Annotated in this window: 57 protein-coding genes and 1 pseudogene (2 of these 58 cut by a window edge); 19 read left to right on the forward strand and 39 right to left on the reverse strand. The window is 59.5% G+C overall.

Translation table 11 applies throughout. From position 1 onward, the window contains the following. A protein-coding gene (locus PH552_RS15745; protein WP_285166106.1) for a cytochrome c1 crosses the window boundary here: on the forward strand, positions 1-551 show its 3' portion. Its footprint begins 316 nt before the window's first position; only the last 551 of its 867 coding nucleotides appear in the window; its start codon lies beyond the left edge, outside the window; it ends in the stop codon at positions 549-551. Between the two features lie 116 nt (positions 552-667). Beyond that, a complete protein-coding gene (locus PH552_RS15750) occupies positions 668-1,210 on the forward strand; it encodes an adenine phosphoribosyltransferase (protein WP_113251094.1) in 543 nt (180 codons plus the stop codon). Positions 1,211-1,257: 47 nt separating this feature from the next. On the opposite strand, the gene PH552_RS15755 is transcribed toward PH552_RS15750, so the two are convergent. From PH552_RS15755 to ychF, 3 genes are all read right to left on the reverse strand, one after another. Continuing rightward, a complete protein-coding gene (locus PH552_RS15755; RefSeq protein ID WP_285166107.1) occupies positions 1,258-1,725 on the reverse strand; it encodes a MaoC family dehydratase in 468 nt (155 codons plus the stop codon). Continuing rightward, positions 1,722-2,186, reverse strand: coding sequence for a MaoC family dehydratase (locus PH552_RS15760; protein ID WP_285166108.1), 465 nt, complete (start codon positions 2,184-2,186; stop codon positions 1,722-1,724). Before PH552_RS15760 ends, PH552_RS15755 begins: the two co-directional genes overlap by 4 nt. Before the next feature lie 138 nt (positions 2,187-2,324). Continuing rightward, complete coding sequence (ychF, locus tag PH552_RS15765; RefSeq protein WP_285166109.1) at positions 2,325-3,428, reverse strand: redox-regulated ATPase YchF; 1,104 nt, start codon at positions 3,426-3,428, stop codon at positions 2,325-2,327. Positions 3,429-3,664: 236 nt separating this feature from the next. On the opposite strand from ychF, the gene clpS reads away from it, so the two are divergent. Then, complete coding sequence (gene clpS, locus PH552_RS15770) at positions 3,665-3,976, forward strand: ATP-dependent Clp protease adapter ClpS (protein WP_285166175.1); 312 nt, start codon at positions 3,665-3,667, stop codon at positions 3,974-3,976. A 30-nt stretch (positions 3,977-4,006) separates the two neighbouring features. On the opposite strand, the pseudogene PH552_RS15775 reads toward clpS, so the two are convergent. The 5 genes and pseudogenes from PH552_RS15775 to PH552_RS15795 form a co-directional block, all read right to left on the reverse strand. Further along, positions 4,007-4,471 (reverse strand): annotated as a pseudogene (locus PH552_RS15775) (GNAT family N-acetyltransferase); the annotation flags it as partial. 1 nt (position 4,472) lies between these two features. Further along, positions 4,473-5,189, reverse strand: a complete 717-nt coding sequence (gene pth / locus PH552_RS15780; RefSeq protein WP_285166110.1) for an aminoacyl-tRNA hydrolase — start codon at positions 5,187-5,189, stop codon at positions 4,473-4,475. 73 nt (positions 5,190-5,262) lie between these two features. Further along, positions 5,263-5,994 (reverse strand): substrate-binding periplasmic protein, encoded by a 732-nt coding sequence (locus tag PH552_RS15785; RefSeq protein ID WP_285166112.1) that lies wholly within the window; start codon positions 5,992-5,994, stop codon positions 5,263-5,265. A 14-nt stretch (positions 5,995-6,008) separates the two neighbouring features. Further along, positions 6,009-8,375, reverse strand: a complete 2,367-nt coding sequence (locus tag PH552_RS15790) for an EAL domain-containing protein (RefSeq protein ID WP_285166113.1) — start codon at positions 8,373-8,375, stop codon at positions 6,009-6,011. A gap of 246 nt (positions 8,376-8,621) precedes the next feature. Further along, entirely contained in the window at positions 8,622-9,239 is a 618-nt protein-coding gene (locus PH552_RS15795) for a 50S ribosomal protein L25/general stress protein Ctc (protein WP_285166114.1), read from the reverse strand. Positions 9,240-9,537: 298 nt separating this feature from the next. Between PH552_RS15795 and PH552_RS15800 the strand changes: the two genes are divergently transcribed. The 3 genes from PH552_RS15800 to PH552_RS15810 all read left to right on the forward strand — a co-directional run bounded on the left by PH552_RS15800 (position 9,538) and on the right by PH552_RS15810 (position 13,813). Next, positions 9,538-10,980, forward strand: a complete 1,443-nt coding sequence (locus tag PH552_RS15800) for a hypothetical protein (RefSeq protein ID WP_285166115.1) — start codon at positions 9,538-9,540, stop codon at positions 10,978-10,980. Between the two features lie 111 nt (positions 10,981-11,091). Further along, the gene (locus tag PH552_RS15805; RefSeq protein WP_285166117.1) at positions 11,092-12,552 is read left to right on the forward strand and encodes a hypothetical protein; all 1,461 of its coding nucleotides are present in this window, start codon (positions 11,092-11,094) and stop codon (positions 12,550-12,552) included. A 25-nt stretch (positions 12,553-12,577) separates the two neighbouring features. Then, positions 12,578-13,813, forward strand: a complete 1,236-nt coding sequence (locus PH552_RS15810; RefSeq protein ID WP_285166118.1) for an MFS transporter — start codon at positions 12,578-12,580, stop codon at positions 13,811-13,813. Positions 13,814-13,828: 15 nt separating this feature from the next. On the opposite strand, the gene PH552_RS15815 is transcribed toward PH552_RS15810, so the two are convergent. The 6 genes from PH552_RS15815 to lgt all read right to left on the reverse strand — a co-directional run bounded on the left by PH552_RS15815 (position 13,829) and on the right by lgt (position 19,921). Further along, positions 13,829-14,761 (reverse strand): ribose-phosphate pyrophosphokinase, encoded by a 933-nt coding sequence (locus PH552_RS15815; protein WP_112340706.1) that lies wholly within the window; start codon positions 14,759-14,761, stop codon positions 13,829-13,831. A gap of 105 nt (positions 14,762-14,866) precedes the next feature. Next, positions 14,867-15,733, reverse strand: a complete 867-nt coding sequence (locus tag PH552_RS15820; protein WP_285166119.1) for a hypothetical protein — start codon at positions 15,731-15,733, stop codon at positions 14,867-14,869. A 55-nt stretch (positions 15,734-15,788) separates the two neighbouring features. Then, the gene (locus PH552_RS15825; protein ID WP_285166120.1) at positions 15,789-16,940 is read right to left on the reverse strand and encodes a M24 family metallopeptidase; all 1,152 of its coding nucleotides are present in this window, start codon (positions 16,938-16,940) and stop codon (positions 15,789-15,791) included. Between the two features lies 1 nt (position 16,941). Then, positions 16,942-17,769, reverse strand: coding sequence for a peptidoglycan editing factor PgeF (gene pgeF, locus PH552_RS15830; protein ID WP_483315494.1), 828 nt, complete (start codon positions 17,767-17,769; stop codon positions 16,942-16,944). A gap of 90 nt (positions 17,770-17,859) precedes the next feature. Next, complete coding sequence (locus PH552_RS15835) at positions 17,860-18,957, reverse strand: class I SAM-dependent methyltransferase (protein WP_285166122.1); 1,098 nt, start codon at positions 18,955-18,957, stop codon at positions 17,860-17,862. 76 nt (positions 18,958-19,033) lie between these two features. After that, entirely contained in the window at positions 19,034-19,921 is an 888-nt protein-coding gene (gene lgt / locus PH552_RS15840) for a prolipoprotein diacylglyceryl transferase (protein WP_285166176.1), read from the reverse strand. A 263-nt stretch (positions 19,922-20,184) separates the two neighbouring features. On the opposite strand from lgt, the gene PH552_RS15845 reads away from it, so the two are divergent. The 4 genes from PH552_RS15845 (at position 20,185) to PH552_RS15860 (ending at position 22,535) form a co-directional block, all read left to right on the forward strand. Further along, positions 20,185-20,445 carry an accessory factor UbiK family protein gene (locus PH552_RS15845; protein ID WP_112340711.1) on the forward strand — a complete coding sequence of 87 codons (261 nt, stop codon included), beginning with the start codon at positions 20,185-20,187 and terminating at the stop codon, positions 20,443-20,445. Positions 20,446-20,835: 390 nt separating this feature from the next. Continuing rightward, positions 20,836-21,336, forward strand: coding sequence for a type III secretion system chaperone family protein (locus PH552_RS15850; RefSeq protein ID WP_112340712.1), 501 nt, complete (start codon positions 20,836-20,838; stop codon positions 21,334-21,336). 1 nt (position 21,337) lies between these two features. Then, positions 21,338-22,177 (forward strand): pyrroline-5-carboxylate reductase, encoded by an 840-nt coding sequence (gene proC / locus PH552_RS15855; RefSeq protein WP_285166123.1) that lies wholly within the window; start codon positions 21,338-21,340, stop codon positions 22,175-22,177. Between the two features lie 16 nt (positions 22,178-22,193). Further along, positions 22,194-22,535 (forward strand): tRNA-binding protein, encoded by a 342-nt coding sequence (locus PH552_RS15860; protein ID WP_285166124.1) that lies wholly within the window; start codon positions 22,194-22,196, stop codon positions 22,533-22,535. A 191-nt stretch (positions 22,536-22,726) separates the two neighbouring features. On the opposite strand, the gene PH552_RS15865 is transcribed toward PH552_RS15860, so the two are convergent. The 6 genes from PH552_RS15865 to PH552_RS15890 all read right to left on the reverse strand — a co-directional run bounded on the left by PH552_RS15865 (position 22,727) and on the right by PH552_RS15890 (position 27,573). Continuing rightward, the gene (locus PH552_RS15865) at positions 22,727-23,308 is read right to left on the reverse strand and encodes a DUF1349 domain-containing protein (RefSeq protein ID WP_285166125.1); all 582 of its coding nucleotides are present in this window, start codon (positions 23,306-23,308) and stop codon (positions 22,727-22,729) included. Between the two features lie 11 nt (positions 23,309-23,319). After that, positions 23,320-24,702, reverse strand: a complete 1,383-nt coding sequence (locus tag PH552_RS15870; protein WP_112340716.1) for an ATP-binding protein — start codon at positions 24,700-24,702, stop codon at positions 23,320-23,322. A 22-nt stretch (positions 24,703-24,724) separates the two neighbouring features. Continuing rightward, positions 24,725-25,426, reverse strand: a complete 702-nt coding sequence (locus tag PH552_RS15875) for a response regulator (protein ID WP_112340717.1) — start codon at positions 25,424-25,426, stop codon at positions 24,725-24,727. A 76-nt stretch (positions 25,427-25,502) separates the two neighbouring features. After that, the gene (locus PH552_RS15880; RefSeq protein WP_210260745.1) at positions 25,503-25,973 is read right to left on the reverse strand and encodes a MarR family winged helix-turn-helix transcriptional regulator; all 471 of its coding nucleotides are present in this window, start codon (positions 25,971-25,973) and stop codon (positions 25,503-25,505) included. Positions 25,974-26,427: 454 nt separating this feature from the next. Next, a complete protein-coding gene (locus tag PH552_RS15885) occupies positions 26,428-26,691 on the reverse strand; it encodes a hypothetical protein (protein WP_112340719.1) in 264 nt (87 codons plus the stop codon). 249 nt (positions 26,692-26,940) lie between these two features. Continuing rightward, positions 26,941-27,573 carry a DUF1236 domain-containing protein gene (locus PH552_RS15890; protein ID WP_285166126.1) on the reverse strand — a complete coding sequence of 211 codons (633 nt, stop codon included), beginning with the start codon at positions 27,571-27,573 and terminating at the stop codon, positions 26,941-26,943. 248 nt (positions 27,574-27,821) lie between these two features. Between PH552_RS15890 and PH552_RS15895 the strand changes: the two genes are divergently transcribed. Then, the gene (locus PH552_RS15895; protein WP_285166127.1) at positions 27,822-28,466 is read left to right on the forward strand and encodes an MBL fold metallo-hydrolase; all 645 of its coding nucleotides are present in this window, start codon (positions 27,822-27,824) and stop codon (positions 28,464-28,466) included. A gap of 63 nt (positions 28,467-28,529) precedes the next feature. On the opposite strand, the gene PH552_RS15900 is transcribed toward PH552_RS15895, so the two are convergent. The 4 genes from PH552_RS15900 to PH552_RS15915 form a co-directional block, all read right to left on the reverse strand. Continuing rightward, positions 28,530-28,964: a BA14K family protein gene (locus tag PH552_RS15900; protein WP_112344107.1), complete on the reverse strand. Its 435-nt coding sequence runs from the start codon at positions 28,962-28,964 to the stop codon at positions 28,530-28,532. A 147-nt stretch (positions 28,965-29,111) separates the two neighbouring features. Then, a complete protein-coding gene (locus PH552_RS15905) occupies positions 29,112-29,327 on the reverse strand; it encodes a cold-shock protein (RefSeq protein ID WP_004116423.1) in 216 nt (71 codons plus the stop codon). Between the two features lie 497 nt (positions 29,328-29,824). Beyond that, a complete protein-coding gene (locus PH552_RS15910) occupies positions 29,825-30,715 on the reverse strand; it encodes a DMT family transporter (protein WP_112344105.1) in 891 nt (296 codons plus the stop codon). A 107-nt stretch (positions 30,716-30,822) separates the two neighbouring features. Further along, positions 30,823-31,968: a PQQ-dependent sugar dehydrogenase gene (locus tag PH552_RS15915; RefSeq protein WP_285166128.1), complete on the reverse strand. Its 1,146-nt coding sequence runs from the start codon at positions 31,966-31,968 to the stop codon at positions 30,823-30,825. 517 nt (positions 31,969-32,485) lie between these two features. On the opposite strand from PH552_RS15915, the gene PH552_RS15920 reads away from it, so the two are divergent. Beyond that, on the forward strand, positions 32,486-33,688 hold the full coding sequence (locus tag PH552_RS15920; protein WP_113251104.1) for a pyridoxal phosphate-dependent aminotransferase: 1,203 nt from the start codon (positions 32,486-32,488) through the stop codon (positions 33,686-33,688). Between the two features lie 141 nt (positions 33,689-33,829). On the opposite strand, the gene PH552_RS15925 is transcribed toward PH552_RS15920, so the two are convergent. Further along, positions 33,830-34,831 carry a calcium:cation antiporter gene (locus tag PH552_RS15925; RefSeq protein ID WP_483315497.1) on the reverse strand — a complete coding sequence of 334 codons (1,002 nt, stop codon included), beginning with the start codon at positions 34,829-34,831 and terminating at the stop codon, positions 33,830-33,832. Between the two features lie 337 nt (positions 34,832-35,168). Between PH552_RS15925 and PH552_RS15930 the strand changes: the two genes are divergently transcribed. Continuing rightward, positions 35,169-35,450 (forward strand): DUF2188 domain-containing protein, encoded by a 282-nt coding sequence (locus PH552_RS15930; protein ID WP_112344101.1) that lies wholly within the window; start codon positions 35,169-35,171, stop codon positions 35,448-35,450. A gap of 87 nt (positions 35,451-35,537) precedes the next feature. Here the strand turns inward: PH552_RS15930 and PH552_RS15935 are convergent, their stop codons facing one another. Next, a complete protein-coding gene (locus tag PH552_RS15935) occupies positions 35,538-36,059 on the reverse strand; it encodes a GrpB family protein (RefSeq protein WP_285166129.1) in 522 nt (173 codons plus the stop codon). Then, complete coding sequence (locus tag PH552_RS15940) at positions 36,056-36,970, reverse strand: LysR family transcriptional regulator (RefSeq protein WP_285166130.1); 915 nt, start codon at positions 36,968-36,970, stop codon at positions 36,056-36,058. Before PH552_RS15940 ends, PH552_RS15935 begins: the two co-directional genes overlap by 4 nt. Before the next feature lie 92 nt (positions 36,971-37,062). On the opposite strand from PH552_RS15940, the gene PH552_RS15945 reads away from it, so the two are divergent. Beyond that, on the forward strand, positions 37,063-38,040 hold the full coding sequence (locus PH552_RS15945) for an SDR family oxidoreductase (RefSeq protein ID WP_285166131.1): 978 nt from the start codon (positions 37,063-37,065) through the stop codon (positions 38,038-38,040). Positions 38,041-38,048: 8 nt separating this feature from the next. Here the strand turns inward: PH552_RS15945 and PH552_RS15950 are convergent, their stop codons facing one another. The 6 genes from PH552_RS15950 to trxB all read right to left on the reverse strand — a co-directional run bounded on the left by PH552_RS15950 (position 38,049) and on the right by trxB (position 44,130). After that, a complete protein-coding gene (locus tag PH552_RS15950) occupies positions 38,049-38,852 on the reverse strand; it encodes an aminoglycoside phosphotransferase family protein (RefSeq protein ID WP_285166132.1) in 804 nt (267 codons plus the stop codon). A gap of 196 nt (positions 38,853-39,048) precedes the next feature. Further along, positions 39,049-40,161: an alkene reductase gene (locus PH552_RS15955; RefSeq protein WP_285166134.1), complete on the reverse strand. Its 1,113-nt coding sequence runs from the start codon at positions 40,159-40,161 to the stop codon at positions 39,049-39,051. Between the two features lie 47 nt (positions 40,162-40,208). Continuing rightward, a complete protein-coding gene (locus PH552_RS15960; RefSeq protein WP_113251112.1) occupies positions 40,209-41,375 on the reverse strand; it encodes an MFS transporter in 1,167 nt (388 codons plus the stop codon). Positions 41,376-41,377: 2 nt separating this feature from the next. Next, on the reverse strand, positions 41,378-41,671 hold the full coding sequence (locus PH552_RS15965; RefSeq protein WP_112344094.1) for an ArsR/SmtB family transcription factor: 294 nt from the start codon (positions 41,669-41,671) through the stop codon (positions 41,378-41,380). Positions 41,672-42,235: 564 nt separating this feature from the next. Beyond that, complete coding sequence (locus PH552_RS15970) at positions 42,236-43,132, reverse strand: LysR family transcriptional regulator VtlR (RefSeq protein WP_112344093.1); 897 nt, start codon at positions 43,130-43,132, stop codon at positions 42,236-42,238. Positions 43,133-43,155: 23 nt separating this feature from the next. Further along, complete coding sequence (gene trxB, locus PH552_RS15975; protein WP_112344092.1) at positions 43,156-44,130, reverse strand: thioredoxin-disulfide reductase; 975 nt, start codon at positions 44,128-44,130, stop codon at positions 43,156-43,158. 239 nt (positions 44,131-44,369) lie between these two features. Here trxB and PH552_RS15980 point away from each other — a divergent pair, with 239 nt between their 5' ends. The 3 genes from PH552_RS15980 to PH552_RS15990 all read left to right on the forward strand — a co-directional run bounded on the left by PH552_RS15980 (position 44,370) and on the right by PH552_RS15990 (position 46,727). Beyond that, entirely contained in the window at positions 44,370-44,837 is a 468-nt protein-coding gene (locus PH552_RS15980) for an Lrp/AsnC family transcriptional regulator (protein WP_112344091.1), read from the forward strand. Positions 44,838-44,841: 4 nt separating this feature from the next. Then, the gene (locus tag PH552_RS15985) at positions 44,842-45,750 is read left to right on the forward strand and encodes a glycosyl transferase (RefSeq protein ID WP_285166135.1); all 909 of its coding nucleotides are present in this window, start codon (positions 44,842-44,844) and stop codon (positions 45,748-45,750) included. A gap of 62 nt (positions 45,751-45,812) precedes the next feature. Then, positions 45,813-46,727, forward strand: a complete 915-nt coding sequence (locus PH552_RS15990) for a glycosyltransferase family 92 protein (RefSeq protein ID WP_285166177.1) — start codon at positions 45,813-45,815, stop codon at positions 46,725-46,727. Positions 46,728-46,735: 8 nt separating this feature from the next. Here the strand turns inward: PH552_RS15990 and PH552_RS15995 are convergent, their stop codons facing one another. From PH552_RS15995 to PH552_RS16020, 6 genes are all read right to left on the reverse strand, one after another. Further along, the gene (locus PH552_RS15995) at positions 46,736-47,815 is read right to left on the reverse strand and encodes a glycosyltransferase family 4 protein (protein WP_285166136.1); all 1,080 of its coding nucleotides are present in this window, start codon (positions 47,813-47,815) and stop codon (positions 46,736-46,738) included. Between the two features lie 6 nt (positions 47,816-47,821). After that, positions 47,822-48,298 (reverse strand): transcription elongation factor GreA, encoded by a 477-nt coding sequence (gene greA, locus PH552_RS16000; protein WP_112344089.1) that lies wholly within the window; start codon positions 48,296-48,298, stop codon positions 47,822-47,824. 254 nt (positions 48,299-48,552) lie between these two features. Further along, positions 48,553-52,038 carry a carbamoyl-phosphate synthase large subunit gene (gene carB / locus PH552_RS16005; RefSeq protein WP_285166137.1) on the reverse strand — a complete coding sequence of 1,162 codons (3,486 nt, stop codon included), beginning with the start codon at positions 52,036-52,038 and terminating at the stop codon, positions 48,553-48,555. A gap of 217 nt (positions 52,039-52,255) precedes the next feature. Beyond that, positions 52,256-53,425, reverse strand: a complete 1,170-nt coding sequence (locus tag PH552_RS16010) for a glutathionylspermidine synthase family protein (RefSeq protein ID WP_285166138.1) — start codon at positions 53,423-53,425, stop codon at positions 52,256-52,258. An 11-nt stretch (positions 53,426-53,436) separates the two neighbouring features. After that, a complete protein-coding gene (locus tag PH552_RS16015; protein ID WP_285166139.1) occupies positions 53,437-54,021 on the reverse strand; it encodes a DUF1190 domain-containing protein in 585 nt (194 codons plus the stop codon). A 330-nt stretch (positions 54,022-54,351) separates the two neighbouring features. Beyond that, positions 54,352-55,164: a LytTR family DNA-binding domain-containing protein gene (locus PH552_RS16020; protein ID WP_285166140.1), complete on the reverse strand. Its 813-nt coding sequence runs from the start codon at positions 55,162-55,164 to the stop codon at positions 54,352-54,354. An 85-nt stretch (positions 55,165-55,249) separates the two neighbouring features. Between PH552_RS16020 and PH552_RS16025 the strand changes: the two genes are divergently transcribed. Beyond that, positions 55,250-55,741 carry a DUF2306 domain-containing protein gene (locus tag PH552_RS16025; protein WP_285166141.1) on the forward strand — a complete coding sequence of 164 codons (492 nt, stop codon included), beginning with the start codon at positions 55,250-55,252 and terminating at the stop codon, positions 55,739-55,741. A 93-nt stretch (positions 55,742-55,834) separates the two neighbouring features. Continuing rightward, on the forward strand, positions 55,835-55,969 hold the beginning of the coding sequence (gene ypfJ / locus PH552_RS16030) for a KPN_02809 family neutral zinc metallopeptidase (RefSeq protein WP_285166142.1). Its footprint extends 786 nt past the window's final position; only the first 135 of its 921 coding nucleotides appear in the window; it begins with the start codon at positions 55,835-55,837; its stop codon lies off the right edge, out of view.

A 55,969-nucleotide genomic window follows, 5' to 3' on the forward strand; every position in this document is an offset into this window, starting at 1 on the left:
TGCAGGACGGGCCAAACCCCCAGGGCGAGATGTTCACCCGCAAGGCACTTCCGTCGGACCATTTCAACTCGCCGTTCCCGAACGACGAGGCTGCCGCGGCCTCCAACAACGGAGCGGTGCCGCCTGACATGTCGCTGCTTGCCAAGGCGCGTGAAGTCGAACGCGGCTTCCCGCAGTTCATCTTCGATATCTTCACTCAGTATCAGGAAGGCGGCCCGGACTATATCTACTCGCTGCTGACTGGCTATGAAGAGCCGCCGGCTGGCTTCAAGGTGCCGCAGAACTCGCACTACAATCCGTATTTCGATGCGGCCGCGACCTTTGCGATGCCGAAGCCGCTTTCGGATGGACAGGTGACCTACGATGATGGCGCGCCGCAGACCGTCGATCAGTATGCGCGCGATGTGTCCGCATTCCTGATGTGGACATCCGAACCGCATCTGGAAGACCGTAAGCATCTCGGCTTCATGGTCATGGTGTTCCTGTTGATCTTCTCGATATTGATCTATCTGACCAAGCGCTCCGTCTATGCCAAAGCCGGCGCTCACTGAGTATTGTGATGCTTCAACGAAAAGGCGGCCCGTCGAGGCCGCCTTTTTTGTTGGTATGGAGCGCTGGTCTTGATAGGGTGCGGCCGGCCCTATCATAGCCTGAGAGTACGTATTTCATGAACACCATTGCTTCGGAGCTCGCTGCCAGCATCCGCTCCATTCCGGATTATCCCAAACCCGGTATCATCTTCCGCGACATCACCACGATGCTTGGTGACGCCAGGGCATTCCGCCGTGCTGTCGATGCGCTGGTGCAGCCTTACGCCGGCACGAAGATCGACAAGGTCGCTGGAATGGAGGCGCGCGGCTTCATTCTGGGCGGCGCGGTGGCGCATCAGCTGTCATCCGGCTTCGTGCCGATCCGCAAGAAGGGCAAGCTGCCGCACGATATCGTCCGCATCGCCTACAGCTTGGAATATGGGGTGGACGAGATGGAGATGCATCGCGATGCCGTCAATCCGGGCGAGAGGGTCATTCTCGTGGACGATCTCATCGCAACGGGCGGCACCGCCGTCGGCGCGACGAAGCTTCTGCGGCAGATTGGAGCCGAAGTGGTTGCCGCCTGCTTCGTGATCGATTTGCCTGATCTCGGCGGCCGCAAGAAGCTCGAAGAGCTCGATGTGCCGGTTCATACGCTGGTGGAATTCGCCGGACACTGAGTATGCTCGTTAGACTGGCGGGGCCGCGTCGACGGCACCGCCGGCCGCTATTCGAAGGCCAGCACGGTGCTTTCGAAGCGCAGGGCCGGGAGGCCATGCTGATTTATGCCATCGCAGCTGAGTGTGTAGAGCGCCCAGCCGGGGCGCGAGGCGAGTGGCCGGCTGCCGAGGATCGCAACGCCATAGCTGATCGTGTCGCCGGCAAAGACCGGCCTTAGCCATTGCAGGTTCTTGAACCCCGGAGAGGGACCAAGATTGGGCGGCGTCTTGCCCTCGGCGATCAGCCGTGCGGTCTCAGACTTCCAGTAATCGACGAAAGTGCGCATCCACATGGAGCAACTATGCCAACCGGAGGCGCAGAGCCCGCCGAATAGGGATTGCTTCGCCGCTTCAGCATCCATGTGGAAGATCTGCGGATCGAAGCGCGAGGCAAAATGGATGATGCTCTCCGGCGTAAAGGCATGGCTGCCGATGTCGATGCGTTCGCCGACAGCGTAGACGTCGCTCAACTTCATGCCGAAACCTCCGCGACGCTGCGCATGCGGATCATGACCGCGTTCTCTCCGAGGCAGACGAGTTCGCCGCGCTGGTTCTCGACCTCATGGCGAAACTTGACGATGCCGATGCCTGGACGAGAGCGCATAGGGCGTATCTCGACGACGATGGACCGGCCTGAGAGAGTATCTCCGGCCAGAACCGGCTTCTTCCATTCCATGAAATCGATGCCAGGCGCGCCCTGCGCGTCGGTAGCGAGGAGGTAGGAATCGCACATCATGCGCATGAACATGGATGAAGTATGCCAGCCTGAGGCTGCGAGGCCGCCGAGAATACTGGCGCGGCCTGCCTCCTCATCCAGATGCATTGGTTGAGGATCGAATTCCCTAGCGAATTCTATGATCTCCGCCGCCGTCACATGTCTAGGGCCGAGCGGAAATTCCCGTCCCGGCTGAAAGTCTTCGTAGACGAGTTTCGTCATCTTTCCTTCCATCCTCCCATTCTGCCTATGGGCCATCGCATCTGGGTGGCGATGGCGCAAGCATTTTCGTGGTCGCAGGGAGGGCAAAGATCTGCAGCCGAGCCGGCGCTCCGGTGGGCGCCGGCAGCCGAAAAGCAATCAGGTATTGAAGCGGAAGTGGATGACGTCGCCGTCCTGGACGACGTATTCCTTGCCTTCGTCGCGCGCCTTGCCAGCTTCCTTGGCGCCGGTCTCGCCATTGTAGGCGATGTAATCGTCATAGGCGATCGTGTTGGCGCGGATGAAGCCGCGTTCGAAATCCGAATGGATGACGCCGGCGGCCTGCGGCGCCTTCGTGCCCTGTTCGATGGTCCAGGCGCGCGTTTCCTTCGGTCCCACCGTGAAATAGGTGATGAGGTGCAGGAGCTTGTAGCCGGCGCGGATCAGGCGGTCGAGGCCGGCTTCGTCGAGGCCGAGCGCGGAAAGGAATTCCTTCGCCTCTTCGTCGGGCAGCTGCGCCACTTCCGCCTCGATGGCGGCGGAAATGATGACGGCTTCCGAATTCTGCTCCTTGGCCATGGCGGCGACGGCCGCCGTATGCTCGTTGCCGGTCGCGGCATCGCCCTCGGCGACGTTGCAGACGTAGAGCACCGGGTGCGAGGTCAGAAGGTTCAGGCTCTTGAGAATGCGGATCTCTTCGGCGTCGAGTTTCGACAGCAGCGTGCGCACCGGCTTGCCTTCCTGAAGCAGCTTCAACGAGGCTTCCATGATCGGCAGCATCGCCATGGATTCCTTGTCCTTGCCGGTGGCGCGCTTGCGCGTCTGCTCGGTACGGCGCTCAAGGCTCTCGAGATCGGCGAGCATCAGCTCGGTCTCGATCGTTTCGGCATCGGCGACGGGATTGATGCGGCCCTCGACATGGGTGATGTCGCTGTCTTCGAAGCAGCGCAGCACATGCACGATGGCGTCGACCTCGCGGATATTGGCGAGGAACTGGTTGCCGAGGCCTTCACCCTTTGACGCGCCGCGCACGAGGCCGGCAATATCGACGAAGGAGATGCGCGTCGGGATCAGTTCCTTCGACTTGGCGATGTCGGCGAGCTTGCGCATGCGCGGGTCGGGAACGGCGACTTCGCCCGTGTTCGGCTCGATCGTACAGAACGGATAGTTCGCCGCCTGTGCCGCCGCCGTCTTGGTCAGCGCGTTGAACAGAGTGGACTTGCCGACATTCGGCAGCCCGACGATACCGCATTTGAAACCCATGGCACCTTGTCCATATCTTGAAAATCTTTGCAGTGCCTATGGGGGAAGGGCCGTTGCGGGTCAAGTCTTGTGCGGGCAAGGAGGCTTTTTTCTGCCGAAAGGGAGGCGGGAGTCGCTCGAATGCCCTTTTGCCTTCCCTAAGAGATGCCGTCGTCCTTGAACCGCGTGGTGCGCTGCACTATAATTTCTCCCTATTAGCCCAAAGCCTCTTTCCCCTGTCGTCAACGGTGATGCCGATGAGTGACAATGATGTTGTCCTGAAACCGAAGACTAAAACCAAGTCCAAGGTCGAAAGGCCGAAGCTCTATAAGATCATTCTCGTGAACGACGATTATACGCCGCGGGAATTCGTGATCATGGTGCTGAAGGCCGTCTTCCGCATGAGCGAGGAGACCGGCTATCGCGTTATGATGACGGCGCATAAGCTCGGCACTTGCGTGGTCATGGTCTGCGCGCGGGATATTGCCGAGACGAAGGCGCAGGAGGCGGTCGATCTTGCCAAGAGCGCCGGTTTCCCGCTGATGTTCACGACAGAGCCCGAAGAATAGGAATGACTGCGACCCGTAGGTCGCCGAGGTACGGCGGACCTGGAAGCCGGTCTTATCCTGCTTGAAGCCGCAATTGGCATAGAAGCGTAGCGTTGCTGGATTTTTCGAGCCGGTCAGCAGCATGACCTTGTAGCAGTTCCTCTCCCAGGCGATTGCGAATGCCTTGCGGATGACCGTGCCGGCGAGACCGCGTCGCCGATAATCGGCGTGGGTCACCACATTCTCGATCAAGGCATAGGGCGCGCCGCCGCGCGTGAGATTTGGGATGACGGTCAGCGTCACGGAAGAGACGGCCTTGTCGCCATCAAAGGCGGCGAGGATCGTCATGCCGGGATGGGCAAGGATTTCCGCAAGGCGGCTCTCCGCCAGCCCTAGCTCCAGCACCGGATCTTCCGCGTTCAGGTGCTGGTAAAGTGCAAGCAGCGTCGGCAGGTCCGCCATCGCAACCGGCCTAATGGGGAGATTAGCGACGTCTTCGAAGGCTGTCTGCGACATCTCAATTGTCCTTCTTGCCGAACATCCTCTTCAGCATTTCCGCCATGGGACCGGTTTCCGGAATCTTCGGCTGGCTGTGATTGCGTGCCTGGTGGATATGGGACTTGGCCGGTGCCTTCTTCTCCGGCCTTGGCCTGTCCTCTTCCGCCTTGCCGCCCAGGGCAAGCGCGATCTTGTTCATCAGCTGCGAATCCTCGCCGCGCACCAGCATGTCGGCGTTGTCGGCAAGTGCGTCGAACAGCGGTTCCAGCCAGCTTTGGTCCGCTTTGGCGAAATCGCCGAGAACGTGGTTGTGCACCAGCTCCTTGACACCGGGATGACCGATGCCGAGGCGCAGGCGTCGATAGTCCTTGCCGCAATGGGCGTCGATCGATTTGATGCCGTTGTGTCCGCCATGACCGCCGCCGGTCTTCAGCCGCGCCTTGCCCGCCGGCAGATCCAGTTCGTCGTAGATCACCACGAGGTCGGAGGGTTGGAGCTTGTAGAAGCGCATGGCTTCGCCAACGGCTTCGCCCGAGAGATTCATGAAAGTCTGCGGCTTGATGAGCAGCACCTTCTGGCCGGCGAGCTCGCCTTCGGCAATCTCCGCCTTGAACTTCTTCGACCAGGGCGAAAAGTTATGGCGGCGATAGATCGCATCCACGGCCATGAAGCCGATATTGTGGCGGTTGCCCTGATATTTGGCGCCCGGATTGCCGAGGCCAGCGATGAGAAGCATGCGCTTCACCCCTTGGAAAATATCGATGCCCTTCACCACAGGGATTTGGCGGCAAAGTCAAGGCGGGATGCGGTCAGTCGCCGAGGTTGAGGCCGTACTTCAGGTAAATCTGCTTTTGCGTTCCGTCGGCGATCTGCGCATTCAGCGCCGCCTGCATCCTGTTCAGAAGGTCGGTCGGGAAATCCTTCTGACAGGCGATCCCCATGGGCTGCTGGGAAAGGATGGTCACCTTCTCCACGGCATTCCCCTGGGCTTTCAGCTTGTCGAAATAGAATTCCGAAATCGGCATCAGGTCGATGCGATCGCTCATCAGTTTCTTGAGCGTGGCCTTGAAATCGCTGCCCACGTCGATGCGCGGGAAATTGTTCCGGCGCAGTATCGTCTCCGTATAGTCCTCCCGCCAGGTGCCGACGAGATATTTCCTGGCTTCGTCGATGGTGGCGGCGGCAATCTTCGAGCCGCTATGCTTGATCAGGATACTGCGATCGATCAGCAACGGTTGCACCCATTTAAAGAGCGGATCGCGTTCTTCATTGTGGGCGGTCGCAAAGACACAGGTCATGGGTTCCGCCAGCGCCTCATTATAGGCCCGCGCCCAGGGCATGATGGCGATGGTATAGTCGACGCCGATATCGGCCATCACCTTCTGCACCTGTTCGGTGATCGCTCCGACAGCCGTCTTGCCTTCGCGATAATTGAAAGGCGGATATTCCTCGGTGGTGAAATGAACTGTTTCGGCGCGGGCCGGAGAGAAAAGGAATAGCGAAAACAGGCTGATTGCAATCGTGAGCAGCGGCTTTCGCATGCGGTTCCTCATCGCTATGACGCTTGCGCTATGGGTGAAGGATAATCCTGCTGCTGGCTGACGAGCGTCTTTGCCAGTATATCCGGATGCAGCGGCCGATAGAACAGGTAGCCTTGGCCGTAATCAATGCCCATGGTGCGCAGCGTCGCGCACTCCTCTTCGGTTTCCACGCCTTCGGCGATGACCGTGCAGTTCATCTTGTGCGACAGCGTGGTGATGCTTTCGACGAGCATGCGGCTCTTGGAGCTGACATCGGATGCGGTATCGTTGATCGCGCGGATGAAGGACTGATCGATCTTGATGATATCGACCGGGAAGCGATTGATATAGCTGAGCGATGAATAGCCAGTGCCGAAATCGTCGAGTGCGATGCGGCAGCCGTAGCGGCAGATCTCGTTGATGACCATGCGTGTCTCCGGATTGTCGTCCATGAGCACGGCTTCGGTAATTTCGACGACGATGCGCCGGGCAGGAACGTCATAGCTCGAAAGCAGGGCGGCAATGCGCAGCGGCAATTCGGGCTCGAATTGCAGGGGCGAGAAGTTGATGGCGAGATAAGTGTCCTGCATGCCATCGAGACGCGACAGGCGCGCGAAATTGGCGATCGCCTTTTCCATGATGCGGTTGCCGATGCGAATGATCGAGCCTGTCTCTTCGGCGACCTCGATGATGCGGGCAGGGGGCAGGATACCCTTCTGCGGATGGTGCAGGCGCATCAGCGCCTCGAAGCCGGCGATCGAACGGTCGTCGATATTCACCACCGGCTGCAGATAGGCCTCGAACCAGTCCTCCGCGAGGCCGGCTTCGATGTGGCTTTCCAGTTCGGCGCGGCGGCGCGAGTCGTCGAGCATGCCGTTGTCGAAGATCTGTGCGCCGTTCTTGCCGTCGCGCTTCTTGGCATACATTGCGATATCGGACTTCAGCAGCAGTTCGGCCGCATTGGCCGCATGGCGCGGATAGATGGCGATGCCGATGCTGGCGCTGAGGCGCGCATCGCCATGGAACGGCGCTTCGAAGATTTCGGCGATGCGGGAGGCCATCTCCATAGCTCTCGCTTCGGCGTTTTCCGCCAGCAGCAAGATCGCGAATTCATCGCCCCCCAGGCGGGCGGCGATGTCACCCGATTTCAGGCATGTCTGCAGGCGGGAGACGAGCTCGCGCAGGGCCGCGTCGCCGGCAGCATGGCCCATATTGTCGTTGATCCATTTGAACCGGTCGAGATCGATGAAGAGACAGGCAAGTTCGCGCTGGCGCAGATCGGCCTCGTTGATCTTGGCGTCCAGTGCGGTCTCGAAGCCCTGACGGTTGAGGAGGCCGGTCAGGTGATCGGTGATGGCCTGCCGGAGGTTCTTGTCCTCGGACTGCTTGAGCTCGGTGACGTCGGTCATGACGGAAAGCGAAAGGCCGTCCTGGATCGCGGTGGTCTCCAGAATCAGGACGTCCATCACCCGTCCGTTCCGGCACAGGAACTTGACGGTGACCGCTAGACGGGCGGCGGTATCGGGATTGCTGTTCTTGCGCTCGACATACTGAGCCCGCGATTCCGGCAGGACCAGGCTTGCAAACTCGCGGCCGATCACCTCGGTGCGGCCATAGCCGGTTGTGGCGAGCCAGTAGTCGCTGACGGCGGCGATGCAATCGTCCTTGTCGAGGGAAAAAAGCATGGCGGGCGTCAGGTTATAGGTATCGGTGGCGCGGCGATGGGCAAGCTTCAGTTCGGTTTCCTCGCGTTGCAGCTTGCTCTGCATATCGTTGAAACTGCTGGCGAGCCGCCCCATTTCGTCGTTCGACTGCCAGTCGACATGATGACGAGAGCCGAGCCGCCGTGTTGCCTCGATGGCATGCGTCAGGCGCATCAACGGCTGGATGACGAAAATACGGTTGCCGATCAGCGCCGCGCCGAAGACCGTCAGCACGGCGAAGATGAAGATGGATATGAAGACGATTTCCTCGTTCTTCAAACCATCGAAGAGGCCGAGCTGGGGATAGAAGACCGTGATGGTGCCGAGCCTCTTGGTGCCGTCCACGCCGTTGTAGACGATCGGCCGCGCAATGGACTCCAGATTGCCCTTGTAGGATTTCGGAATAGTGGATTGGGTGACGTCGAGCTGGCCGGAGAGATCGCGCACATTGACCCGAACGATCGCGCCTTCGGCGACCGTCGTGGCGCTGATCTGGGTGACGCTATCCTCATCCAGATCCCACAGCGGTTTCGCAAGCGCCTGGGCATTGGCGACGAGCAGGACGGTTATATGATCCTTGATTTCCTTCTCGGCGCGTTCGGACGACAGGAAAAGAAAAAGGATGAAGAGCGGCGCTACGAAAACCAGCAGCGCACCGCAGACGATCGCGAAAAACCTGTTTTCGACCGAATGGCTCATTGTTCCGTTTGCTCCGCAAGCCACAGACCAGCGGATCTTGGGGGCCGCTTTCTACAACTCTTTCGCGTAGATTTTCATGAATCTGTTAAATGTTGCTGAAATTCTGGGGTTAATGGAAATCAACGATAGTATAGATTTCAAGACGTTTATATTTTTAATTTCTCTAATATTTGTTTTCGAGCATAAAAAACCCGCCTTCCCCAAAAAGGGGAGGCGGGTTTCGATGCCTTAGGTTGAAGATGCCAATCAGGCGCTGGCTTCTTCACCGCCTTCTGCTTCTTCTTCAGCAAGACCGGCTGCCGGGGCAACGATCGTTGCGATCGTGAAGTCACGGTCGGCGATGACCGGGGTCACGTTCTTCGGCAGCTTGACGGCCGAGATGTGGACGCTGTCGCCGCTCTTCAGGCCGGTCAGGTCGACGGTGAAGAATTCCGGGATCGCATCGGCCGGGCAATGGACTTCGACTTCGTGGCGAACGATGTTCAGCACGCCGCCAGCCTTGAGGCCCGGGGACTTCTCGTGGTTTTCGAAGTGAACCGGGATTTCGACGGTGACCGCGGTGTTGCCGGAAACGCGCAGGAAATCGACGTGAAGCGTGAAGTCACGGACCGGATCGAGCTGGTAGTCCTTCGGCAGAACCTTGATCTTCTTGCCGTCGACGTCGATCGTTGCGATCGTCGTGAGGAAGCCGCCGGCGTGGATGCGCTTCGTCACCTCATTGGTGTTGAGAGCGATGGAAATGGGGGCCTGCTTGTCACCATAGATGACAGCGGGAATCAAACCGTTGCGGCGAAGTTCACGGGCGGACCCCTTACCAACCCGTTCGCGCGCCTCGGCCTTGAGCTCGTAGCTTTCGTGGCTCATGGCTATTCCTTTCGAGGTTATTTGGAGAGTTCATCCGATCGGCCAGTGCCCTGTCGGCTGAACTGGAGGAGGGCATGCCCTGCCTCATCCGCGTTGCCTCCAAGGGTGTCTACGCGGACGCGTGGCGTATAATACAAAGCGGCCAAAGGTGCAAGCACCTCGGAATGCGAAGCTTTGTGGTGGCCTTGCAACGGCTGAGACAAGCCTGCGATACCGTGTCTATCAACGCCTTGACATATACCGTCGGCCCCATCAACAGTCGAATTCAATCGATCAGGGTCAGAAAGTGAGGTCGGGCATGCGCTCTAGGGTTATTGCCGCCGCCGTTTTTTCCATAGGTCTTGCCGGCGCGCCGCAGGCTGCCGAGATTAATGAGCAGGGCGCCAGGGAACTTCGCAATATCCTCACCCAACCGCTCTCGCAGGATCTTGCCCGCAGCGATTTCGTAACCGTCAAGCCGGTGGGCGACCAATACGAGATTGTCTACGATCTCGCGAAGTTCTTCGACAAGATCAATTCCCGCGCCTTTTCGGTTACGGGCTTTAAACCGCTCTCCCTCTTCGCGCGGCCTCTCGAACAAGGGAGATGGCACCTGACGGGCGACAACAGTCTCGATGTCGCCCTGCATTCGCCGACTTCCGACCTTGCCTATTCCATTGCTTCCAACTCCTTCGACGGGATTTTCGATCCGAGGATCGAGATGATGCGGTCAATGGGCATCAAGAGCAGTGGTGTGAAATTCTCCAGCGTCGGTAGCGGCCCAAAGAGCGGGCGCAAGCTCGATGCCACCATCGACAGCCTCTCTTTCGCTCACACCGTCACCGACAGCAGCGAAGCCGGCAAGGTCGACCTGCAATTGCAGGGGACGCTGCAGCGTCTGAGCGAGCAATTCACCGTGCGGCCGGATGGCTCGCCCGTCACCTTCAGCGCCGACAGCGTCGATACGAACCTCACCGCCACCAGCCTGCCGGCGAAAGACCTGCGCGCGCTCATTCGCTTCTTCGTTCAGCACGTCAAGGCCAAGCAACTTTCCGAAAGCGGCAGCGAGAAGTTCGAGCAGCTGGTGCATCGCGCCTTGCCGGTTTTCGGATCGCTCAACAAGACCGTCACCCTCAACGATGTCCTGGTGGTGACCGACAAGGGCAAGGTCGGCGTGAAGCGCATCGACTACAGCTTCAAGATGGATGGCCTGACCAAGGCCTCCAACGTCAATCTGGAGTTGCGGGCCGAGCAGGTCACGCCGGATTCGGGTTTCGTTCCGGCGGCTTATTCGGCATTCCTTCCGTCAACGCTCGACGTGCAGCTCGGTGTCCCCAACATCAACTTCGAGGGTCTTATCGATACCGGGCTCGATGCGATCGCCCCGCATGCCGCGCCGGTTTCCGGCGAGGCGTTGAAGCGGACGATGTTCCCGAGCGGCTATGGAACGCTGGAGTTTCCGAAGATCAGCGCCACTTCAGGCGTCTATGATGTCGAGATTTCCGGCGCGCTGAAAGGTTCGACCAAGCCGCATACCGGCTATTCGCTACAGGCGACGATCCTGGCGCGCGATTTCGACAAGACGGTTGCCGCCATCCGGGATGCCGCCAAGGCGGAACCGCGCCTGAATAAAGTTTCTTTTGGCTTGCTTGCCGCCAAGGGTTTTGCCAAGACCGATCCCGACGGTCGTCTACGCTGGGACATCGCGATGGATGAAGACCGCACAATGACGGTCAATGGTCAGGTGATGAAGAAGCCTTGATGTCTGGGGAGCAGGCCGATGGATCGGGGCGGCAATAGGGTTTCATTCGAAAGACCGCCCGGTCCTTTTCGAATTTTCACATTTCTTTTCCATCATATTTGGGGGTGAATTATGCGTTTCAAAGCGATTGCTGCAGCGACTGTCGTCGCTGCCGGCGTTATTGGCGGTGTGCAGGCGGCTGAGGTCAGCGAGCAGGGTGCGAAGGATCTCTATGGCAACCTGACCTATTTCCTGCCTGACGATATCGCCAAGAGCGGTGCAATCTCCGTCAAGCCGGTCGGTGCGAATTATGAGGTGACTTATGATCTGCAGAAGCTGCTCGACAAGTTGAATGTGAGCGGTTTCAACATCAGCGGACTCAAGCCTTTGATGATGCTGGCGACGCCGCTCGACAGCGGCCTTTGGAATATCGAAGGCAACAATGCCATGGACGTGACGGCGCGCTCCGAGCCTGGCAAGGGGTCTGACAGCGAGTTTCGCTATGCATTGGCCTCATCCACGGTCAAGGGCGTTTTCGATCCCGCGCTCCACTATCTGCGTTCGATGGAAATGAAGGGGCAGGGCCTTACCTTCGCCGCCAAGACGACCGACGAAAACAAGAGCGTTCAGAAGAACGACGCCACCGCCGAGAGCATCTCTTATGCGCTATCGTCGGCCGATAGCGGTGAGCCGGGCAGGCTCGATATCAAAATGGACGGCAGCCTGCAGTCGCTCTACAACAAGATCTCGTCGGATGACGAGACGCTGGGTGAAATCAAGATCGCGGCAATCGATTTCAACATGGGTGCGACGAAACTGCCCTTGAAGGCGGTGAACTCGTTGCTGCAGTTCGTCTCCGAGCACAAGGAAGAGAAGACGCTTTCGGATAAGGACAGCGAAGCACTCAAGGCCTTGGTTATGAATGCCATGCCGATCGTCGGCTCCTTCGATGAATCTGTTGCCATAAAGGACATCGCGCTTGCGACGCCGCTCGGTAATGGCGGGCTGCAGAAGATGGGCTACTCCTTCAAGATCGCCGGGCCTGCCGATGCCATGAACGCCGATTTCGGATTAAGTGCAGAAAAGCTTACTTTGGAAACGGGCATGGTACCCGAGGACTACGTCGCCTTCATTCCCGATACGGCCGATATTCAGGTGCAGGTACCGAGCCTGAACTTTACCGCCCTGATGAATGTCCTGAAGGACACCAATTTCAAGGAGCCGGACGGCAATAAGGCCATCGACGAGAAGCTGCAGAAGGCCATGTTCCCCGATGGGACGGTGACCATCAACTTCCCGAAAATCAGCGCCGTTTCCGGCCTTTATGATGTCGAGGCTTCCGGCAGCATGCGCAGCTGGCTGACCGAGAAGGATCGCGTCGCCATGAAGATGACGGTTTTTGCCCGCGATCTCGACAAGACGATCGCCGCCATCCAGGAGGCGGCAAAGACCAAGGCCGATCTTTCCCAGGTCTCTTTCGGCCTGATGATGGCCAAGGGTTTTGCCAAAACGGACGCGGATGGGCGCTCGCGCTGGGATATCGATCTTTCCGATGACGGTCACGTGTCGGTCAACGGTCAGGTCGTGAAGTAAGTCATCCTCAAATCAGAATGCGATCATGTTTGTCCTGAAGCCACTCAGCCAGCGCTCGATTTCGCTTCTATGGGCCGGTCAGGTGCTGGCGGCGACAGGCTCCGAATTCTACATGGTCGCGGTCGTCTGGATCGCGGCCGATTTCATCGGCAGCGATGCGGGATATGTGTCCGCGCTGCAATCCGGCGCGCTGCTGATCGGCAGTCTTTTCGGCGGCATCGTCACGGATCGTTGGCGCCACAGCACCACGATGATCGCGAGCGATCTCATGCGGGCGGCTCTGCTGCTGATGCTGTCGCTCGCCGGGCTTCTGCATATGATGAGCCTGCCGCTACTGATGGTGCTTGCCGGGTGCATCGCCTTGCTCACATCAGCATTCGATCCGTCGCTGCAGGCAACGCTGCCGAGGATTGCGGTCGATCCGGACGTCCGCCATGCGACAAACGGCCTGTTCGACGCCACCCGCCGCATGGCGCGCATTCTCGGCCCGAGCCTGATCGCACTGGTGAACGGGTTTCTACCGAAATCGCAATTCTTCACCGTGACTGCAGCGACTTTCGGGCTTTCGGCGCTTGCGGTCTGGCTGGCGGTGGCAAGGCTGCCGGCGGCCCCGCGACGGCGCGAATTTTCCGGAATGGCCGCTGTCGTGGATGGTGTTCTCGGTGGATGGCGCGCAGCGCGAGGCCATGCGGCGATCCTCTATGGCCTGTTCACCAACCTGATGGGAAATATCGCCTGGGCCATGGGAATCCTGCTCGGCATGATCCTGCATCTGCGCGAAACCAGCGCCGATCCGCTGACCGATTATAGCCTGATGATGACCGCTTATGGCGTCGGCAACCTGACGACAAATCTGATCCTAAGCAGCGTCAGGCCACGCCGGCCGGTGGTCTGGATCGTCGCGGCAAAGCTCATTTTCGGAGCAGGAGTCTTCCTGTTGCCGCTGATGCATGACCGCATATGGCTGATGATCGTCGCCTGCTTTGCGGCGATCAACGGTCCGTTCGAGAACCTTGCCATGCTGCATCTGATGCAGACGCGCAGTGAGCCGCATAGGCTGGCGCAGGTCTATCGTCTGCTGATGTGCGCGATCTTTACGGGCCTGCTTTTGGCCTATCTGATGTCGCCGAGCCTGTTTGCCTGGTTCGGCATCGGACCTTCGATCATGGGATCGGGGGCGGCCGTCTTCGTTTCCGGCCTGATCGGAATTGGTCTGCTGGCATGGAAGCAGGCACATCCGGCGAGCGCTAAGGCCGTCTGAAATGTCGTTCTAGCCTTAATCGAACAGGCTTGAAACCGATTCTTCCTGGCTGGTGCGGTTGATGGCTTCGCCGATGAGGGTTGCCGTCGTGATGACGCGGATGTTGGGCGCCGATTGCACGGCGGTCGTCGGCTGAATGGAATCGGTGATCACCAGTTCCTTCAGCTGCGAGTTGGCCACGCGCGTCACGGCGCCGCCGGAGAGCACGCCGTGGGTGATATACGCGGTGACGCTTGCCGCGCCCTTTGCGAGCAGAGCATCGGCCGCGTTGCAGAGCGTCCCGCCGGAATCGACGATGTCGTCGATCAGCAGGCAGTCTTTCCCTTCCACTTCACCGATGATGTTCATCACTTCGGATTCACCCGGGCGATCACGGCGCTTGTCCACGATCGCCAGCAGACAGTCGAGGCGTTTGGCGAGCGCGCGGGCGCGCACGACACCGCCGACGTCCGGGGAAACGACCATGACGTTGCCGATATCGTAATTCGCCTTGATGTCGCGCGTCAGGATCGGCAGCGCATAGAGATTGTCCGTCGGGATATCGAAGAAGCCCTGGATCTGGCCCGCGTGCAGGTCAAGCGTGAGAACGCGGTCGGCGCCTGCCTCGGTGATCAGATTGGCCACCAGCTTGGCCGAGATCGGCGTACGACCGGAGGCGCGGCGATCCTGGCGGGCATAGCCGAAATAGGGAAGGACCGCCGTGATGCGTCGCGCCGAAGAGCGCCGCATGGCGTCGATCATGATCAACAGTTCCATGAGATGATCGTTGGCCGGGAATGAGGTCGGCTGGACGACGAATACGTCCTCGCCGCGCACGTTCTCCTGGATTTCAACGAAGATTTCCTGGTCCGCGAAGCGCCTGACACTGGCCTTGCCTAAGGGAACGTTGAGATAATTGCAGATCGCTTCGGCGAGATGCCGGTTCGAATTGCCTGCGAAAACCTTCATTGTGGCCCGCCTGTTACCAACCTGATAGCCGCGCTTTTAACCGCCTTGCTCTCGAATGCAAGGGGGAGATGCGCGTTAGCTTTCATATTTCTGAAAAGCTTATGGCTATCCACCGTTGGAATCGCGCCAAGAATTGAATTCCGACATGGTTTTGGAGGCAATTTTCTGCATGACGGTCGGAGGAACGGCCGACCATGGGTCGCCGCGCTTCAGCGGCGTGCTTTCCGAACCCTGTATGCGGTGTACGCGGTTGCCGTTGCCATCGAGTACATCCCACACATAGGTCACCGAAATCTGCGGACCGTCCTCGAAAGCCGAGAGATAGCCCTTGAGAATATAGGCTGCGCTGGAATCGCTCGAGCTCTTGATCGTCAGGCCGAGGGCGCGGGCGTCGGCGCCGAGCTGGCGCGACAGCGGCGTGACGGCATCGACGGGCGCACCGATGATCGGCAGGAAACGGATGCTGTTGCCTCCGGCCGCAGCTGCCGGCGGCAGGGATGCCTGCTGTTGCGGCGGCTGATCATCCGCAGCCTGTTCCTGTTGTTGTGGTGGTGGCGGATCTTCCGACAGGCGCCGGTCGGCCTCGCGTTGCTCGTCGGCCTCTGAGAACTGATTGTTGGCAGGCGCGATGGATGCGGTACGGGAACCGTCGAGCGGGCGGGAGGCATAAGGATTGGTGCCGTTCGATTTCAGAGCCGATGCCTGTTCATCGAGCGTGCCGCCACCGCCGTAGGTTTGCGGCTGATAGGCTTGCTGCGAGGTCTGCTGCTGATAACCGTAGCTCTCCTGAGAGCCTTGATAGGTCTGGCGACGCTGGGGTGCCGCGGCCATGCGTTCGACATCGCGCTGCGTGACCGGGCTCGAGCCGGCATCGCCGATCGCCTCGGGCGGTGTCAGGGCGTCCGTGGTGTTGCAGGCGGAGAGCGCGAGGCAAATGCCGGCGACAGTCAACGTTATCCTGACCAATCCCATCGACGCGATCCTTTCTCCCGACGGCCTGACCGCCCAGGATCGCTATCTTACGCCCCTAACGGTTAAGAAATTCGAGAGGGTGGCGGGAAAGGGCTTTCGGGGCTTGCGATGTCGTCAGATAGGTCTGGCCGAGGGTCATTGCCGTGCCGCTGTCGGAATCCATGATGATCATGTGCACGAAGAGGGACATGTTCTCCTGGATCTCCTGCGGATTGCCCATATGGAACATCTCATGCTCCATCCAGGAGGGCGAGAAGCGGGCGCCGAGCGAATAGCCACAGGCGTTCAGCCGATGCCGGGCAAGGCCGCGTTCATCCATGATCTTGGCATGCATGTCGAAGACGTCGCCGAAGGTGTGCCCCGGCATGAGGATCGTCTCGATCGCCTGCAGAGTTTCCAGGCAGGCGCTGTAGAGTTCGCGGTGGCGATGGCTGGGATTGCCGATGACGATCGTGCGCATCATGGCCGCATGGTAGTGGGCATCGACCCCAGCCCATTCAAGCGTCAGCTGATCATCGGCGTCGAGCTTGCGGCGTCCGGATTTGTAGCGGCAGAGCAGGGCTTCCGCGCCGGAGCCGATGATGAATTCGTTGGCGGGGTAATCGCCGCCGCCGGAAAAGATGGCGCCTTGCATGGCGGCGAGGATGTCGGCTTCGTCCGAGCCGGGCTTTATCAGAGACAGGGCTGCGTCCAGAGCATTATCGGCCAGTGCGGCGGCGCGTTCGACATGGACGATTTCCGCAGGGCTCTTCGTCAGGCGAAGGCCGCTTATCAGATAGGAGGCATCGGCGATCTGGCCGAAACTGGCAAGCTGTTGATCGAGCAGGCGGGCTACTCGGCCGGTCATGCCATGGGTATCGTATTCGACGCCGATGCGGGTTCCGAGGAGGTCGAGATCGGACAAAAGCTCCTTGAGATCGAGCGTCGGATCGGCGTTGACGCGATCGACCCAGATGCGGATGTCTGTCATAACGGATGTGAGTTGTGCCTGGCGCAGATCGGCCGAGCGCGTCAGAAGCGTCAGGGAACCGTCCGCTTTGACGACCAAGGCCTGGAAGAAGCAATAGCCGAACGTATCGTAGCCGGTCAGCCAATACATGCTCTCCTGGGCGAAGAGCAGCATGGCATCGAGCTTTTCTTCCTGCATCCTCGCCAGCAGCCGCGCCAGACGAGCATCGTATTCGCTGCGTTCGAAATGCAGGGCCATATCAAGCTGCCTTCCCGATGGCGATGGCGGAAATCTGTCGACCGTAATCCGGCTCCCTGGCATGGGTCGTGCGCCGATAGGAGAAGAAGAGTTCCGGATCCGGGTAGGTGCAGAGGTTCAGGCTTTCAGCCGTGACGCCAGCCTTGCGCAGGCGATCGACGGTTAGGGACGGCAGATCGAACATGGCGTGGCCGTCTCGCTCCGAAGGGGCGAAGTATCGCGCATAGCCAGGATCATGGGCGAGGAAACGTTCGACGAATTCGGGGCCGACCTCATAACTCGACTGGCTGATAGAGGGGCCGAGGCAGGCAACGATCGTCTCGCGTCTTGCGCCAAGTGCTTCCATCGCATCGATGGTGTTTTCCAGGACGCCGGTCAGAGCGCCCTTCCAGCCCGCGTGGGCGGCGCCGATGACCCGATTTTCCGGATCGGCGAAGAGAATGGGGCCGCAATCGGCGGCGAGCACGCCAAGCGCAATACCAGGCGTCGCGGTCACCATCGCGTCGGCCTGCGGCCGGCTGCCGTCATAGTGTGCGCCGATGGTTACGACATCGGGCGAATGGACCTGATGCACGGTGGCAAGCTGATCGAGCGGGAGCCCGAACCAGCTGGCGACGCGGCGCCGGTTCTCCTGTACGTGGTCGCGATTGTCGTTCGAGCCGAGCCCGACGTTCAATCCGCGATAGAGACCTTCCGAAATACCGCCGGCGCGGGTGAAATAGCCATGGCGGATGCCGGCAGCCTCGGCGGCGCTCAGCAGCGTGCTAGCAAGTGGTGTCGGCAACTGGAACGTCCCTTGATATCTGGTTTTGCCTATCGTGCTTGACATAACGCAGCCGCGGCGAAGCAGTTCTATCTCCGCGGCGATGTTGGCCCAGGCCTACGCGCACTGTCAATCCGCCGGATCGATAGTGGGGATTCAGCCGACAGGGCGAAAGGGCAGGAGATCGATTGCCGGGCTGGAAACGGCCAGCACCTTGAAAAGCTCTCCCATCTTGCCTTCGCCTGCGCCTGCGAGCCTCTCTACGGCGATGCGGACGTTCTCCTGCGTTGCTGCATCCTGGTCCCGTCCGAGGGCGGCTGCGCGCTCGAGCAGACCGAGCCCGACGAGGAAATCGCCCTGATGACAGCAGCCATTGATGTGGATGCCGGAGGCGAGCGCGGTTTGCGCAAGATGCTGGAAATCGACATGGCTGGTGAGATCCGCTTCGCCGGGATGTTCCAGCGGCGGGTCGTATTCATGCATGCGCACGGCCTGCAGCGTGTCGCCGAAGCTTGTCGCCATGTGACCGTAATCGATGGCGAGCGCCGTACCGCCATGCGCCGCCAGCCGGTCGCAGATCGTCGTCATGACGGCCTGGCGGGCAGGGGCGATCTCGAATACCGTGCCGACCGGCGGAAGCCTGCCGTCCGGAAGAAGCGCGGGATCGAGCGTGGCGACACCCGTCGTGAAGGTCAGCTCGTCGTTGACGTCGAGGCCGACGGCGCGCTCGCGAAAGCCATTGGCGGTGCGAACGAACTGGCGGATCGGAATGGCATCGAAGAGTTCGTTGGCGGCAATCAGCGTGAAGCCTTCCGGCACGTCGGCGAAATCCGTGTGCCAGGAGATTTTTGCGCCGTAGGCTTCGAGGGTCTGCTGCTGGAAGCCCTGCAGGCGCTCGCTGGTTTCGACGAGATGGACCGTCATGGCATCATAGAGCGGCGGAGCCAGCTTGCCGATGACGCGCAGCATGTCCGACATCATCGTGCCACGGCCCGGGCCGATTTCGACGAGACGCACTTCGACCGGCGTTCCATGCCGCTGCCAGGCGTGCACCATGAAGACGCCGATCATCTCGCCGAAAAGCTGACTGATTTCGGGTGCCGTGACGAAGTCGCCGGACTGGCCGAAGGGTTCGCGCGTCTTGTAATAACCATGCACCGGATCGGCGAGACACAGCGAAAAATAATCCGTGATGCTCAATGGCCCGTTGGTTCGGATGATGGCTTTGATTTTTTCACCGAGCGCCGTCGTCATTCTTTGCTTTCGCTAATGCGCGGTCCTGACAGGCTGGGAGCCTCTTTTGAAAAGACCACGCGATATTGACCCCACCTCAAACCATCTGCCTGATCGCTGCCTGACGGGCGCGGATCACAGCCCAAAGGCCGATGGCGACCATCGGAAGCGACAGTACCATGCCCATGGTCAGCCAATTCGTGCCGAGCAGATAGCCGAGCTGTTCGTCAGGCTGACGGAAGAATTCGACAAAAATACGCGAGAAGGCATAGCCGATGACAAAAATACCGCTGACCGTGCCTGGTTTCTTCAGTGCCAGCGCCCAGCGCGTGAGGGCAAAGAGAACGAGGAAGAGAATGATGCCTTCGATGCCGGCTTCATAAAGCTGGCTCGGGTGGCGCGGGTCGGGACCTGCAGGGCAGACGCCGTTATGGGCAGCGATCACATGCGGGCTGCAGAAGACCATGGCCCAGGGGACGTCCGTGACCCGTCCCCAAAGCTCGCCGTTGATAAAGTTGGCGATGCGGCCGAAGAAGAGGCCGACCGGCGCGGCTGCAGCGACGATATCGAACAGGCTCCAGACCGGAATCCCGCTGCGTTTGGCAAACAAAAACATGGCGATGGTCGTGCCGATTAAACCGCCATGGAAGGACATGCCACCCTTCCAGATCTGGACCGCGCGGATCGGATTGGCGATTACCTGATCGAGGTCGTAGAAGAGAATATAGCCGATGCGGCCGCCCAGGACGATGCCGAAGGCGACCCAGAGAATGAAGTCATCCAGGTGTTGGCGCGTCATCGGTGCGGTGTCGTTCAGCCAGAGCCTGCCGCTGTCGACCAGCCATCTTGCATAGAGCCATCCCAGCAGGATGCCCGCCACATAGGCGAGGCCGTACCAATGGACCGGGACGGGGCCGAGGTTGATAGCGATCGGATCGATATCAGGAAAAGGCAGGATGGCGGCGAGATTGGCGGATGTCAGCAAGATCGTCAGGCCCGTTGCAGCATGTTCCCGAAAGTACCGTGCCATTTCGGAACAGGACCATGCTAAGTATCCAAATGTGCGCGGAACATGGCGTTCGCTATCGAAACGGTCAAGTCGTTTGTTGCTGCGTCCGTGATCCGGAGGGGCATTGTCCCGTCCTATCTCAATTTGCTTGCATCGGCCCCTTGGAAATCTTACCTCAAGACTATCTGGCCCATATCGATGCCTGACCGTTGAGGGCCGACGGCCGCAAGGAGACTGCCATGAGCACAGGACCGAACCGAATCCTGGATGAATTCGCCAAGCTGATGACCGATGCCGCCGGTGCTGCCCAGGGCGTGCGCCGCGAGATAGAGACGGCCTTCAATGCCCATGCGGAGCGTTGGCTGAACAGCATGGACATCGTCAAGCGCGAGGAATTCGAGGCCGTTCGCGAAATGGCGATCAAGGCGCGCGATGAGAACGATGCACTGCTCGCAAGAATCGAAGCGCTGGAAGCCAAGCTCGCTTCCAAGGGCAAGTAAGTTCGATCTTCCGCGCGCCGACCGGTGCGGCACCCGCTTGCCGCACCTTTTTCCTCTGAAAATTTCCGTCTGTTTTTCCACTTGTGGACATAGGCAAAAAAGCCAATCGCCAGAGTCGGTTATGACTCCCTTCTGAATAGACGTCGGAAGAGCTTTCCACAGTGCCGTTTCCAAAATCGATGTTCGGGGGCTGGCATGCCGGGCATGCCGCTATACACTGATTTTAAATGATGATTCGAAACGGACTTGGTAAGCCCCGGGCATGGTGGAAGCGTTAGTCTGGCAGCCGTTCAACATCATCCCGAATATGTTTCCGGAGTAAAACTGTTTGCGTTCTTTCAGTGTTGGGTCACGGGAAAACTGCAATCGTTCCGGTCAAGAAGGTGCTGCATGAGCCTTATGGAAATGGAAGTCGAACGACAATCGAATCCGGTCGACATGATCGAGTTCGTTGCTGCCAATAACGACTGGTCGTTCGAGCGGTCGGGCGAGGATGAAATCGCCATGACGGTCGAAGGGCGATGGACCGATTATCACGTCTCTTTTTCCTGGATGGAGGAGTTCGAGGCGCTGCACATAGCTTGCGCATTCGATGTCAAGGTTCCTGATCCGCGTGTCAACGAGGTGATCAAGCTCTTGTCCTGCATCAACGGACAGGTGCTGATGGGTCATTTCGATCTTTGGCGTCAGGAAGATATCGTCATCTTCCGGCAGTCGCTCTTGCTGTCCGGCGGGGCCGAGCCCACCAACCGGCAGGTGGAAGTGCTGCTTTCCAATGCGCTTGACACCTGCGAGGCCTACTATCAGGCTTTCCAATTCGTGGTATGGTCCGGGCTCGACGCGAACCGCGCCATGGAAGCCGTGCTTTTCGAAACGGTGGGCGAAGCGTGACATGACAGGTCAATCATCCGCCAATACATTCGTATCCTCCGGGCCGATCGTGCTGATCGGCGCGGGGAATATGGGTGGCGCTCTGCTGACGGGATGGCTGAAGAACGGTGTGCCGGGATCGTCGGTCATCGTCGTCGATCCCAATCCGGCCGAGGCGATGCGGAAAATGATCGTGGATGCGGGTGCCAGCCATGTCACCGAAGCTCCAGCCGGGCTGACGGCCGGCGTTCTTTTCATTGCCGTCAAACCCCAGCTCATGGATGCGGTCCTGCCGCCGCTCAGATCGCTTGTGGGCGAGGGGACGGTCGTCGTCTCCATTGCCGCGGGCAAGACGCTCTCCTCGCTTCAACGGCACCTTGGAGAGGCGGCGATGGTGCGAGCCATGCCGAATACGCCCGCCATGGTTGGACGGGGCGTGACCGGGGCTTTCGCGAATGCCGAGGTGAGCGATCGCCAGCGGCAGCTGGTTTACAATCTGTTGAAAGTGTCCGGCCCCGTTGAGTGGGTGCCTGAAGAGGCCGACATCGACTCGGTGACTGCGGTTTCGGGCAGCGGACCTGCCTATGTTTTCTATCTCGTCGAATGCATGGCGGAGGCGGGCCGGAAGCTCGGCCTGCAGGCGGACCTCGCCATGCGGCTTGCACGGGAAACCGTCGCGGGGGCTGGTGAACTGTTGCACCAGTCTCCCGACGACGCTTCGCGCCTGCGCCAGAACGTGACGTCTCCCGGCGGGACGACCGCTGCGGCGCTCGGCGTGCTGATGGCGGAAGACGGCATGCAGCCATTGTTCGATGCGGCCCTGGAAGCGGCCCGCAAGCGGGCACAGGAACTGGCCGGCTGAATTTTAAAGGCAAGAGATGACGGAAGAAATCACTTACGGCGATTTCGAGCGGGTGGACATCCGCATCGGCACGATCATCGAAGCGGAGACTTTTCCGGAAGCGCGCAAGCCCGCTTACAAGCTCAAGATCGATTTCGGGCCGGAAATCGGTATCAAGCGCTCCTCTGCGCAGATCACCGTGCATTATACGCCGGAAACTCTTGTTGGCCGGCAAGTGCTGGCCGTCGTCAATTTTCCGCCGCGTCAGATCGGGCCGGTTCGTTCCGAGGTGCTGACCCTCGGCTTCGAAGACGAATCCGGCGCGATCGTGTTGGCCGCGGTGACCCAGCCGGTGCCGAACGGCAAGAAGATGATGTGAAAGTGTTACCTTCGCCCCAGCGGGGAGAGGGTCGCGCGTAGGCGCGGGGTGAGGGGCGTTGCCGGGAACGCGGCCTTTCATTTGTGCTCAAGCCTGCGTCGCTTTGCTCGGCCGCCCTCTCATCCGAGCTGTCGCTATTTCGCTTTGCTCAATCGTTCCAGCCCACCTTCTCCCCGCTGGGGCGAAGGCGCTCAGTGAATATCCCGTGATACTGGGTCGGTCAGGCTGAAATGGAGGAACTCCGCCTCGAAGCCTTCGCGCTGCGGCGAGCAGAAGGCCGGGCCGACCAATAGGTCCTCCAGCGTCGGATCGAACCAGGCGAGCCTTGCCATGCGCCACTCGCTCATCCGGTCGGTGCGGTACTGGATGAAGAGGGCATCCCCGTTGCGCGTGACCCGCGCGGATATGGCGTCGAAGTCGTGATCGAGCCGGAAAGCGGACCAGTCGGAATTGCCGTTGGTGACGACGACGCTGAAATGCTTGGCGCCGTCGGTATATTCGATCCCGCATTTCATCCAATGCCTGGCGTCGTGGCGGACCATGAGGCCGACTTGATCGTAAAGCTCTCGATAATGTCCGATGAACGTCACTTCGGCGGTGAAATCGCCACGGCGGGGTATTCCGAGAAAATGGCCGTCGTCGCGATGGAAGCCGTAATAGGTTTCCTGCCAGAAATCGGTCTTGCTGCCGGAGCGGACGAATAGCCGGCCCTGGTTCATTTCCCACAGCGGCGGTGCGTTCAGCCAGTGCATGCCATCAATATCGATCGGCATAAATGTCCCCCTCAAGCAGGAATGCGGATCGTTGCGCGCAAGCCCCCGAGCGGGCTGTCGCCGAGCGTGACATTGCCGCCATGGCTGCGGGCTATATCGCGTGCGATGGCAAGGCCGAGGCCCGTGCCTGACTTGTCGAGATTGCGCGCGGTATCCAGCCGGAAGAACGGCTTGAAGACGTCGTCTCGCGCTTCGACAGGTATGCCGGGTCCGTCGTCGTCGAAGACGATCGTCAGCCATTTGGCGCTGTGCCGGGCCTCGACGCGGAGGCTGTTGGCATAGCGGCGGGCGTTGGTGGCGAGATTGGTCACCAGGCGCGTAAAGGCATTGGGCCGGACGGAGATCTCATCGTCGCCGTCGATGGAGAAGCTCATGGATTTGCCATGCAGCGTGAAGTCCTGTCGGATCTTTTCAAGGATATCGCTGAGTTTGAATTGACCGACATCTTCCTCCGCCTCGCCGCGGGCGAAGGCCATATAGCCCTCGAGCATGCTCTGCATGTCCTCGACATCCTCGCTGAGGCCGACAAGATCGGGATTGTCGCCGACAAGGGCGAGCTGCAGCTTGAAACGGGTCAGCACCGTCCGAAGGTCATGGCTGACGCCGGAGAGCATGGCCGTGCGCTGCTCGATCTGCCGTTCGATGCGCTCGCGCATCAGGATGAAGGCGAGGCCGGCGCGGCGTATCTCGTCGGCCCCGCGGGGGGAATAGTTTTCCAGCCGCTGTCCCTTGCCGAAGCTTTCCGCGGCCTGAGCCAGCGCCAGGATCGGGCGGATCTGGCCGCGCAGGAAAAGCACGGCGATGCCGATCAGCACCAGTGAGGTGCCGACCATCCACAGAATGAAGATATGAGTATTGGAGGCATAGGTCTGGCTGCGCTTGGCGAAGACGCGCAGCACCTTGTCGGGCAGCTTGATGCGGATCTCGACCAGGCTGGAATTGCCGACGGTGTCGATCCAGAAGGGCAGGTTGATCTGATCGCGGATCTCATCGCTCAGAATGCCATCCAGGATCGAGAAGAACGGCTTTTCGGCAGGCGGCGGCAGTTCACCACCCGGTTCGATCGAAATGGCCAGATCGAGCTTCTGGCGTGCCATCTGGGTGACAGCGGAATAGTCGGCATCCTGCGGATAGGTCTGGATGATGCTGATGATGGCGGCGATGTCGCGTGTGGTCGCCATCGACAGCCGCTGCGTCACCATCTGCCAGTGGCGCTCCATGAAGACGACGGTGACGACTGCCTGCAGGATGATCATCGGCAGGATGAAGATCAGCAGCGAACGCGCATAGAGACCGGTTGGGAGAACATACCGGCGCAGCCAGCGCGTCAGCCACCGGAATCCGTTGGAAGGCGTGTGGTCCTGGTCGCGCCTGATCGAATCGAAAGTCACCATCGCCTGATCCCGCTGGCCGATCTCAGTCTATGCTCAGGCGGTAGCCTATGCCACGCACCGTCTGCAGCCAGATAGGGTTGGCCGGATCGTCTTCAATCTTGCGGCGCAGCCGGTTGATCTGCACGTCGATCGTCCGCTCGCCCACTTCGGCATCGCTGCCTATCAGTTCGTGGCGCGGGATCGTCTCGCCGGCGCGCTTCGCGAAGAGCAGCATGATTTCCTGTTCGCGATCGGTCAAACGGATGAGTTCCGCCGCCTTCTTGAGTTCCTTGCGGGTCAGCGAAAACGTATAGGGGCCGAACATCACGAGCTCGATCTTTGGGGAATCGGCGGGAGTATTGCGCCGAAGTATGTTGTTGATGCGCAGCACCAGCTCGCGCGGATCGAAGGGCTTCGGCAGATAATCGTCCGCGCCGGCCTCGAGGCCCGCTATGCGGGAGTCGGCTTCGGCAAGCGCCGTCAGCATGATGATCGGAATGTTCTTGATGGCGCGCAGGCTCGATGTCAGCGTGATCCCGGATTCGCCGGGCATCATCACATCCATGATGATGAGGTCGAAATCGAGCCCTTCCAGTTTGCGGCGGGCCTCGGCGCCGTCGGCGGCAGCCGTCACCCGGAAACCCTTCTCCATCAGGTAGCGGTTGAGGAGGGCGCGGATACGCGTGTCGTCATCCACGACCAGAAGATGTGCTGCATCATCCGAGATTGCTGTTTTTGTCGTCATTCGATCCGTCTCGATCCTGTCCTACCCATAGATTGAGATGAGGCACTCCCGCCGGCCCCCGCGGTCTGGATTGCCGTCACTTCTCGGTCTGCATTCCCCTCAGGAAGCGTTTCACACTTTCGCGCGTCGCTTCCGATGCGCCTTCGAATGCCCGTTCAATGCGGCGCGATTGCGGCTCGGCCAGCGCCAGAGCCAGATCGCGGCCGGCCCGCGTGGGGTACAGCTTTCGCTGCCGCCGATCCTCCGGACCGGCAACCTGCCGAATATAACCCGAATCGATCAATTGTTTGAGAACCCGCGCCAAACTCTGTTTGGTGATCTGCAATGTTTCCAGAAGGTCCGCAACAGTCATGCCGGGTTCGCGGTTAACGAAATGGACGACGCGATGATGAGCGCGCCCGAAGCCGCTCTTGACGAGAATCTGATCCGGATCCGAAACGAAATCGCGATAGGCGAAGAAAAGCAGCTCGATCACCTCAAAATCGATGCTTCCCGCATTCCGCATCGGTGTTTCCAGCAGCTCCATCTTTGCCGCGTTCTGGCTCATCTGTCGTGGCACCCTGGCACTTCCTTTCCAATTTTGGAGCATCGGGGAAACTTATGCAAAAATATGTCAGCTTCGTTGACGCATTTTTACGCCATCGACTGTTTTCACACAATTGCCGCACGGCGCAAACGACGTTGCCGCATCGGAAATCAGACCTGCGGTCCCGCCAAATTCCAATATATCTCGTATTGTCCCCTGCTGCATCTCGTGGATAGAGCGCGGTGGAAGCGATAATCAACCCCCGATGTGACGGTGAAGGCGATCTTTGCGGGCATGGCGGGGAGAGAGGCCGTATGAATGCAAACGAATGGCGGCATTCGATGCGGCTCTGTCGAGATTCGCTGCGATCCCCATTCCGAGGCGCAGATGGGTGGGGGCCGATACCGGGTGTACCAGCATGAGAATCGGCACAAGCCGGACAAGTTGCTCCGCCGGCCTGTGCGATTTGATGAACTTACGACTTGCGGCCGAGAACCGCGCCGACGATGGCGGAAAGCACGCCGCCGGCGATCAGCGAGGATATGCCTTGCGCAATGAGGCCGGTAAGGGCTTCGCTGCCGATCAGATTAAGGATCAGACCGCCGCCGAGGCCGCCAATGGCACCTGCGATCGTTCTTGCAACAAGGTTTATCCCTTCCTGCTTCAAAACGGCACTCGCGGCGTTGCCACCGATCGCACCGGCGATCAATTGCGTGATGATAGGCCCTAAACTTTCCATGACTACCCTTCTCCCATTGCTCCGGAAGACACTCCCGGATCCCCTCTCGTCGCATCCCGGATTGCTGCAGCAGGAAGCGGCGATAATCCTCAGTGGATATTAGAATTACATCAAGCAAGGATCGCTGCAAATAGAAGGGCAACCCAAACGGGAGAATTCTGCAATAATTTCCGGGGAAATTCGCCATGTGTGCCTGCGGCCGGATAGCCGCAAGGCAATTTCGCCATCTTGTTCGACTTTGCGGCCGAATCAGCGATAGACGTAGACGACGCGACGCGTCCCTGGATCGACCAGCACCGGCTGGTTATTCACTTCGACATAGCTGTACCGATAGTCTGGAATCCGGTGCACCTCCACGCTTTGCGGAACCGTGGCGCCGACGACCAGGTCGCCGTTCAGCTGGACCGTATCGACCGGATTGTCATCGATATAGCTTCGGATTTCCTCAGGCGGCGTGATCGCCACCACATTGCCCTTCTCGACGGGGCCGAGCAATTGGTCATCCGGGCTAGGCTGCGCGGCCTGGACGCTGCCGGTCGTAACGGAATCGGTCTGTTCGTAGGTGATGGTGGGAATGCCGAGATCGTCGCGATGGTCCTGGACGACCACCGATGCACCGTTCTGTTCGACGCTGAGATACTGGGCATAGACCCAGCCTCGCATGCCGTTGACATCGACACGGCACCAGCGGCTGCCTTCGATGCAGCCATCCAGCGTGGCCTCGGATCCGCGCGTTGCGACGCCGACGGTCGGGAATTCCGCGCCCGGGCCGGAGCGAACTTCAATGTCGGTGGCGGTGGTTGCCGACATTTCAGCCTGGGCCAAGCCCGCGCTGCCAGCAAGGATGACACCGGCCAGCAACATGTTTCTCTTCAAGGACATTGGTTCTCTCCTTCTGGCCTCTAAAGACCTACCTTCAACGTTTCGGCTGCTTCAGTGTTCCGGCTGGCCTGTCTTGATGGCGCTATCGTTGAATGAATGCACAGTTAAGTGTTTGAATCTTATATATTTACTCGCCGTTCTGCGGGTCGGAGATCGGCTTTCGCACCGCTTTGAAGCCGGTGGGGGCTGTTTTGCTTGAGGTTTACGGCTATATCCGCAGCAGGACGATCAAACAGACGAGGCGCTCCATGGGCATGCTCCAGGCCGGTATCATTCCGGTGACCCCCTTCGAACAGAATTGCACCATCCTGTTCGATCCGGAGACCAAAGAGGGTGTCGTGGTCGATCCGGGCGGCGATGTCGATATCATCCTGCAGACCGTGCGCGAGAACGGCATCACCTTGAAGGCGATCTGGCTGACTCACGGCCATATCGATCATGCCGGCGGCGCCGACGAGCTGCGCGAGGCGGTTGGGATCGAAGTGGTCGGTCCGCATGAGGACGATCGTTTCCTGCTGGAGGACATCGAAGCCAAGGGCAAGATGTTCAACATTACCGGCGTGCGCAATGTCGTGCCGAACCGCTTCCTGGAGGAGGGCGACACGCTCTCTTTCGGCGAGCATGAGTTCGAGGTGTTCCATTGCCCCGGCCATGCACCTGGCCATGTCATCTATTTCAACAGGAAGCAGGGCTTTGCCCATCTCGGTGACGTGCTGTTCAACGGCTCGATCGGGAGAACGGATTTGCCTGGCGGCAATCACCAGCAGTTGCTGGAATCGATCCGAGACAAGGTCTTCCCGCTTGGTGACGAGGTCGGCTTTATCTGCGGTCATGGCCCGGGCAGCCGGATCGGCGACGAGCGCCGCACCAATCCTTTCCTGCGAGGATTATAAAAAGCGCCGCTCGGAAGCGGCGCTTTGGTTTTTCGTCATATGAGGTCAGTGGCCGATCGCCAGTCAGTCGGCGGTGCAGAAGTGACGCATGCCGTCATAGCCGACATAGGTGCCGGAGCGGCCGTCAAAGCTTCTATAGCGGTCGTAGCAATAGCGCATCCAGGCGGAGGACCAAGGGCGCAGGCCGGAAACCGGCGGCGCGTAGTAGCTCACATCCCGCTCGACATAAACGCGGCGCGGAGGGGGGCGATAATAGTAAGCCGGGGGAGGCGCGTCGTAACCGGGCTCGACATAGGCCGGTGCAGGCTCGACATAGCGTGGCTGGCTGGCGATGGCGGAGCCGACGATCAGGCCGGTGGCCAGCCCGGCAGCGCCGAGCGCCCAACCGTCGCGGTTGTGATGACGCCAGTATTCATCAGCGGACGCGGCGCTCATGGACGTTACCGTCAGTGCCGCGGCGACGGCGGACATGACAAGCGTTTTGCCGAGTATGGTCATTGGCCTATCCTCTAAGGAAGCGGGAGGACTTTCATTCCCGCTCTTTCATGGCAGGCAGACTATACGCGGCAAACTGAATGCAGACTGAATGACAAAACCCGGCATCGCTGCCGGGCCTCAACTCGAATTGATAGCCGTAAAGGCGTCTCAGCCGGCAATCTGAAGATTGACGGCCTTCGGTCCCTTGCCGCGGCGATCCGGTTCCGTGTCGAAGCTTACCTTCTGGTTTTCCGACAATCCAGCCAGACCAGAAGCCTGAACTGCAGAAATGTGTACAAAGATGTCCGCGCCACCCTTGTCAGGTTTGATGAAACCGAAGCCCTTATCGGTATTGAAAAATTTTACAGTGCCAGTCTCGGCCATGCCTCAGGTCCTTTTCTCTCTGCCCACCATCCACACGGGCAGCATTACTTCTTTGCCCTTGCGGGCGCTTGCAGGCAGTTCTCGAATTTTGAAGGAAAAGGTCCCCGTAACTCGGCATGATCTCGATGCGATGTTTGCCACCCCGCTTCTCGATCAAGCTGACCGGAATATTAGCGTTTCCGGCGCGCAATTCTATTAGGACTTCCCATGCTCTAAAAATGCCCGAACACCGTTGAGAGTGCTGTGTTTATGGCAAATTGGCAAGCAAAAGTTTTTTAACGTGTCGCAAGAGGCACACTAGCGTAATGCGATTGTGTTATTGCGATTCGCAAATTTTCCCTCTTTGAAACAAGTTTCCAAGGTTTTTCCATCGCTCGCGATATAGTTTTGATGAAATTTTCCCAAATCGACGGGTGTGAGCGCTCATTTTCGATTGTTCCGAAAAATTTCGGCAAAGTCTGCTGAAAGCCGACGGAAGCACGCATTTCAGGGCTTTTTTACGCCGTGGCATGGCGACGGCGGGTTAATTCCGGCACGAGTTCGACTGCAAGCATCGCGGTAAACATCAGGGCACAGCCGACATAGCCGAGCGGACCCATGGTTTCGCCCAGCAGCAAGGCGCCGAGCGAAGCACCGAACAATGCTTCCGAAGACAGGAAGATCGCAGCCTGGGGGGCGGTCGTGTAGCGCTGGCCGATGATCTGCAGCGCAAAGGCCAGGCCGGATGAAAAGATGCCGACATACAGGATCTCGCCAAGCGCTGCCCTTATATCGGCGATGCTGATCGGTTCGACGGCGACCGCGACGGCCAGGGCGAGAACGGCGGTGACGGCAAACTGCGTTGCGGAAATACCAAGTGGCCGGCCGGTTTCATTGACGGCCGAGCCGGCAAGGGTAATTTGCGCCGCCCAGAAGAGCGCGCAGATGACGGTCAGGAAATCGCCTGTTGTCAGGCGTGAGAAGGAGCCGCCCGACAGCAGATAGATGCCGCAGAGCGCCATCAAAGCCGCCGGCCAAATGATCCAATGCGGCGGCCGGCGCAGGAAAATAACGGCAATCAGCGGTACGAAGACCACGTAAAGACCGGTTATGAAGCTCGAATTCGTCACTGTCGTCGTCAGAAGCCCGATCTGCTGGGTCGCGGCACCTCCGAAAAGCGTGACGCCGATCAGCAAAAAGGAGAGCCAGTTGCGAGGCGTCAGCGGCTTTGCGGCCTTCCTTTTTTCCATCCAAACGAAAGGCAGGACGACCATCGTGGCAACGGCGAATCTGAGGCCGATGAACCAGAAGGGACCGATCGCCTTCATGGCTGTCGATTGCGCAACGAAACCGCCGCCCCAGATTGCGGCGGCAAGCAACAACAACAAATTCGCCTGTATGCGAGACATCTGCATCCTGCGTGAAGGGGAGGAAGTGAGGAAGGAGTAAGGCGACCGTTAGCAGCTGCTTTTGCGCCGGACAAGGGCGAATGGTGTTAAACGCGGAGCGCTTGGAATTACGCTGCAGCCCTCGAAACCCTCAGGAGCGCACCATCCTCTTCATCGGTGGTGATCAACAGGGCGCCATCGGGTGCGACCGTGATATCGCGCAGGCGGCCGAATTTGCCGTCGAACATGCGTTCTCGCTCGCCAATCTTGCCCTTGCCGTCCTGGCTCAGCCGTGAGAGCAGCTCGAACTTCAGGGCCGTGACGAGGAAATCGCCGTTCCATTCGGGAAACATCTTGCCGCGATAGACGGCGATGGCGCCGGGCGCGATCGAAGGATCCCAATAGAAGCGGGGTTGTTCCATGCCGGCCTTTGCTGTGCCGACGCCGATTTTTGTGCCGGAATAATTGACACCGTAGGAGATGACTGGCCAGCCATAGTTCTTGCCGGCTTCGGGCGTGTTGATCTCATCGCCGCCCCTGGCGCCGTGTTCTGCCGTATAGAGCCTGTTCGTCTGGCTGTCGAACGTGACGCCCTGCGGATTGCGATGGCCTTTGGACCAGATTTCCGGCAAGGCACGCCTCCCGTCCTTGAACGGATTGTCGGCGGGGATGCTGCCGTCGGCCTCGATATGGATGATGGAGCCGGCGTCGTCCTGAAAATCCTGGGCGCGGTCCTGTTGGCCACGGTCGCCGAGGCTGACGAAGAGGCTGCCGTCGCGGGCAATCGCGATACGCGAGCCATACTGGATATTGCCGCGCGAGAGCTTGTTCATCAGGAAAATACGCTTCACATCGGTCAACTGTTTTTCGTCCTGCGACAGCCGGGCACGAAAGACGGCCGTGCCGCTCCCGCCGTCGCCCGCCACCGAGGCGGTGAAATAGAGGGTGCGGTTGCTGGCGAATTTCGGGTCGAGCGCGACATCAAGCAGGCCGCCTTGACCGCGCGCATAGACCTCGGGCAGGCCTGATAGGGGAGTGGAGATCTTGCCATCGCGGATAAGGCGCATGCGGCCAGGGCGTTCGGTGACCAGATAGGCGCCATCCGGCAGAACTTCGACCGCCCAGGGGTGTTCGAGCCCTGTGGCGATTGCTTCGACCTTCACGTCTATCTTTTGCGTCTTGATGGTCTCTGCAGGTTCGGCAAGCGCCGACGTTGCCGTCAGCAGGGCGCAGGCCATCAAGGTCATCGAAAATCCCGTTCCGGCAGTGCGCATGTGTTTGACCTCCCCATAGGCTCGCTTTTGCAAGGTGGGACCGTTCGACTGCCATTCAAGCCTGACCGCGGAACCGATAACGTCTTTGTGTTCCTGCTTCCGGCGAAAGGACGCTTTTTGGATCTGCCGATCCTGTCTGCAGGCGGAGGTATTTCCCATGCAAGAGGCGCCGGACGAGCGGCGGGAGAAGCCAATCTCGGAGAAGTATCTGATCTATATTGGAAATTTCCACTGTCTTCAGAGTTTGATTCAGGTGCTTCGCGTGATGATTCAAGGTCGGACAGTTTGGTGATGCCTGGCTGCGGTCGATGCTACCCGAGCAAAAGTGAGGCGTGCTCTCTCGACCATGCCTCTAGCTGGGTAAGAAAAGGGTGCGCGGACGGTCCTGAACGCCATGAAATAAAGCCACTGTGACGCCTTTGTGCTTGAAACGGCGGTCCATATTCGACATAGAGCTTAGCGCAGAAAACTGGTCCGCAGGCTTTCTGCCATTTTCAACCGAATAGGACCGATCACCATGGCCTTTCTTGCCGACGCTCTTTCCCGTGTAAAGCCTTCTGCCACCATCGCCGTTTCCCAGAAAGCGCGCGAGCTGAAAGCAAAAGGACGCGACGTGATCGGCCTCGGCGCCGGTGAGCCGGATTTCGATACGCCAGATAATATCAAGCAGGCCGCCATCGACGCGATCAATCGCGGCGAGACGAAGTACACGCCGATCTCCGGCATCCCGGAACTGCGCAAGGCGATCGCCGCCAAATTCAAGCGCGAGAACAATCTCGATTACACCTGGGAGCAGACCATCGTCGGCACGGGTGGTAAGCAGATCCTGTTCAACGCCTTCATGGCGACGCTGAACCCGGGCGACGAAGTCATCATCCCTACGCCTTATTGGGTTTCCTACCCGGAAATGGTGTCGCTGTGCGGCGGTACGCCGGTTTTCGTCGCCACGACGCAGGCCAACAACTTCAAGCTTCAGCCGGCCGACCTCGAAAAGGCGATCACGCCGAAGACCAAGTGGTTCATGTTCAACTCGCCGTCCAACCCGTCGGGCGCTGCCTATTCGCATGCCGAGTTGAAGGCGCTGACGGACGTGCTGGTCAAGCATCCGCATGTCTGGATCCTGACCGACGATATGTACGAGCACCTGACCTATGGCGATTTCAAATTCGCCACGCCGGTCGAAGTCGAGCCGAGCCTCTATGACCGCACGCTGACGATGAACGGCGTCTCGAAGGCCTATGCCATGACCGGCTGGCGTATCGGCTATGCCGCCGGCCCGCTGCAGCTCATCAAGGCGATGGACATGATCCAGGGTCAGCAGACCTCGGGGGCCACCTCGATTGCCCAGTGGGCAGCCGTCGAGGCATTGAACGGCACGCAGGACTTCATTCCGCGCAACAAGAAGATCTTCGAAGGTCGCCGCGATCTCGTCGTATCGATGCTGAACCAGGCGAAGGGCATTTCCTGCCCGGTTCCGGAAGGCGCCTTTTACGTCTATCCGTCCTGCGCCGGCCTGATCGGCAAGACGGCTCCGAGCGGCAAAGTCATCGAGACGGACGAGGACTTCGTGTCCGAGCTGCTGGAATCGGAAGGTGTGGCCGTCGTGCACGGTTCGGCTTTCGGCCTCGGTCCGAACTTCCGCATCTCCTATGCGACCTCGGAAGAGCTGCTCGAGGAAGCCTGCCGCCGCATCCAGCGCTTCTGCGGCGCCTGCAAGTAAGCGGCCCATAATCGTTCAATTGAAAAGCCCGCCAGAGATGGCGGGCTTTTTACATTCAGGCTGCCGGTTTCAGCTTCATCAACTGATTCAAGCGCTTCGCAATTTGAATCGGCCCGTCGGCGCAAGTCCTTGAAATCCGAATCAAAGTCCGAGCGCTGTCAGCATGATAAAAGTGGCGAAGAGAATGAAATGGGTCATGCCCTCGATGGCATTGGTTTCGCCATCGTTGAGGTTGATGGCGGCGGCGATCAGCGTGATCATCACCATGACCGTCTGCACCGGCGCCATGGCCATGATGAAGGGCTGGCCGGTATAAAGCGCAATCGCCTCCATGACGGGCACCGTCAGGATGACCGTCGATAGCGAGGCGCCCATCGCGATATTGACCGTTGCCTGCATGCGATTGCGCAGGGCTGCCCGCAATGCCGTCAGGATTTCTGGAGCCGCCGAAATCGCCGCGACGACGATGGCCGCGATGGCGGGCGGTGCTCCCGTGCCCTTGAGGCCGGTATCCATGAAAGCCGACATGAATTCCGCCAGCAAGCCGATCAGCACGACGCCGATCAGGATGGTGGCGATCGAGGTGGCGGTGGATTCGTTGTCGTGATCTTCTTCGGCTGCCGCATGCTTCTTCTCGGTGCGTGGATAGCTGTAGCTGAAGAAATAGCTGTGCTTGCCGACCTGCATGCGCAGGAACAGCGCATAGAGCGCAATCATCGCGACGATGGTGAAGGCGGAATAATAATGCCATTTCGCATCGGGAATGAATTCCGGCACGATCATCGAAATGCCCATGGCTGTCAGGATCATCACGCCATAGGTCTTGCTGGAATCATCATTGTAGGGCTGTTCGCCATGTTTCAGGCCGCCAAGAAGAGCGGCGAGGCCGAGGATGCCATTGATATCGAGCATGACGGCAGCGTAGATCGTGTCGCGCACCAGAGTCGGCGAGCTTTCCCCGCTCATCATGATAGCGAGGATGATGACTTCGACGGCGACAGCCGACAGGGTGAGGATCATCGTGCCATAGGGGTCGCCGACCTTGACGGCAAGGGTTTCGGCATGATGAGCGACGCGCATGGAAGCCAGCACAATCGTTGCGATCAATGCCGCCGCCGCGATCATCGATGCAGCTTGTCCCATTTCGAGCACGGAATGCTCGCCGACATAGGCAATGACGGCAATTGCCAATGCGACCAACAGGGCTTTTTCCTGCCTAAGCCATTTTGCTGCGACCACTTTCCCGACCTTTGTCCCAACCTTTGCGCCGATTCACGGTTGCACTCTAAAGCAATGATTTCGCACATCAAGCGCCCAAGCAGGAGCCGAAATTTGCAGTTGGCGCGGTTTAATGGAATACTGCACGAATAGGTCTGCCCAACCAAAATGCCGCGGCATCCTCGAAACCCGTCTCAGATGCACGCGATCCCGCCGGCAACGTCCGGATTCAGAGGTCTTGGCAGATGAGAAGGAGGTTTGAATGGTCAAGGTCGTGTACGAAATTGTGCCGCATGACGGTGGGTGGGCCTATCGCTTCCGCGATGTTTATTCGGAGGCGTTTCCCACGCATTCCGAAGCTGTGGAGGCCGCGCGGATCGTTGCGGCTGAACAGCAAGTCGGCGGCGACTCGGCCGAAATCAGCTGGCAGGACGAAAGCGGCAAATGGCATGAGGAATATGCCGATGGCGGCGACCGTCCGGAAACGGAGGTTCTCGACGGCCAGAGGCATTTTCCGCCGATCGATACGGCGCCTGGTGCCTAGCGCGGTTCAGCGCTTCACGGATTCACCAAACCGTCCTGTCTCTTTGCTCTTCCGCAATTGCGGACGGAAAACCGCTGCGCTGCTATCCTAGGCTTGGCGTTCGGCAACTGCCTTTTCGATGATCACTTCGATGAAGTGGCGCTTCTCGGCAGTATAGCGGTCACCATCGTGCCGGTAGGTTTTGGCGAGTTCCAGCTTCAGTTTCTCATAGGCGGCTGCTTCCGCCGAGTGTCCCCGAAGATAATCCCGAAAGATCATCCTGTGTTCATGCGTCCGGTTGTTTGGCGGACAAAGATAGACGCGCTCCGGCGGCATGCCGTCGCGCCGCATGAATGCCCAGACTTCATCGTCATAGCGGTTGCCGCGCGGCTCGTAACCTTGGTTCAGCAGAATCCGTGTCGCGGCGGGAACGTCGGCGGAGCCGCGCAGGATGATGTCGATATCGATAAGCGGTTTTGCCGCGAGGCCGGGAATGGATGTGCTGCCGATATGCGTGATCGTCACGGCATAGGGTGCCAGCAACCGTTGGAGCTGCTCTCGGATGCGCTCGAAATCATCCGGCCAGTTCGGGTCATATGGTACGAGCTCCACCGCCGCTCCAACAGTCAAGACGGTTCCTCCGCGTTGTTACCTTTGATGTAAGTAAGCAAACCCGCGACTAGCGCGTCAAATGTCACGCGGCAGCGCGGCGATGTCTTCAGGTTTTCGTGCATGACGACCCAGGTGTCGAGCGATAATTCGATTTCGGGCAGCAGGTGCACCAGGCTTGCGTCGCGTCTTGCCAAGGGGATCTGATAAAAGCCGATGCCGATACCGGCGCGCAAAGCATTATGCAATGCGATGCTATGGTCGGATCGAAAGCTGAAAGAGACACCGTCGAGCATCGGATAGCGTTTCCGCATCATCCGTATGTAGGCAGTCTGGCGATCGAAGCCGATCAGCTTGTGCCGGCGCAGAGCCTCACGGGTTTCAGGTTTGCCATGCCGCTCGATATAGCTGCGATGAGCGAAAAGGCCGAGGGTGATGGTGCCGATATGGCGCGAGAGCAACGCCTCCTGCGCCGGCGCGACCATGCGCACGGCAATATCGGCTTCACGCTGCAGCAGGTCTTCCACCGCGTCGGAAGCGGACAGCTCGATGATGAGGTCGGGATATTTTGCCTGCAGTTCGGCAAGGATCGCTGGCAACACCTCCGTTCCGATGACCTCGCTGGCACTGATGCGCACCGTGCCACTGACCTTGTCTTTCGAACCGGAGGCGGCTCGCAGCAAGGCAGCAGCCGTACTGGCCAGCGTCTCGGCATAAGGTTTCAGGGCAAGAGCGGCATCGGTCGGCAACAAGCCCTGCTGTGAACGCGTGAACAGTTCGGCGCCGACCGCCTTTTCCAATGCATCGATATGACGGCCGACCGTCGGCTGTGTCAGGCCGAGATCGCGAGCAGCCGCCGAAAGCGAACCGTGCTGCAGCACGGCAAGGAAGGTGCGATAGAAATCCCAGCTTGGTTCAGAGAGTGATGTCATACATTTACGTATATCATCTGCATATTTTTCCGCAATTTCGTTTATCGTCGATACCAAGCATAGTCAGTCCATCGAAACAGATGGAGATGATGATGAGCAACCATAAGGAAAGCACGAAGACGGCCCTGATACTCGGCGCGACCGGCGGTATTGGCGGTGCAGTCGCGGAAGGGCTTGCCCTTCGCGGCTGGCGCATTCGGGCGCTGAACCGCAATGCAGCCGAAGCGGCCCGCCGCCAGCCGGAGTTCGACTGGTTTCAGGGCGATGCCATGCAGGCGGATGATGTTCTGAAGGCGGCGCAGGGCGCTGATGTCATCGTGCATGCCGTCAACCCACCCGGCTATCGCAATTGGGGCAAAGTCGTCCTGCCGATGCTCGATAACACCATTGCCGCCGCCAAGGCTATCGGTGCGCGGATCGTGCTGCCCGGTACGGTTTACAATTTCGGTCCCGATGTGTTCCCTCATGTCACGGAGGACAGCGCGCAGCGGCCGAAGACCCGCAAGGGCGCCATTCGCGTTGAAATGGAGCGGCGCCTGGAGGCGGCGGCAGAGCGGGGCGATACGCCTGTCATCATTGTTCGTGCCGGCGATTTCTTTGGCGGATCTCGTGCCAATAGCTGGTTCTCGCAGGCCATGGTGACACCAGGCAAGCCAGTCAGCTCCATCACCTATCCGGGCAGGGCCGGTCTCGGGCATCAATGGGCCTATCTGCCCGATGTCGCCGAGACGATGATCCGGCTGATCGAAAAGGGGGATGAACTGCCTGCTTTCGCGGTTTACCACATGCGGGGCCATTGGGATGGCGATGGCAGGCAGATGATCGATGCCGTGCGGCGTGTGCTCGGGCATGTGGTGAAGGTCAAGGCATTTCCCTGGATAATAGTGCCGCTGGCCGCACCCTTCGTGCCCTTCATGCGGGAGCTGCGTGAAATGAGCTACCTGTGGAAGGTGCCGCTGCAGATGAGGAATGACAAGCTGCTGGCCGTGCTCGGCGAAGAGCCGCATACACCGATCGACGAAGCGGTGAAGGCAACACTTGCAGCGATCGGCTGCCTGCCCGCGGCATGAGCCGGCCGTCAGGCGTTGAGTTCGGAGAAGGCGATGCTAGCGACGGTTAAATCCGAATCCGCATTCTTGGTGTCACCATCGCTCAAGAACCAAGTCGCCGAAAGCCCCGCATAGGCGATGATCCATTGCAGAAGGCGTTTCGGTTCGAGGCCCGCCTCGGCACAGACGATCGGCAATTGCCGTTGCAGGCGGCCCGGCTTCATAACAATAGGCAGTTCGGGATTGCAGAAGATATTGGCGAAATCGAAACCGCGCTCGCCATGGACCCGCTTGGGGTCGATAGCGAGCCAGCCGCGGGGGCCGAAATCGAGAATGTTTTCGTGGTGAATGTCGCCGTGCAATATGGTCTGGTCGCGTTGATCCGCCAGAAGTCGTGCGGCCACATCGGCACAGGCGGCGAGCATGCCGCCATGGATGCGTGCCGCCGGTTCAAGCTCCCGAAACCAGCGATCCAGCGGCACCAGATCCGGCGGTAGCTGCTTTGCCTTGCCTGCATGCAGCCTCGCCGCTGTGCGACACATGATCCTGCTCGCCTCGTCATCTTCTCCCTGCATTGCCATGGTGAGCAGCGAGCCTGCGCCGGTTGCTCGTTCGATGAGGGCGGCGTCATCGTCATGTTCGTAGACGAAGGCGGCGCCTTCGCCATCCCACCAGCGCAGCACGCGATTGCCGAACTTCTCGTCGACATTTTGCGCAACCTTGATCATGGCGGGCTTATCCCGCCAGATGACCGGGAGAAGGTGGCTCGAATGGGTGATGATGGGATCGCCGTCCGGCGTCAGCGACCAACGGTCTATGTAGCGTTCAAACATATATCGGCTTTGCTAGGTGGGTATCATGATCTTGCGATCGGCACGCCTGCTTAGCTCGGTTGTGCAACGCCTGTTTTCAAGCGCCGAAATAGAAAAGCCCTCGCAACGGTTCGTCGCGAGGGCACTTTTTGGGCGTTAAGCACAGTTCGTCAGGCTGGCCACGGGCGAAGGCGCTGCCTGCGAGATGGATCGCTGCTTAAGCCGCTTCGTCCAGGGCCGGATAGTCGTCGTAGCCCTTGGCGCCGCCGCCGTAGAGCGTTGCCTGATCCCATTGGGCGAGCGGTGCGTTTTCCTTCAGGCGGCGGACGAGATCCGGATTGGAGATGAACGGCTTGCCGAAGGCAACGACATCGGCCTTGCCGTTGTCGACGGCTTCGATCGCCATCTCGCGCGTATAGGCATTGTTGACCATCCAGCCGGCCTTGCCGCCTGCGGCCTGATAGGCTGCATGCAGGGCATCGTAATCGAAGGGGAGGGAGTCGCGCTTACCGCCGGTCTGGCCTTCGATGACGTGGATATAGGCGAGGCCGTACTTCGCCAGGCCTTCGACGACATAGGTGAAGAGCTGCTGCGGGGCCGGGTCGCTGGCATCGCCGGATGAGGTGACCGGCGAAATGCGGATTGCGGTGCGGCCTGCACCGACTTCCTTGGTGACGGCATCGACCACTTCGAACAGGAAACGGGCACGGTTTTCGATCGAGCCGCCATATTGGTCGGTGCGGTCATTGACGTTGCCGCGCAGGAACTGGTCAATCAGGTAGCCGTTGGCGCCATGGATCTCGACGCCGTCGAAACCGGCATCGATCGCGGCGCGGGCGGCCTTGCGATAGTCCTCGACGATGCCCGGGATTTCCGAGGTTTCGAGCGCACGCGGTTCGGAAACGTCGGTAAAGCCGCCGGTGCCGTCGCTGTTGACCAGATAGGTCTTCGAATTTTCAGCACGCCTGGAAGTGGAGGAGACCGGCTTGCCGCCATTCGGCTGCAGGGTCGTATGGGAGATACGACCGACATGCCACATCTGCACGACGATCTTGCCGCCATTGGCATGCACGGCATCCGTTACCTTCTTCCAGCCGTCGAGCGCTTCCTTGCTGTAGAGACCGGGAACGTTGGCGTAGCCCTGACCCTGATGGGTGATCGCCGTTGCTTCGGTGATGATCAGGCCGGCGGTCGCGCGCTGGGCATAATATCTGACGTTCAGCTCGTTCGGCACGGCATTCGGCGAGCGATTGCGCGTGAGCGGCGCCATGACGATGCGGTTGGCGATGGAGATGTCGCCGAGCTTGGTTGGTTCGAACAGTTTGGTCATTGAGTAGGTCCTTTTTACTGGGGGAGGATGAAGGGGAAGGGAAAATATCAGGACGAAGCGAGGGCTTCGCCCTTGGGACGCAAGGCGGCAAAGGTCAGCAGGACTGTCACAAAGCCGAGAATTGCCATGGCCGAGCCGGCGAGCGGCACCTGAGCCAGGGAAAAGCCCTCGTCGATGACAACGCCGCCGATCCAGGCGCCGAGCGCGTTACCGGTGTTGAAGGCGCCGATATTGATGGTCGATACGAGGTTCGGGGCATCCTTGCCGAAGTTGACGACATTGATCTGCAATGCCGGCACGGCAGCGAAAGCGGCCGCAGCCCACAGGAAGAGGGTGATTTCGGCGCCGACGAGGGAGTGGATGGTGACGCTGAAGATCGTCGATGTCACCGCGATCGCCAGGAAGACACCGGCAAGCGTGGTGCCGAGGCGCCAGTCCGCGAGCTTGCCGCCGATGAGGTTGCCGATGGTCAGACCGACACCGATCGAGAGCAGAGTCCAGGTCACCGTTTCGGGCGAAACGCCCGTGACATCGCGCAGCATCGGGGCGATGTAGGTGAAAAGCGCGAACATGGCGGCCGAGAAGAAAACGGTCGTCAGCAGCGCCAGCCAGAGGCCGAGACCACGCAAGGCTGCTATTTCGCGGCCAAGGCTGCCCTGGCGTGCTTTTTCGTTCTTCGGCAGCACGGCAACAAGTCCGGCGATCGAGGCGACGCCGAGCAGCGTGACGATCCAGAACGGCGCGCGCCAGCCGAAAGCCTGGCCGAATGCCGTGCCGAGAGGAACGCCAAGCACGTTGGCAAGCGTCAGGCCGGTAAACATCAAAGCGACGGCGCGGGCCTTGCGGTCTTCCGGCACCAGGCTGGCCGCGACGACCGAACCGATGCCGAAGAAGGCGCCGTGGCAAAGGGCGGTGACGATACGGGCGATCATCAAAACCCAATAGTTCGGGGCGATGGCGCAGAGAAGATTGCCGAGGATGAAGAAGCCCATCAGCATGATCAGCGCCGATCGCCGGCGCAGATGGGCGGTCGAGACAGCCATGATCGGCGCACCGATGGCGACGGCCAGCGCATAGCCGGTGACCAACCAACCGGCCTGTGGAATGGTGACCGCGAGATCCGAGGCAACCTCCGGCAGCAGTCCCATGATGACGAATTCCGTCGTGCCGATGGCAAAGGAGCTGAGCGCGAGAACGAGGAGTGCAAGAGGCATGATCAGAGTTCCTTCTGCATGGCTTCAAGGAATTCGGCGATGGTTTCTTCGTTGCGCTTATAGAAAATCCACTGGCCAAGGCGCCGTGTCGTCACCAGACCGGCGCGGTGGAGCGTGCCGAGATGGGCCGAGACGGTGGATTGCGAGAGACCGCAGCGCTCGAACTGGCTAGCGCAGACACCAAGCTCCAGCGGGTGTTCCTGGGTCGGGAAATGGGTCTCCGGATCTTTGAGGTGGTTGAGGATTTCGAGCCTTGCCGGATTGGCCAAAGCCTTCAATATCTCGTTCTTGTCCATGGTGTTCACCAAGCCATATCGAATAATCCCGATTTATGTATCGACGGATTTCGATATATCAAGGGCGACGCTGAATATTATTTTCGGCAGGGCTGCAGGCGCGGCTGCTTAGAAATTGGGCAAAAAAAGAGGGCCACCGGAGTAAACCAGGGCCCTTATAGGTGTGAAGGTCAAAACCTCCAGAGGGGAACAGCTAATGCGGTGGAACTGGGAGGAAAAGCCACCGTGTGCATCAGCTGTGTGCGTTATGATGTTAATTTGTGCAGCGCGCAATGCTTTTTTGTGCATGGCAGTTATGCGTTTGCAACGGCAGGGTCAAAAAAGGCAAAAAAAAGGGCCGCCGGAGTAAACCAGGGCCCTATAGGTATGAAGGTCAAAAACCTCCAGAGGGGAACAGCCAATGCGGTGGAACTGGGAGGAAAAGCCACCGTGTGCATCAGCTATGTGCGATATGGTAGTTAAATGGGCAGCCTTCAACTCTATTTTGCGCATATCAGCTATGCATCATACGCGTGGCTGATATATTAGTCATAAAAAGAGTTCGTTATCAGTGACTTACCTTCACTAGAAATTCCAGTTACGAGCTTTCGACACGATAAAATCACGAAAAACTTTAAGTTTGGCCGCGTTTTTCATCTCGTCCGGGTAGCAGAAATACGTATCGAAGGACGGCACGTCCGCATTGATTGCGAGCTGGATAAGGCCTGGATCGCGACCGACGATATAATCAGGCAGGACGGCGATGCCGATGCCGAGAAGGCACGCGCGTTTGATCGATGTCTGGCTGTTGATCTGCAGGTGCGGCACACGCTTGTTGTCGGACGACCGGCCGGCGATCTCCAGCCAGTTGACGTCGAGCAGGTAGTTCGGTGCCGGCTCGCCGAAGCTGATGATGCGATGCTCGTCCAGATCTTCCACCGACTGCGGCTCGCCGTAGCGGTTGATATAGGAGGGAGCTGCATAGACGTGCATATGCACGGTGAACAGCTTGCGCTGGATGAGATCCGACTGCTGCGGCTGACGCAGACGGATGGCGCAATCTGCATGGCGCATGTTCACGTCCAGCTCCTCGTTATCGAGGATGAGCTGGATCTGCATATCCGGATAGAGCTGCAGGAATTCCTGAATCTTGTCGGTCAGCCAGCCCTGGCCGAGGCCGACGGTCGTTGTCACGCGCAGCTTGCCGCTCGGCTTGTCGGTTGTCTCGGTCAATTGCATCTTGACCGTCTCGAGCTTCAAGAGAACGTCGTGAGCCGTGCGATAAAGCAGCTCGCCCTGTTCGGTCAGGATCAGCCCGCGGGCATGGCGGTGGAAAAGCTTGATGCCGACGTCCTGCTCGAGCGCGCTGACCTGCCGGCTGATGGCGGATTGGGACAAATGCAACTTATCGGCCGCATGCGTGAACGAACCCGCTTCGGCAGCCGCGTGAAAGATACGCAGCTTGTCCCAATCCAATGGCATGCCGTTTCCCCTCATCGGCTGCATCACTCCGCAGCCACGGCGACGGGCATGTGCCCAGTCAAGTAGCGTTCCGCCTCAAGCGCCGCCATGCAGCCCATCCCGGCTGCCGTGATCGCCTGCCGGAATGTATCGTCGGTCACGTCACCGGCGGCATAGATGCCTTCGACGCTGGTAGCGGTCGAATCCGGCGCGGTCCAGAGATAGCCATTGTCCTTGAGCTTCAATTTGCCCTTGAAAAGTTCGGTCGCCGGCGCATGGCCGATGGCGACGAAGACGCCGTCGATCGGCGTTTCGGTGATAGCGGCGGTGCGCACATCGCGCAGGCGAGCGCCCGTGACGGACGGGGGCATAGGCGGCTTGGCCGGCGTGCCGGTGATCTCGGCAATCTCGGTATTCCAGAGAACCTTGACATTTGCCTTGGCGAAAAGGCGCTCCTGCAGAATCTTCTCCGCACGGAAGGAATCGCGGCGATGCACGACCGTTACCGACTTGGCGATATTGGAAAGATAGAGTGCTTCCTCGACGGCGCTGTTACCGCCGCCGACCACGATCACGTCCTTATTGCGATAGAAGAAGCCGTCGCAGGTAGCACAAGCGGAAACGCCGAAGCCCTGGAAATGCTGCTCACTCTCGATTCCCAGCCACTTTGCCTTGGCGCCGGTGGCGATGATGAGGGTATCGGCGGTCCAGACCTGGCCGCTATCGGTGCGGGCGACGAAAGGACGTTGGCTGGTATCGACTTCGGTCACGAGGTCGTTGACGATTTCTGCGCCGACATGCTGGGCCTGCTGCAGCATTTGCTCCATCAGCCACGGGCCCTGGATCGGATCGGCAAAGCCCGGATAGTTCTCGACATCGGTCGTGATCATCAACTGACCGCCCTGTTCGAGACCGGCGATCAGAACGGGCTGCAGCATCGCGCGCGCGGCATAGACCGCGGCGGTGTAACCGGCTGGGCCGGAACCGATGATGAGCACCTTCGTGTGGCGGGCGGGCATAGTCAGTCCTTTCAATTCGGCGATCGGGAAACCGCAGCTTCAAACGTCCAAAAGCAGGCGATTTCACGGTTCGCCGCTTCATTTATGATTGCCTTATGCATTTATTCAAGGGCAGCCTTGCATTACACACAGAGCAAATCGGCTTAGTGTAAGAATCGGTTACGCAAGAGAAACTTTCTTGCGTATTTTCCTGCCTTATATAGAAGCTGGCGAAGGGGAATTAAAGAAAGGCAATAAAAGTGCTTCGCGCTGAACTCGATGCCATTGATATCAAGATTCTGCGGGAACTGCAGCGAGACGGACGGATGACCAATGTCGAGTTGGCAGATCGTGTCGGCATTTCCGCACCGCCATGCCTGCGCCGGGTGCGCAAGCTGGAAGAAGCCGGCGTCATCGAAGGCTATCATGCCATGCTGAACAGCCCGAAACTGGGCTTCGATCTCGTGGCCTTCTGCATGGTCGGCCTCAAGCATCAGTCGGAGGCCAATCTCAAGGCTTTCGCCAATGCCACGGCGGCCTGGCCGCTGGTGCGGCAGGCATGGATGGTTTCCGGCGACAGCGATTTCCTTCTTCACTGCGTTGCGGAAAATCTCACCCGCTTCCAGGACTTCGTAATCGAAGTTCTGACCGCGAACGAACATGTCGATACCGTGCGCACCATGCTGACGATCCGGCAGGTCAAGAAGCTCGGTCTGGTGGAGCTCTAGGCGGATGGCGGATCGCCCCTGGCACCGGTCGCTGATCAAGTCCGGCGTGCGCCTTTTCCTGGGCGGTTCGCTGGCGCATGTACAGGACTGGTTTCCAGGGCTTTCCATCGTGCGCAGGCAAAGCATCAGTGAGGTGCATTACCGCGGAGCGAAGGTCGCGAGCCTTGCCGGCATGGATCGGCTGCGCGAACGCTGTGGCGATGCAATCTATATTGTCGGCTCCGGCCCATCCATTCGTGGTTGCGACCTGAGCGGCCTCGAAGCCAGAAGCGCCATCCTTCTGAACGGCGCTATCGGATTGACCGGCGAGCCGATCGCCGAGCCTTTGGCGATTGCGGTCGAGGATGAGCGCTTTGTCTGGCGACACATCGATCTGTTGCGCAAGAAGGTCGCTCCAGGTTCGCTCTGCCTGTTTTCCGTTGCGGTGCTGCGCGCGCTTTGCGAGATCGACAAGAGCTGGCTCGCGGACAAGACCATCATTCTGATCGACGATATCCGCAAGCCCTATGGCGCCCGCAGGCGTTCGCTCGAGGACCTCAAGACGCTGCAATATGTGCGGCTGGATGCCGAGGGTTCTGCAGGCTTTTCACTCTCGCCGGATCGCGGCGTTTTTCTGGGTGGGTCGGTCGCGGTATCCGCCCTGCAATTCGCTCTTTACTGCGCCCAGCATCAGGTCGGCTTTCTGGGGATCGATATTTCCAATGCCGGCGAACCGCGCTTTTATGAAACCGTCGGCGATATGGCTTTTTCGGGAATTGCGCGGGCTGAAGGCCGCATCATCGAGCATCTCGTGCTCGCGCGGCAGGTTGCCACCGAGCGCGGCGTCTCTTTCGTCAACTATTCTCCCATTTCCGCATTGCTGAAATATGATTTCGGTTACGACGACCGGTTCGCCATGAAATCGACGGCGTGACGCTTGCCGAAAATGACGACGCCCGTGCGGGGGTTGAAAATAAGGGTGCTGGAATGAAGCTCATGCGTTGGCTGAAACCCAAGGCGTCCGATGCCAAGAAGCTGACCATCGATCCGCCCGAAGCGACGGCGGGACGCCATGGCATCGCCATCGTCGCCTGCGTCAAGAACGAGGCGCGCTATATCGAGGAATGGGTGCGCTTCCACCGGGCGGTCGGTATTCGTCATTTCTATATCTATGACAACGGCTCCACGGACGAGACCTGTGTCCTTCTTCGCAATCTCCTGAATGAGGATATGCTGACGATCATTACCTGGGCGGGGCGGATGCGCGATGCAGCGACCTCGGCCGTGCTGAATGGTCAGGTCATTACCTTTGCGCACGCCATCCTGAATTTTGGTGGCGGTTACCGCTGGATGGCATTCATCGATGTCGACGAATTCCTTCTGCCGAAGGAAGCGGCGACCGTCGCGCAGGCGCTGGAGGTCGTCGGCGATTTTCCGAATGTCTCGTTGCCATGGCACATGTTCGCCACCAGCGGCCATGAGACGCCGCCGGATGGGCCTTTGACGCTGAACTATACCATGCGCGGCGCCGATCCGATGACGACAAAGGAAAATGTCAGCAATTTCAAATGCATTGTCGATCCGTGCGAGGTGACCGAGGTCAGCGTGCATCAATTCCAGACGCGGGGCTATGGGGATCTGACGGCCAATGATGCTGGCAAGCGATTTACGCGGCGTGCACGGAAGTCTCCCGAGTTCTATTCAAACCGGTTCTTGCAGCTCAACCACTATTATACGAAATCCCGGCAGGAACTGACGGAAAAGCTCGCCCGAGGATGGACCTATGACAGCAGTGCGGCGAAATATCGGGACAAGGTCCTGTCGATCGTCAAGAGCATCGAAGAGGATATGGTGGAGGATCGTTCGATGATCGATTTCATCGAGCGGCATCATATCGATCTTGGCCGCTGATCGAGCGCTTACTTGTTGGCGATAAGCAGTCGCTTGTAGACGTCGCCGATGGCGGTCGCTTCCTTCTCCAGTGCGAATTCGCTGCGCACATGGCGCACGGCATTCTCACCCTGGCGAAGCGTTTCCTCCGGATTGTCCAGATAGAAGGCGATCGCTCTTGTCAGAGCCTCGCCATCGCCCGCCGGCACCACGGCGCCGGTTTCACCCGGCACGATCATTTCGGCATAGGCGCCGGCATCCGATGCGACGACGGCGGTGCGGGAGGCCATGGCTTCCAGTGGCGTCAGGCCGAAACCCTCGTTGCGGGAAGGGGCGACATAGAGGGTGGCGCGGCGATACCAGGGTTTGATGTCGTCGACCTCGCCCATGAAGCGGATGCGGTCGGAAAGGCCGGCATCAGCCACCATCTTCTCCAGCTCATCGCCGAAACTCCGATGCTCTGATGTCACGCGGCCGCAGACCACGGCCGTCCAGTCCGGATGGTGCGGCAGCAGCTCGATCATCGCCTTGACGAAAAGATCGGTGCCCTTCTGATGGCGGACACGGCCGAAACAGCCGATCAGATAGGTACCGGGCAGGCCGGCTGCGGCCATGCGGTCGCTTGATGTTTCCGGTGGATGAAAACGGTTGAGATCGACGCCGTGCTGGATGACGGTGTGCGGTACCTCGAGAAAACTGCCTGAGCGGGTGCTGGTGGCGATCACGGCATCCATACGGCGGATGAGCCAGCGCGTATAGCCGGTATGGCGGCGCTGGGCGGCCGAGGTGAAGACCAGCTTCAGAGGCATGCGCAGCACCGAGCGCAGCAGCAGGCCCACCAGCATCTCGTTGTTGCGGCGGGCATGCCAGACGCGCACGCGGCAACGGCGTGGTCTGCTCCATAGGCCCGGAAGCCGGTGCCAGCCGAGCTTGGGCAGGTCTTCCGGCAGGCCGGGACCAAGAGTCGCGATGTGATAGCCAAGCTCGACCTGCTTGGGGATCAGCTGCACAATCGTCGAGGTCACGCCGGAAAGCCGGCGTTTGAAATTCGTTGCGATGATTTCGATCTCGCTGAGATCGCTGGCATGCGCTGACTCGCGATCGCGCACGGGCAATCAGCCCCAGGTGACGGAGAGGATTTCGTAGCCCTTGGCGCCGCCGGGCGCATTGACCTCAATTGAGTCGCCGACTTCCTTGCCGATCAGTGCGCGGGCGATCGGGGAGGAGATGGAGATGCGGCCAGCCTTCACGTCGGCTTCCTGATCGCCGACGATCTGATAGATCTTTTCTTCCTCGGTGTCCTCGTCGATGAGCTTCACCTTTGCGCCGAACTTGATCTTCGAGCCGGACATCTTGGTAAGATCGATGACTTCGGCGCGGGCCGTCAGGTCTTCGAGTTCGGTGATGCGGCCTTCGTTGTGGCTCTGGGCTTCCTTGGCCGCATGGTACTCGGCATTTTCGGAGAGATCGCCATGGGCGCGCGCTTCCGCAATTGCCTCGATGATCCGCGGGCGCTCTTCCTGCTGACGCCAGCGCAGCTCTTCCTGCAGCTTGACGAACCCGTTCTGTGTCATCGGTACCTTTTCAACCATTTTTCTTGTCCTTCACTCCCTGTGTTGCTCTGCTGCAGACACAAAAGAAAACAGGTCCCGAAGCGGTACTTCGGAACCATTCAGAGCCGTTATTCTGTCATCTATAGCAGATTGCGACAGACGATTGCCAGAAAATTCGAAGACTTAAGGAAAGGCTCCTGTTGAGGCTCCTTGCCCGTTCGGCCATCTGGCTTAGGTACGACGAATGTGAGCCGGCTATCCTGCTTCACGCCCGTCGCAGCCGAATCATACCGTCAGAAATAGCTCTGCAGCGGTTGGACTTCCAGGTTTCCGGCCTTCAGCGCCTTGATCGCCATGGCAGCGGCTTCGGCGCCGGCCATGGTGGTGTAATAGGGCACCTTCTGCATCAGCGTTGCGCGGCGGAGCGATTTCGAATCCGAGATCGCCTTGTTGCTGTCGGTCGTGTTGATGACGAGTTGGACCTGGCGGTTACGGATCGCGTCCTCGATATGCGGACGGCCTTCCAGTACCTTGTTGATCTTCGTGGCTTCTATGCCGTTTTCAGCGAGGTAACGCTGGGTGCCGCCGGTTGCGAGCACCTTGAAGCCCTGTTCCGTCAGCATGCGGATGGCCGGCAGCACGCGCGGCTTGTCGTCGTCGCGGACCGAGACGAAAACCGTTCCGTCACGCGGCAGTTCGACGCCGGCACCGAGCTGCGACTTGGCGAAGGCGAGTGCGAAATCCGTGTCGAGGCCGATGACTTCGCCCGTCGAGCGCATTTCCGGTCCGAGCAGGGTGTCGACGCCGGGGAAGCGGGCGAAGGGGAAGACGGCTTCCTTGACGGCGATGTGCTTCAGCTTGCGCGGATCTGGCTTTTCGCCATAGGCGGCAAAGGTCGCATCCAGCTTCTCGCCGGCCATGACGCGCGCGGCGATCTTGGCGATCGGCGCACCGATGGTCTTGGCGACGAAGGGCACCGTACGCGAGGCGCGCGGGTTGACTTCGAGCACATAAACCGTGTCGTCCTTGATGGCGAACTGGACGTTCATCAGGCCGCCGACGTTCAAGGCCTTGGCCATGGCCTTTGCCTGGCGTTCCAGCTCGTCGATCGTGGCAGGTGACAGCGTGCGCGGCGGCAGCGAGCAGGCCGAATCGCCGGAATGGATGCCGGCTTCCTCGATATGCTCCATGATGCCGGCGACGTAGACCTCGGTGCCGTCGGACAGGCAATCGACGTCGACTTCGATGGCGTTCGTCAGATAGCTGTCGAAGAGCAACGGGTTCTTGCCGAGCAGCGTGTTGATCTGGCCGGTCTTGTCGTTGGGATAGCGCTGCTTGATATCTTCCGGCACCAGTTCCGGAACGGTATCGAGGAGGTAGCCCTGCAGCTGGCCTTCCGAATGGATGATCTGCATGGCGCGGCCGCCTAAGACATAGGACGGGCGCACGACCAGCGGGAAGCCGATTTCGGAAGCGACGAGGCGAGCCTGCTCGACCGAGTAGGCGATGCCGTTGTTCGGCTGGTTGAGATCGAGCTTCATCAAGAGCTTCTGGAAACGGTCGCGGTCTTCGGCAAGGTCGATCGCGTCGGGAGCCGTGCCGAGGATCGGGATGCCGTTCTTTTCGAGCGCTTCGGCGAGCTTCAGAGGCGTCTGGCCGCCGAACTGGACGATGACGCCGACCACTTCGCCCTTTTCCTGCTCCGCCTTGAGGATTTCGATCACGTCTTCCGCCGTCAGCGGCTCGAAATAGAGGCGATCCGACGTGTCGTAGTCGGTCGAAACCGTCTCGGGGTTGCAGTTGATCATGATCGCTTCGTAGCCTGCATCCTTCAGGGCGAAGGCGGCATGACAGCAGCAATAGTCGAATTCGATGCCCTGGCCAATGCGGTTCGGACCGCCGCCGAGGATGACGACCTTCTTGCGATCGGAAACCTCAGCTTCGGAACGGGCTGCGCCGACGAAGGGCATTTCGTAGGTCGAGTACATGTAGGCGGTCGGCGAGGCGAATTCCGCCGCACAGGTGTCGATGCGCTTGAAGACCGGGCGCACACTCAACCGGTTGCGCAGTTCCGCCACTTCCTTCGGACGCTTGTCGGTCAAGGTTGCAAGACGCGCATCGGAGAAGCCCATGGCCTTCAGCATGCGCAGATTGGCAGCATCCTCGGGCAGACCATGCTCGCGGATGCGGGCCTCCATATCGACGATGTTCTTCAGCTGCTCGAGGAACCACGGGTCGATCTTGCAGCCTTCATGCACTTCCTCGACGCTCAGCCCCGAGCGCAGCGCCTGGGCGACCATGCGCAGGCGGTCCGGCGTCGGCGTGCCGATGGCGGCGCGGATGGCGTTGCGGCTGCCTTCGCCTTCCTCGATACCGGGGATTTCGATCTCGTCCAGACCAGTCAGTCCGGTTTCGAGGCCCCGCAGCGCCTTCTGCAGCGATTCCGCGAAGGTGCGGCCGATCGCCATGACCTCGCCGACCGACTTCATAGCCGTGGTCAGAACCGGAGAGGCGCCGGGGAACTTCTCGAATGCGAAACGCGGGATCTTGGTGACGACATAATCGATCGACGGTTCGAAGGAGGCAGGCGTCGCGCCGCCGGTGATGTCGTTTTCGAGTTCGTCCAGCGTATAGCCGATGGCGAGTTTTGCCGCGATCTTGGCAATCGGGAATCCCGTAGCCTTCGAGGCAAGCGCGGACGAGCGCGACACGCGCGGGTTCATTTCAATGACGACCAGGCGGCCGTCCTTCGGATTGACCGCGAACTGCACGTTCGAGCCGCCAGTCTCGACGCCGATCTCGCGCAGGACTGCGATCGAGGCGTTGCGCATGATCTGGTATTCTTTATCCGTCAGCGTCAGCGCCGGAGCGACGGTGATCGAGTCACCGGTGTGAACGCCCATGGGGTCGATGTTCTCGATCGAGCAGATGATGATGCAGTTGTCCGCCTTGTCGCGGACGACCTCCATCTCGAATTCCTTCCAGCCGAGCACCGATTCTTCGATCAGCACTTCCGTGGTCGGGGAGGCGTCGAGGCCGCCGCCGACGATCTCGAAGAATTCCGAGCGGTTATAGGCGATGCCGCCACCGGTGCCGCCGAGCGTAAAGGACGGACGGATGATGGCGGGCAGGCCGACATGGTCAAGCGCCTGCGCGGCAATGGCCATGGCATGGCTCATGTAGCGCTGTTTGCGGTCGCTCTCGCCGAGGTTCCACTGGTTTTCCAGTTCGTCCAGCGCCTTGTCGAGCGCGGGGCCAGAGAGCGATGCCTTCAGCTTGCTCCGCTCGGCCTCATGCGTCTTGCGGTCGGCGTCCTTGATGTCGGTGGCGTTTGCCAGCATGGAGCGCGGTGTTTCGAGGCCGATGCGGGCCATGGCTTCGCGGAAGAGGGCGCGGTCTTCGGCCATGTCGATGGCGGCGGGTTTCGCACCGATCATCTCGACATTGTAGCGGTCGAGCACGCCCATGCGCTTCAGCGACAGCGCGGTGTTGAGCGCGGTCTGGCCGCCCATGGTCGGCAGCAGCGCGTCCGGGCGCTCCTTGGCAATGATCTTGGCGACAACTTCAGGCGTGATCGGCTCGACATAGGTTGCATCCGCCAGACCCGGATCGGTCATGATCGTTGCCGGATTGGAGTTGACGAGAATGACGCGGTAGCCTTCCTCCTTCAGCGCCTTGCAGGCCTGCGTGCCCGAATAGTCGAATTCGCAAGCCTGTCCGATAACAATCGGTCCTGCACCGATAATGAGGATCGATTTGATATCTTGACGCTTCGGCATGGGCTCTCATCCGTTTTTTCGTTGCGCGAAAAACCGGCCAGGGTGGGAGGTCACCGGCCGGGGCGCATGGGCAAATATTTTCAGGCTAGAAGCGGCTTATAGGCAAATGTATTTGCAAACGGAACCCCATAAATCGCGGAATCGACATGAATTCTGCCGAGATTTTCATTGGGCGGTCAAATGTCGAGCTTTGCGGGCAATAGCGGCTATTGATCGACTAACCCTCAATATAATGAGGGACGAAGCGTGAGGTATCCCGGGTGATGGGAGTGTCGTCCTCACGAATGCCGATACCCGCCGGCTGGCCGGCCACGATCCAGGACCCGATGACAGTCCAATCATCGCCAAAGCGGGGAAGCAAATGCATCGCCTGTCTTACATACCCTTCTTCACCGTATGGTCCTTCGACCTCATATATGCCGGCGCCGGGTTCGTGATTGACGAGCGTCACATTCGCACCTTCGCGAGATAGCAACGGTTTGCGGACATAGCGATCGCCGAGATCCCCCACATGCACGTCGTCTTCGAAATAGGCCGGCAATAGATTTTCGTGGCCGGGGAACATTTCCCACAGCACTGGCAGCAATCCTTTGTTGGACAGCGTCAGTTTCCACAGTGGCTCGATTACCCGCGTGGGGGTTAGCGGCAGATGACGGCCGAAAGGCTCGCGCACCATGTCTTCGAGCGGATAAAGCTTGAACAGGCAGTCTATGGGTTCATCCTGAAGATCGATCAGCCGATGGCTGTCGTCAACGCCGATATCGGGCATGGCGATGAGCTTCGCATCGCAGCCCGCTTGCGCGGCGCAATCGACGAAGTAGTTCAAGGTCACGAGGTCCTCTTCCGATTCCAGCATGCCGGCGAAATGCATGCGGCCCGAAGGTGCAGCCAGGACGCGGATAGCATCGATCAAGCGTTCATGCAGTGAGTTGAACTGGTCTGCCGAGGAAGGAATTTCGCCACGCCGCTTCATGTCTTCAAGCCATTGCCATTGGAAAACCGCGCTTTCAAACAGGCTGGTCGGCGTGTCGGCGTTGAATTCGAGAAGCTTTGCCGGACCTTTTCCATCGTAGGAGAGGTCGAAACGGCCATAGAGGTCATGTTCCCGATTGCGCCAGGATCGCAATATCGCATCGTGATAGGCGGGCGGAATGGCCATGCGATGCATCAGTTCGCCATCGCAAGCGATCCTTTCGGCTGCCGCATAGCACATTTCCAGCAGCTTGGCTGAGGGCTCCTCGAGCTTCGTCTCAATTTCCTGGAGGGAAAATGCATAAGCGTGCCGTTCATCCCAATAGCGTTGGCCATACATGGAATGGATGGTGAAGCCACAAGCCTCTGCCTGAGTTTTCCAATCCGGCCGCTCGTTCACGACAATACGTTTCATTCTCTCACCCGTTAGGCCGAAAGATGGAAGCCGCGAAAGCCCCAGCCGCCACGTTCTACCGTACCGTTCGAGCGCCCGGCACGGTCGGAAGATCTCCCCCAAAGGCTACCACCGCCCCCGCCACCGGAAGACGAAGACGCCTGCCCGTTGTCGTCCTTTCTTTCCACATTGGCCGCTTTCCCAAGCAGCATACCGTTGGCGAGGCTCCGCCCGGTTGCCGTGCGAAAGTCGCTGCTCCCGCGCGGCTGATAAAGGGCTTTGGCGTCAAACGTTCTGGCGGCGTTGCCGACGAGATAACCGGCCAGCAGGGGAATGAAGTGGCCCGTACCCGATTGATGGGCAGTGGTCGTGGGCTGGCAATTGTTGACGCCGTAATCCTTTTCGCAGTTCGCCGCCGTTTCATAGGCAGGAGCATTCTGCTGACGTTCCGTTTCCGCCGCGGCAAACTGAGATCGACATTCGTCAGCGGAAAAAACTCTCCCCGCGATGCATGTGTCGATGTCTTTGTATATTTGAACCGTATCTTCCTTTTGGCCGCAGGCCGTCAATGCCGCTGTTCCCATGAGCAGCAGGGACACACTCATCGATCGTTTCATAAAACCCTCGGTGCATTGCGCGTTCACAGGACCAACTATTCTGGAACGTTGCCAGCACAGACCAGCCGCAAGACACGCAGACGCGGAATTGCGGTTGTCCACATATGTCAGGATTGCAACGCAGAGAATATGGGCGCGAAAACAGAGTTAGATATTAATCCGCCGCGTTTAAAGTATGTAGACGTGCATTCGATCGAATTTTTTTAGAGCAATGGTTGCGACCGTAAACAATGTCTTGCCATTTTTCGTAAGTTACGGCGACGCATCTGAAAAGAAACGAGCCAAATGGCGCGTTAGGGAATGGAGGAGGCGCCGGCCGCTGCGCAGTCGTCAACCGAAGTGTTGCCGGACCGCTTCGGCATAAGAGCGGCTGACGGGCATCTCCGCGCCATCGCGGGCGATGACGAAAAGCTTGCCATTGTCGCGTTTCAGCTGGTCGACATGATCCGTCGCGACCCAGTGAGATCGGTGCACACGTATTCCTGCTGTATTGCCGATTTCAGTCAGCGCGTCGCCGAAACGCAGCAGGATGAGCTCGCGACCGCGTGTCGTCACGACTTCGGTATAATGGTCGCGCACGGTGAGCCTGATCAGCGCTCCACGATTTTCCGGTTTCAGGCGCGAGAGAATCGGCACTTGCGGGGCTGTGGCCATCGGGGCGGACGGGGCTTTCGTTTCCGCAACATTAGAGCCTGCGGCTGCGATCGCTATCTGCCGATGCATGGTCATGTAGGAGAGAATGCAGAAGAGGATGCAAAGCGGTATGGAGCCAAGGGATTTGCCGAGGCTGCCGATCACGCTGGGCGTATCTCCGAAGAAGGCGAGGTCGATAAGCGTGATGCCGAAGCCTATCGGCATTGACGCGACGATCGATCCAATCAGCATCCGCGCGAACATGTTCGAGATCTGCTTGCGCAGGAGAATTTCGGCAGCAACGGAGAAGACGATCGCGAAGGACCAGGCCATGGCATGCAAGGCGAGCCAGTAGCCGAGCCGGACTCCCGGCATCAGCCTTTCAAGGGTCCCGTACGGTCCGGTCAAGGCAAAGATCAGGACGATCGTGACGAAGGTCGCCCAGAAGCGCGGTGAACGCTGGATGACCTGCAATTCGCGAAGCGTGGATTGCAGAAAGAGGTGATCCACGAAGATTTTCCGTTTCTCGCGCGATTTCGATTGAGAGAACAACACTATCGCGGAAAGGATCGGCAAACTCAACCGGATACAGATGATGACTCTCGAGCCGCTTCTCGATGCCCCGATCGCGATCCAAGTCCATGTCGCGGCCGTCATTCCCGCCGCCGTGCTCGGCGCCTATCTTCTGGCCAAGCCGAAGGGGACGCCGAGGCACCGTCTGCTTGGCAAGATATGGCTGGCCTTGATGGTGATCACGGCGCTATCGAGCTTCTTCATCCACCAGATCAACATGTTCTACGGCTTCAGCCCGATCCATCTGCTTTCGATACTCGTTCTCATCGGCTGCTGGAGAGCGATCGTCAACGCACGCAAGCACAATATAGAGATGCATAAACGCATCGTCGGAAGCCTGTATTTCGGCGGTATTGTCGGGGCGGGCGCGTTCACGTTCATTCCCGGCCGCATCATGAACAGGATGACCTTCGACGGCGATGAAATTGCCCCACTCCTGATCGCGGCGGGTATAGGCCTCGCGCTTTTATGGCTGACGTCTAATGAAATATGGCGCCGTCGCCGTTTAAGCTGATGTTCTGTCGATAGCCAACTGGCTTTGTTACGCTTCCTGGATATATAAATGCCTCAAGGGACTTTGATTTTAGGCATCGCCAGGAGGTGCACTATGGATTGGAAGGGGCGTCGGCAATCCGACAATATCGAAGACGAACGCGGCTCGTCGCCCATGAGCGGCGGCGGTGGCGGAGGCTTCAGGTTCCCGGGCGGCGGTATCGGCGGTGGCGGCCTGAGCTTCCGCACC

The organism is Rhizobium aureum, from assembly GCF_030182495.1.
GTDB classification, from domain to species: Bacteria; Pseudomonadota; Alphaproteobacteria; order Rhizobiales; family Rhizobiaceae; genus Rhizobium; species Rhizobium tropici_C.

Excerpts from the sequence above, each read along its gene's own strand:
- PH552_RS15940 (WP_285166130.1), bottom strand. The coding sequence starts at position 36,970 with ATGACATCACTCTCTGAACCAAGCTGGGATTTCTATCGCACCTTCCTT.
- PH552_RS15895 (WP_285166127.1), top strand. The coding sequence starts at position 27,822 with ATGGGCATGCTCCAGGCCGGTATCATTCCGGTGACCCCCTTCGAACAG.
- PH552_RS15750 (WP_113251094.1), top strand. The coding sequence starts at position 668 with ATGAACACCATTGCTTCGGAGCTCGCTGCCAGCATCCGCTCCATTCCG.
- PH552_RS15990 (WP_285166177.1), top strand. The coding sequence starts at position 45,813 with ATGCGTTGGCTGAAACCCAAGGCGTCCGATGCCAAGAAGCTGACCATC.
- carB (WP_285166137.1), bottom strand. The coding sequence starts at position 52,038 with ATGCCGAAGCGTCAAGATATCAAATCGATCCTCATTATCGGTGCAGGA.
- PH552_RS15890 (WP_285166126.1), bottom strand. The coding sequence starts at position 27,573 with ATGTCCTTGAAGAGAAACATGTTGCTGGCCGGTGTCATCCTTGCTGGC.
- PH552_RS15870 (WP_112340716.1), bottom strand. The coding sequence starts at position 24,702 with ATGGTGACTTTCGATTCGATCAGGCGCGACCAGGACCACACGCCTTCC.
- PH552_RS15885 (WP_112340719.1), bottom strand. The coding sequence starts at position 26,691 with ATGGAAAGTTTAGGGCCTATCATCACGCAATTGATCGCCGGTGCGATC.
- PH552_RS15825 (WP_285166120.1), bottom strand. The coding sequence starts at position 16,940 with ATGGCCCTGCATTTCGAACGCAGCGAATACGATGCTCGTCTGGCGCGG.
- pgeF (WP_483315494.1), bottom strand. The coding sequence starts at position 17,769 with ATGTCAAGCACGATAGGCAAAACCAGATATCAAGGGACGTTCCAGTTG.
- PH552_RS15850 (WP_112340712.1), top strand. The coding sequence starts at position 20,836 with ATGAGCCTTATGGAAATGGAAGTCGAACGACAATCGAATCCGGTCGAC.
- PH552_RS15965 (WP_112344094.1), bottom strand. The coding sequence starts at position 41,671 with ATGGACAAGAACGAGATATTGAAGGCTTTGGCCAATCCGGCAAGGCTC.
- PH552_RS15865 (WP_285166125.1), bottom strand. The coding sequence starts at position 23,308 with ATGCCGATCGATATTGATGGCATGCACTGGCTGAACGCACCGCCGCTG.
- PH552_RS16025 (WP_285166141.1), top strand. The coding sequence starts at position 55,250 with ATGACTCTCGAGCCGCTTCTCGATGCCCCGATCGCGATCCAAGTCCAT.
- PH552_RS15790 (WP_285166113.1), bottom strand. The coding sequence starts at position 8,375 with ATGAGCCATTCGGTCGAAAACAGGTTTTTCGCGATCGTCTGCGGTGCG.
- PH552_RS15815 (WP_112340706.1), bottom strand. The coding sequence starts at position 14,761 with ATGAAGGTTTTCGCAGGCAATTCGAACCGGCATCTCGCCGAAGCGATC.
- PH552_RS15805 (WP_285166117.1), top strand. The coding sequence starts at position 11,092 with ATGCGTTTCAAAGCGATTGCTGCAGCGACTGTCGTCGCTGCCGGCGTT.
- PH552_RS15930 (WP_112344101.1), top strand. The coding sequence starts at position 35,169 with ATGGTCAAGGTCGTGTACGAAATTGTGCCGCATGACGGTGGGTGGGCC.
- PH552_RS15800 (WP_285166115.1), top strand. The coding sequence starts at position 9,538 with ATGCGCTCTAGGGTTATTGCCGCCGCCGTTTTTTCCATAGGTCTTGCC.
- PH552_RS16010 (WP_285166138.1), bottom strand. The coding sequence starts at position 53,425 with ATGAAACGTATTGTCGTGAACGAGCGGCCGGATTGGAAAACTCAGGCA.
- PH552_RS15970 (WP_112344093.1), bottom strand. The coding sequence starts at position 43,132 with ATGCCATTGGATTGGGACAAGCTGCGTATCTTTCACGCGGCTGCCGAA.
- PH552_RS15785 (WP_285166112.1), bottom strand. The coding sequence starts at position 5,994 with ATGCGAAAGCCGCTGCTCACGATTGCAATCAGCCTGTTTTCGCTATTC.
- PH552_RS15835 (WP_285166122.1), bottom strand. The coding sequence starts at position 18,957 with ATGACGACGGCGCTCGGTGAAAAAATCAAAGCCATCATCCGAACCAAC.
- PH552_RS15755 (WP_285166107.1), bottom strand. The coding sequence starts at position 1,725 with ATGAAGTTGAGCGACGTCTACGCTGTCGGCGAACGCATCGACATCGGC.
- PH552_RS15945 (WP_285166131.1), top strand. The coding sequence starts at position 37,063 with ATGAGCAACCATAAGGAAAGCACGAAGACGGCCCTGATACTCGGCGCG.
- PH552_RS15925 (WP_483315497.1), bottom strand. The coding sequence starts at position 34,831 with ATGGGACAAGCTGCATCGATGATCGCGGCGGCGGCATTGATCGCAACG.
- PH552_RS15845 (WP_112340711.1), top strand. The coding sequence starts at position 20,185 with ATGAGCACAGGACCGAACCGAATCCTGGATGAATTCGCCAAGCTGATG.
- PH552_RS15905 (WP_004116423.1), bottom strand. The coding sequence starts at position 29,327 with ATGGCCGAGACTGGCACTGTAAAATTTTTCAATACCGATAAGGGCTTC.
- PH552_RS15920 (WP_113251104.1), top strand. The coding sequence starts at position 32,486 with ATGGCCTTTCTTGCCGACGCTCTTTCCCGTGTAAAGCCTTCTGCCACC.
- clpS (WP_285166175.1), top strand. The coding sequence starts at position 3,665 with ATGAGTGACAATGATGTTGTCCTGAAACCGAAGACTAAAACCAAGTCC.
- PH552_RS15985 (WP_285166135.1), top strand. The coding sequence starts at position 44,842 with ATGGCGGATCGCCCCTGGCACCGGTCGCTGATCAAGTCCGGCGTGCGC.
- PH552_RS15910 (WP_112344105.1), bottom strand. The coding sequence starts at position 30,715 with ATGTCTCGCATACAGGCGAATTTGTTGTTGTTGCTTGCCGCCGCAATC.
- PH552_RS15795 (WP_285166114.1), bottom strand. The coding sequence starts at position 9,239 with ATGAGCCACGAAAGCTACGAGCTCAAGGCCGAGGCGCGCGAACGGGTT.
- PH552_RS15915 (WP_285166128.1), bottom strand. The coding sequence starts at position 31,968 with ATGCGCACTGCCGGAACGGGATTTTCGATGACCTTGATGGCCTGCGCC.
- PH552_RS15860 (WP_285166124.1), top strand. The coding sequence starts at position 22,194 with ATGACGGAAGAAATCACTTACGGCGATTTCGAGCGGGTGGACATCCGC.
- PH552_RS15955 (WP_285166134.1), bottom strand. The coding sequence starts at position 40,161 with ATGACCAAACTGTTCGAACCAACCAAGCTCGGCGACATCTCCATCGCC.
- greA (WP_112344089.1), bottom strand. The coding sequence starts at position 48,298 with ATGGTTGAAAAGGTACCGATGACACAGAACGGGTTCGTCAAGCTGCAG.
- PH552_RS16015 (WP_285166139.1), bottom strand. The coding sequence starts at position 54,021 with ATGAAACGATCGATGAGTGTGTCCCTGCTGCTCATGGGAACAGCGGCA.
- PH552_RS15760 (WP_285166108.1), bottom strand. The coding sequence starts at position 2,186 with ATGACGAAACTCGTCTACGAAGACTTTCAGCCGGGACGGGAATTTCCG.
- PH552_RS15875 (WP_112340717.1), bottom strand. The coding sequence starts at position 25,426 with ATGACGACAAAAACAGCAATCTCGGATGATGCAGCACATCTTCTGGTC.
- proC (WP_285166123.1), top strand. The coding sequence starts at position 21,338 with ATGACAGGTCAATCATCCGCCAATACATTCGTATCCTCCGGGCCGATC.
- PH552_RS15900 (WP_112344107.1), bottom strand. The coding sequence starts at position 28,964 with ATGACCATACTCGGCAAAACGCTTGTCATGTCCGCCGTCGCCGCGGCA.
- pth (WP_285166110.1), bottom strand. The coding sequence starts at position 5,189 with ATGCTTCTCATCGCTGGCCTCGGCAATCCGGGCGCCAAATATCAGGGC.
- trxB (WP_112344092.1), bottom strand. The coding sequence starts at position 44,130 with ATGCCCGCCCGCCACACGAAGGTGCTCATCATCGGTTCCGGCCCAGCC.
- PH552_RS15960 (WP_113251112.1), bottom strand. The coding sequence starts at position 41,375 with ATGCCTCTTGCACTCCTCGTTCTCGCGCTCAGCTCCTTTGCCATCGGC.
- PH552_RS15820 (WP_285166119.1), bottom strand. The coding sequence starts at position 15,733 with ATGGGATTGGTCAGGATAACGTTGACTGTCGCCGGCATTTGCCTCGCG.
- PH552_RS15810 (WP_285166118.1), top strand. The coding sequence starts at position 12,578 with ATGTTTGTCCTGAAGCCACTCAGCCAGCGCTCGATTTCGCTTCTATGG.
- ychF (WP_285166109.1), bottom strand. The coding sequence starts at position 3,428 with ATGGGTTTCAAATGCGGTATCGTCGGGCTGCCGAATGTCGGCAAGTCC.
- PH552_RS15880 (WP_210260745.1), bottom strand. The coding sequence starts at position 25,973 with ATGAGCCAGAACGCGGCAAAGATGGAGCTGCTGGAAACACCGATGCGG.
- PH552_RS15950 (WP_285166132.1), bottom strand. The coding sequence starts at position 38,852 with ATGTTTGAACGCTACATAGACCGTTGGTCGCTGACGCCGGACGGCGAT.